This is a genomic window from Aeromonas sp. 130281, from assembly GCF_056642115.1.
The window spans coordinates 1-54,111 of record NZ_JBWVQS010000004.1 but is presented as its reverse complement, the minus strand read 5'-3'; the positions used below and the strand labels follow the sequence as shown (position 1 = coordinate 54,111).

Annotated in this window: 62 protein-coding genes, 1 other RNA gene and 1 riboswitch (1 of these 64 only partly in view); of the genes, 26 read left to right on the top strand and 37 right to left on the bottom strand. The window is 61.4% G+C overall.

Annotated elements, in window-relative coordinates; translation table 11 throughout:
• Window positions 1-53, top strand: the final stretch of a protein-coding gene (flgM, locus tag AC1IN8_RS12195) for a flagellar biosynthesis anti-sigma factor FlgM (RefSeq protein ID WP_025328492.1). Its footprint begins 220 nt before the window's first position; the window shows 53 of its 273 coding nt (coding positions 221-273); its start codon lies off the left edge, out of view; its stop codon occupies window positions 51-53.
• A complete protein-coding gene (lfgN, locus tag AC1IN8_RS12190; RefSeq protein ID WP_479758945.1) occupies window positions 50-493 on the top strand; it encodes a lateral flagellar protein LfgN in 444 nt (147 codons plus the stop codon). The genes flgM and lfgN overlap by 4 nt, the downstream gene beginning before the upstream one ends.
• Window positions 494-497: 4 nt before the next feature.
• Here lfgN and lfiJ read toward each other — a convergent pair whose 3' ends face one another.
• From lfiJ to rsmI, 16 genes are all read right to left on the bottom strand, one after another.
• Window positions 498-914 carry a lateral flagellar protein LfiJ gene (lfiJ, locus tag AC1IN8_RS12185; RefSeq protein WP_479758944.1) on the bottom strand — a complete coding sequence of 139 codons (417 nt, stop codon included), beginning with the start codon at window positions 912-914 and terminating at the stop codon, window positions 498-500.
• A 9-nt stretch (window positions 915-923) separates the two neighbouring features.
• A complete protein-coding gene (gene lfiI, locus AC1IN8_RS12180) occupies window positions 924-2,255 on the bottom strand; it encodes a flagellar protein export ATPase FliI (RefSeq protein ID WP_247625391.1) in 1,332 nt (443 codons plus the stop codon).
• A complete protein-coding gene (gene lfiH, locus AC1IN8_RS12175) occupies window positions 2,248-2,940 on the bottom strand; it encodes a lateral flagellar assembly protein FliH (RefSeq protein WP_139438859.1) in 693 nt (230 codons plus the stop codon). Before lfiH ends, lfiI begins: the two co-directional genes overlap by 8 nt.
• Window positions 2,941-2,952: 12 nt before the next feature.
• Window positions 2,953-3,981: a lateral flagellar motor switch protein FliGL gene (gene fliGL / locus AC1IN8_RS12170; RefSeq protein WP_139438861.1), complete on the bottom strand. Its 1,029-nt coding sequence runs from the start codon at window positions 3,979-3,981 to the stop codon at window positions 2,953-2,955.
• Window positions 3,968-5,707, bottom strand: coding sequence for a lateral flagellar M-ring protein FliFL (gene fliFL / locus AC1IN8_RS12165; protein ID WP_479759208.1), 1,740 nt, complete (start codon window positions 5,705-5,707; stop codon window positions 3,968-3,970). The genes fliGL and fliFL overlap by 14 nt, the downstream gene beginning before the upstream one ends.
• Before the next feature lie 18 nt (window positions 5,708-5,725).
• On the bottom strand, window positions 5,726-6,052 hold the full coding sequence (gene lfiE / locus AC1IN8_RS12160) for a lateral flagellar hook-basal body complex protein LfiE (protein ID WP_025328499.1): 327 nt from the start codon (window positions 6,050-6,052) through the stop codon (window positions 5,726-5,728).
• An 11-nt stretch (window positions 6,053-6,063) separates the two neighbouring features.
• Entirely contained in the window at window positions 6,064-7,326 is a 1,263-nt protein-coding gene (gene lafK / locus AC1IN8_RS12155; protein ID WP_282101134.1) for a lateral flagellar response regulator transcription factor LafK, read from the bottom strand.
• A 252-nt stretch (window positions 7,327-7,578) separates the two neighbouring features.
• A riboswitch (cyclic di-GMP riboswitch) is annotated at window positions 7,579-7,666 on the bottom strand.
• Window positions 7,667-7,860: 194 nt separating this feature from the next.
• Window positions 7,861-9,936 carry a lateral flagellar biosynthesis protein LfhA gene (lfhA, locus tag AC1IN8_RS12150; protein ID WP_025328501.1) on the bottom strand — a complete coding sequence of 692 codons (2,076 nt, stop codon included), beginning with the start codon at window positions 9,934-9,936 and terminating at the stop codon, window positions 7,861-7,863.
• A gap of 3 nt (window positions 9,937-9,939) precedes the next feature.
• Window positions 9,940-11,076, bottom strand: coding sequence for a flagellar biosynthesis protein FlhB (gene flhB, locus AC1IN8_RS12145; RefSeq protein ID WP_265436454.1), 1,137 nt, complete (start codon window positions 11,074-11,076; stop codon window positions 9,940-9,942).
• A complete protein-coding gene (lfiR, locus tag AC1IN8_RS12140; RefSeq protein WP_139438871.1) occupies window positions 11,073-11,855 on the bottom strand; it encodes a lateral flagellar biosynthetic protein LfiR in 783 nt (260 codons plus the stop codon). Before lfiR ends, flhB begins: the two co-directional genes overlap by 4 nt.
• A complete protein-coding gene (gene fliQ / locus AC1IN8_RS12135; RefSeq protein ID WP_025328504.1) occupies window positions 11,852-12,121 on the bottom strand; it encodes a flagellar biosynthesis protein FliQ in 270 nt (89 codons plus the stop codon). The genes lfiR and fliQ overlap by 4 nt, the downstream gene beginning before the upstream one ends.
• Before the next feature lies 1 nt (window position 12,122).
• On the bottom strand, window positions 12,123-12,857 hold the full coding sequence (gene fliP, locus AC1IN8_RS12130; protein WP_247625385.1) for a flagellar type III secretion system pore protein FliP: 735 nt from the start codon (window positions 12,855-12,857) through the stop codon (window positions 12,123-12,125).
• The gene (gene lfiN / locus AC1IN8_RS12125; RefSeq protein ID WP_025328506.1) at window positions 12,857-13,234 is read right to left on the bottom strand and encodes a lateral flagellar motor switch protein LfiN; all 378 of its coding nucleotides are present in this window, start codon (window positions 13,232-13,234) and stop codon (window positions 12,857-12,859) included. The genes fliP and lfiN overlap by 1 nt, the downstream gene beginning before the upstream one ends.
• Before the next feature lie 7 nt (window positions 13,235-13,241).
• On the bottom strand, window positions 13,242-14,099 hold the full coding sequence (gene lfiM, locus AC1IN8_RS12120) for a lateral flagellar motor switch protein LfiM (protein WP_282101133.1): 858 nt from the start codon (window positions 14,097-14,099) through the stop codon (window positions 13,242-13,244).
• 246 nt (window positions 14,100-14,345) lie between these two features.
• Window positions 14,346-14,732: RNase P RNA component class A (rnpB, locus tag AC1IN8_RS12115), an RNA gene on the bottom strand.
• A 61-nt stretch (window positions 14,733-14,793) separates the two neighbouring features.
• Complete coding sequence (gene rsmI / locus AC1IN8_RS12110; RefSeq protein WP_139438874.1) at window positions 14,794-15,627, bottom strand: 16S rRNA (cytidine(1402)-2'-O)-methyltransferase; 834 nt, start codon at window positions 15,625-15,627, stop codon at window positions 14,794-14,796.
• 199 nt (window positions 15,628-15,826) lie between these two features.
• Between rsmI and AC1IN8_RS12105 the strand changes: the two genes are divergently transcribed.
• From AC1IN8_RS12105 to dolP, 4 genes are read left to right on the top strand one after another with little or no spacing between them, the layout of a single operon-like run.
• Window positions 15,827-17,617: a penicillin-binding protein activator gene (locus AC1IN8_RS12105; protein ID WP_479758943.1), complete on the top strand. Its 1,791-nt coding sequence runs from the start codon at window positions 15,827-15,829 to the stop codon at window positions 17,615-17,617.
• Window positions 17,535-17,930 carry a YraN family protein gene (locus tag AC1IN8_RS12100; protein ID WP_139438878.1) on the top strand — a complete coding sequence of 132 codons (396 nt, stop codon included), beginning with the start codon at window positions 17,535-17,537 and terminating at the stop codon, window positions 17,928-17,930. Before AC1IN8_RS12105 ends, AC1IN8_RS12100 begins: the two co-directional genes overlap by 83 nt.
• A gap of 9 nt (window positions 17,931-17,939) precedes the next feature.
• Window positions 17,940-18,530, top strand: a complete 591-nt coding sequence (locus AC1IN8_RS12095) for a D-sedoheptulose-7-phosphate isomerase (protein ID WP_005331389.1) — start codon at window positions 17,940-17,942, stop codon at window positions 18,528-18,530.
• A 4-nt stretch (window positions 18,531-18,534) separates the two neighbouring features.
• On the top strand, window positions 18,535-19,113 hold the full coding sequence (gene dolP, locus AC1IN8_RS12090) for a division/outer membrane stress-associated lipid-binding lipoprotein (protein ID WP_106885641.1): 579 nt from the start codon (window positions 18,535-18,537) through the stop codon (window positions 19,111-19,113).
• Window positions 19,114-19,159: 46 nt separating this feature from the next.
• Here dolP and AC1IN8_RS12085 read toward each other — a convergent pair whose 3' ends face one another.
• From AC1IN8_RS12085 to zapE, 8 genes are all read right to left on the bottom strand, one after another.
• Window positions 19,160-19,567: a ClpXP protease specificity-enhancing factor gene (locus AC1IN8_RS12085; protein WP_025328512.1), complete on the bottom strand. Its 408-nt coding sequence runs from the start codon at window positions 19,565-19,567 to the stop codon at window positions 19,160-19,162.
• Between the two features lie 17 nt (window positions 19,568-19,584).
• A complete protein-coding gene (sspA, locus tag AC1IN8_RS12080; protein ID WP_025328513.1) occupies window positions 19,585-20,214 on the bottom strand; it encodes a stringent starvation protein SspA in 630 nt (209 codons plus the stop codon).
• Between the two features lie 87 nt (window positions 20,215-20,301).
• Window positions 20,302-21,036: a cytochrome c1 gene (locus tag AC1IN8_RS12075; RefSeq protein ID WP_265436450.1), complete on the bottom strand. Its 735-nt coding sequence runs from the start codon at window positions 21,034-21,036 to the stop codon at window positions 20,302-20,304.
• Window positions 21,033-22,250 (bottom strand): cytochrome b, encoded by a 1,218-nt coding sequence (locus AC1IN8_RS12070; RefSeq protein ID WP_139438882.1) that lies wholly within the window; start codon window positions 22,248-22,250, stop codon window positions 21,033-21,035. The genes AC1IN8_RS12075 and AC1IN8_RS12070 overlap by 4 nt, the downstream gene beginning before the upstream one ends.
• Before the next feature lie 2 nt (window positions 22,251-22,252).
• Window positions 22,253-22,843, bottom strand: coding sequence for a ubiquinol-cytochrome c reductase iron-sulfur subunit (gene petA / locus AC1IN8_RS12065; RefSeq protein WP_025328515.1), 591 nt, complete (start codon window positions 22,841-22,843; stop codon window positions 22,253-22,255).
• Window positions 22,844-23,143: 300 nt separating this feature from the next.
• On the bottom strand, window positions 23,144-23,536 hold the full coding sequence (rpsI, locus tag AC1IN8_RS12060) for a 30S ribosomal protein S9 (RefSeq protein ID WP_005336286.1): 393 nt from the start codon (window positions 23,534-23,536) through the stop codon (window positions 23,144-23,146).
• Between the two features lie 14 nt (window positions 23,537-23,550).
• Window positions 23,551-23,979: a 50S ribosomal protein L13 gene (gene rplM, locus AC1IN8_RS12055; protein WP_005336289.1), complete on the bottom strand. Its 429-nt coding sequence runs from the start codon at window positions 23,977-23,979 to the stop codon at window positions 23,551-23,553.
• A 266-nt stretch (window positions 23,980-24,245) separates the two neighbouring features.
• Window positions 24,246-25,340 carry a cell division protein ZapE gene (gene zapE, locus AC1IN8_RS12050; protein ID WP_479758942.1) on the bottom strand — a complete coding sequence of 365 codons (1,095 nt, stop codon included), beginning with the start codon at window positions 25,338-25,340 and terminating at the stop codon, window positions 24,246-24,248.
• A gap of 139 nt (window positions 25,341-25,479) precedes the next feature.
• Between zapE and AC1IN8_RS12045 the strand changes: the two genes are divergently transcribed.
• From AC1IN8_RS12045 to AC1IN8_RS11990, 12 genes are all read left to right on the top strand, one after another.
• On the top strand, window positions 25,480-25,860 hold the full coding sequence (locus tag AC1IN8_RS12045; protein ID WP_202047352.1) for a Z-ring associated ZapG family protein: 381 nt from the start codon (window positions 25,480-25,482) through the stop codon (window positions 25,858-25,860).
• A gap of 81 nt (window positions 25,861-25,941) precedes the next feature.
• Window positions 25,942-27,303: a Do family serine endopeptidase gene (locus tag AC1IN8_RS12040; protein ID WP_182787435.1), complete on the top strand. Its 1,362-nt coding sequence runs from the start codon at window positions 25,942-25,944 to the stop codon at window positions 27,301-27,303.
• Between the two features lie 89 nt (window positions 27,304-27,392).
• The gene (degS, locus tag AC1IN8_RS12035) at window positions 27,393-28,514 is read left to right on the top strand and encodes an outer membrane-stress sensor serine endopeptidase DegS (RefSeq protein WP_139438890.1); all 1,122 of its coding nucleotides are present in this window, start codon (window positions 27,393-27,395) and stop codon (window positions 28,512-28,514) included.
• 314 nt (window positions 28,515-28,828) lie between these two features.
• Complete coding sequence (locus AC1IN8_RS12030) at window positions 28,829-29,191, top strand: transcriptional regulator (RefSeq protein WP_202047354.1); 363 nt, start codon at window positions 28,829-28,831, stop codon at window positions 29,189-29,191.
• Window positions 29,192-29,557: an SFCGS family glycine-rich protein gene (locus tag AC1IN8_RS12025; RefSeq protein WP_139438894.1), complete on the top strand. Its 366-nt coding sequence runs from the start codon at window positions 29,192-29,194 to the stop codon at window positions 29,555-29,557.
• Complete coding sequence (locus tag AC1IN8_RS12020; RefSeq protein ID WP_139438896.1) at window positions 29,557-29,853, top strand: DUF4312 family protein; 297 nt, start codon at window positions 29,557-29,559, stop codon at window positions 29,851-29,853. Before AC1IN8_RS12025 ends, AC1IN8_RS12020 begins: the two co-directional genes overlap by 1 nt.
• Window positions 29,854-29,878: 25 nt before the next feature.
• Window positions 29,879-30,655, top strand: a complete 777-nt coding sequence (locus tag AC1IN8_RS12015; RefSeq protein ID WP_139438898.1) for a DUF4311 domain-containing protein — start codon at window positions 29,879-29,881, stop codon at window positions 30,653-30,655.
• 11 nt (window positions 30,656-30,666) lie between these two features.
• Window positions 30,667-31,317, top strand: coding sequence for a DUF4310 family protein (locus tag AC1IN8_RS12010; RefSeq protein ID WP_025328524.1), 651 nt, complete (start codon window positions 30,667-30,669; stop codon window positions 31,315-31,317).
• Window positions 31,318-31,359: 42 nt separating this feature from the next.
• A complete protein-coding gene (locus AC1IN8_RS12005; protein ID WP_479758941.1) occupies window positions 31,360-32,499 on the top strand; it encodes an amidohydrolase/deacetylase family metallohydrolase in 1,140 nt (379 codons plus the stop codon).
• Window positions 32,483-33,598, top strand: a complete 1,116-nt coding sequence (locus AC1IN8_RS12000) for a DgaE family pyridoxal phosphate-dependent ammonia lyase (RefSeq protein WP_479758940.1) — start codon at window positions 32,483-32,485, stop codon at window positions 33,596-33,598. Before AC1IN8_RS12005 ends, AC1IN8_RS12000 begins: the two co-directional genes overlap by 17 nt.
• Complete coding sequence (gene dagF, locus AC1IN8_RS11995; protein WP_479758939.1) at window positions 33,598-34,338, top strand: 2-dehydro-3-deoxy-phosphogluconate aldolase; 741 nt, start codon at window positions 33,598-33,600, stop codon at window positions 34,336-34,338. Before AC1IN8_RS12000 ends, dagF begins: the two co-directional genes overlap by 1 nt.
• A gap of 106 nt (window positions 34,339-34,444) precedes the next feature.
• Window positions 34,445-36,349, top strand: coding sequence for a BglG family transcription antiterminator (locus tag AC1IN8_RS11990; RefSeq protein ID WP_247625375.1), 1,905 nt, complete (start codon window positions 34,445-34,447; stop codon window positions 36,347-36,349).
• A gap of 18 nt (window positions 36,350-36,367) precedes the next feature.
• Here AC1IN8_RS11990 and npr read toward each other — a convergent pair whose 3' ends face one another.
• From npr to AC1IN8_RS11940, 10 genes are all read right to left on the bottom strand, one after another.
• Window positions 36,368-36,640, bottom strand: a complete 273-nt coding sequence (gene npr / locus AC1IN8_RS11985) for a PTS phosphocarrier protein NPr (RefSeq protein ID WP_005331359.1) — start codon at window positions 36,638-36,640, stop codon at window positions 36,368-36,370.
• Window positions 36,641-36,660: 20 nt separating this feature from the next.
• Window positions 36,661-37,527 carry an RNase adapter RapZ gene (gene rapZ / locus AC1IN8_RS11980; protein ID WP_139438909.1) on the bottom strand — a complete coding sequence of 289 codons (867 nt, stop codon included), beginning with the start codon at window positions 37,525-37,527 and terminating at the stop codon, window positions 36,661-36,663.
• Window positions 37,528-37,567: 40 nt separating this feature from the next.
• Window positions 37,568-38,014, bottom strand: coding sequence for a PTS IIA-like nitrogen regulatory protein PtsN (ptsN, locus tag AC1IN8_RS11975; RefSeq protein WP_010675870.1), 447 nt, complete (start codon window positions 38,012-38,014; stop codon window positions 37,568-37,570).
• A gap of 2 nt (window positions 38,015-38,016) precedes the next feature.
• Window positions 38,017-38,304, bottom strand: a complete 288-nt coding sequence (hpf, locus tag AC1IN8_RS11970) for a ribosome hibernation promoting factor (protein ID WP_005305957.1) — start codon at window positions 38,302-38,304, stop codon at window positions 38,017-38,019.
• A gap of 20 nt (window positions 38,305-38,324) precedes the next feature.
• Complete coding sequence (locus AC1IN8_RS11965) at window positions 38,325-39,764, bottom strand: RNA polymerase factor sigma-54 (RefSeq protein ID WP_139438911.1); 1,440 nt, start codon at window positions 39,762-39,764, stop codon at window positions 38,325-38,327.
• Window positions 39,765-39,829: 65 nt separating this feature from the next.
• Entirely contained in the window at window positions 39,830-40,555 is a 726-nt protein-coding gene (gene lptB / locus AC1IN8_RS11960; RefSeq protein ID WP_010675872.1) for an LPS export ABC transporter ATP-binding protein, read from the bottom strand.
• 12 nt (window positions 40,556-40,567) lie between these two features.
• On the bottom strand, window positions 40,568-41,086 hold the full coding sequence (gene lptA, locus AC1IN8_RS11955; protein WP_479758938.1) for a lipopolysaccharide transport periplasmic protein LptA: 519 nt from the start codon (window positions 41,084-41,086) through the stop codon (window positions 40,568-40,570).
• Window positions 41,073-41,633 (bottom strand): LPS export ABC transporter periplasmic protein LptC, encoded by a 561-nt coding sequence (lptC, locus tag AC1IN8_RS11950; RefSeq protein ID WP_139438913.1) that lies wholly within the window; start codon window positions 41,631-41,633, stop codon window positions 41,073-41,075. Before lptC ends, lptA begins: the two co-directional genes overlap by 14 nt.
• The gene (kdsC, locus tag AC1IN8_RS11945; protein ID WP_479758937.1) at window positions 41,630-42,184 is read right to left on the bottom strand and encodes a 3-deoxy-manno-octulosonate-8-phosphatase KdsC; all 555 of its coding nucleotides are present in this window, start codon (window positions 42,182-42,184) and stop codon (window positions 41,630-41,632) included. The genes lptC and kdsC overlap by 4 nt, the downstream gene beginning before the upstream one ends.
• The gene (locus AC1IN8_RS11940; protein WP_479758936.1) at window positions 42,184-43,179 is read right to left on the bottom strand and encodes a KpsF/GutQ family sugar-phosphate isomerase; all 996 of its coding nucleotides are present in this window, start codon (window positions 43,177-43,179) and stop codon (window positions 42,184-42,186) included. The genes kdsC and AC1IN8_RS11940 overlap by 1 nt, the downstream gene beginning before the upstream one ends.
• Window positions 43,180-43,385: 206 nt before the next feature.
• Here AC1IN8_RS11940 and mlaF point away from each other — a divergent pair, with 206 nt between their 5' ends.
• From mlaF to murA, 7 genes are read left to right on the top strand one after another with little or no spacing between them, the layout of a single operon-like run.
• Complete coding sequence (gene mlaF, locus AC1IN8_RS11935) at window positions 43,386-44,186, top strand: phospholipid ABC transporter ATP-binding protein MlaF (protein ID WP_025328535.1); 801 nt, start codon at window positions 43,386-43,388, stop codon at window positions 44,184-44,186.
• Window positions 44,186-44,965, top strand: a complete 780-nt coding sequence (gene mlaE, locus AC1IN8_RS11930) for a lipid asymmetry maintenance ABC transporter permease subunit MlaE (RefSeq protein ID WP_202047363.1) — start codon at window positions 44,186-44,188, stop codon at window positions 44,963-44,965. Before mlaF ends, mlaE begins: the two co-directional genes overlap by 1 nt.
• 7 nt (window positions 44,966-44,972) lie before the next feature.
• Window positions 44,973-45,473: an outer membrane lipid asymmetry maintenance protein MlaD gene (gene mlaD / locus AC1IN8_RS11925; RefSeq protein ID WP_265436435.1), complete on the top strand. Its 501-nt coding sequence runs from the start codon at window positions 44,973-44,975 to the stop codon at window positions 45,471-45,473.
• A gap of 2 nt (window positions 45,474-45,475) precedes the next feature.
• The gene (mlaC, locus tag AC1IN8_RS11920) at window positions 45,476-46,111 is read left to right on the top strand and encodes a phospholipid-binding protein MlaC (protein ID WP_139438925.1); all 636 of its coding nucleotides are present in this window, start codon (window positions 45,476-45,478) and stop codon (window positions 46,109-46,111) included.
• The gene (locus AC1IN8_RS11915; protein WP_139438927.1) at window positions 46,108-46,380 is read left to right on the top strand and encodes an STAS domain-containing protein; all 273 of its coding nucleotides are present in this window, start codon (window positions 46,108-46,110) and stop codon (window positions 46,378-46,380) included. The genes mlaC and AC1IN8_RS11915 overlap by 4 nt, the downstream gene beginning before the upstream one ends.
• Entirely contained in the window at window positions 46,380-46,637 is a 258-nt protein-coding gene (ibaG, locus tag AC1IN8_RS11910; RefSeq protein WP_005306001.1) for a BolA family iron metabolism protein IbaG, read from the top strand. The genes AC1IN8_RS11915 and ibaG overlap by 1 nt, the downstream gene beginning before the upstream one ends.
• Window positions 46,638-46,653: 16 nt before the next feature.
• Window positions 46,654-47,910, top strand: coding sequence for a UDP-N-acetylglucosamine 1-carboxyvinyltransferase (gene murA, locus AC1IN8_RS11905; protein ID WP_319917335.1), 1,257 nt, complete (start codon window positions 46,654-46,656; stop codon window positions 47,908-47,910).
• Between the two features lie 80 nt (window positions 47,911-47,990).
• Here murA and pmbA read toward each other — a convergent pair whose 3' ends face one another.
• A complete protein-coding gene (gene pmbA, locus AC1IN8_RS11900) occupies window positions 47,991-49,334 on the bottom strand; it encodes a metalloprotease PmbA (RefSeq protein WP_479758935.1) in 1,344 nt (447 codons plus the stop codon).
• Between the two features lie 111 nt (window positions 49,335-49,445).
• Here pmbA and yjgA point away from each other — a divergent pair, with 111 nt between their 5' ends.
• Entirely contained in the window at window positions 49,446-49,970 is a 525-nt protein-coding gene (yjgA, locus tag AC1IN8_RS11895; RefSeq protein ID WP_025328542.1) for a ribosome biogenesis factor YjgA, read from the top strand.
• 79 nt (window positions 49,971-50,049) lie between these two features.
• Here the strand turns inward: yjgA and AC1IN8_RS11890 are convergent, their stop codons facing one another.
• Entirely contained in the window at window positions 50,050-53,133 is a 3,084-nt protein-coding gene (locus AC1IN8_RS11890) for a transglycosylase domain-containing protein (RefSeq protein WP_479758934.1), read from the bottom strand.
• 214 nt (window positions 53,134-53,347) lie between these two features.
• Window positions 53,348-53,665, bottom strand: coding sequence for a PTS system regulator TmaR (tmaR, locus tag AC1IN8_RS11885; RefSeq protein WP_025328544.1), 318 nt, complete (start codon window positions 53,663-53,665; stop codon window positions 53,348-53,350).
• Window positions 53,666-54,111 lie beyond the last annotated feature (446 nt).

The window sequence follows — 54,111 nt, the reverse complement described above, 5'->3', positions numbered from 1 at the left end:
AGCTCGACATGGATGCCCTGAGCCAGGCCATCCTGGACATGCACCGCCGATGAGCATGGCCCCCAAGCTGAGGGTCAAGGAGCTGATCATCGGCATCCAGCAGGACTGCGGCCGCTACGCCGATCTGCAGCAGTTGCTGCTCAACCAGCACTCTCTGCTGGCCAGCCACGATGTCGACGGGTTGACCGGGCACAACCGGCAGCAGACCCGGCTGATGGCCGACATCCAGCAACAGGCCCAGCAACGCTGTCAGCACCTGCTGGCGCTCGGGCTCAAACCCGACGAGCAGGGCATGGCGACGCTCATCACCAGGCTGCCCTCCCCGCTGCAACAGCGCGTCGGCGAGCAATGGCAGCGCCTCGAGTGGCTGTTGCAGCAGTGCCGGCGACAGAACGAACTCAACGGACGCCTGCTGGCCGGCCAGATCGAAACGATCAACACCCTGCTGGGCCAGGAGTCATCCTATGGCAGGCAGGAACGCTTCCCCGACTGAATCGTCAGCCCCCCTGCAGGGTGCGATGACGCAGGCTGGCGAGCTCGTCCAGTTGCCGCTGCTCCCCTGACTCCTGCCGCTGGCGCGCCGCCAGATCCCGCTTGTCCAGCAACAGCTCCAGCCCCTTGACCCGGCCAAACTGCTTGAGCAGTTGTCCCTCGTGGCGCGCCAGATCCAGGCTGGCCAAGGCGGACTGCTGCACCTGGTGATCCAGCAGGTGGCGCAGTTGCCCCTGCATCTGCTGCTTGTTCTGCCACAGCAGGGGGTGGAAGCTGGCCGAGCCCGGTTGCAGGGTATCGATCACCTCTTTCAATTTCACGGCACGCAACTCTTCACGCATGGCCAAATCGCGCAGCCGCTGCCGCTCCTTGCCCATGGTATCCAAGGCATCCTGTTGCAACCCGAGGTAGGATTTCAGCATGGGGCGTCCTTAGGCTCTGCCAAGCACTTGCTTGAGGCCGCTCACCACCTGGGTGATGGGGGTCTCTTCATGGATGCCCTGCTGCAGGAAGCTGGCGATGGCGGGATAGCGCTGCACGGCTTCGTCCATCTGGGGATCGGCGCCGGGCTGGTAGCCGCCAAGGGGCAACAGCTCGCGCACCTGCTGATAGCGACCCCACAGCTGGCGCAGGTTCACCGCCAGCCCCTGCCACTCCTGGGGCACCACCTGCGGCATGACCCGGCTCACCGAGGCGCCGATGTCGATGGCGGGGTAGTGCCCCTCCTCCGCCAGCCGCCGCGTCAGCACTATGTGTCCATCGAGAATGGCCCTGGCGGCATCCACCACGGGATCCTGCTGATCATCCCCCTCCGCCAGCACTGTGTAGAAGGCGCTCAGGCTGCCGTCGGTACGGGTGCCGTTGCCCGCCCGCTCCACCAGCTGGGTCAGCATGCTGAACACCGAGGGCGGATAGCCACGGGTGGCGGGCGGCTCTCCGATCGCCAGGGCTATCTCCCGCTGGGCCTGGGCATAGCGGGTCAGGGAGTCCATCAGCAGCAGCACGTCCTGACCCTGCTCACGGAAATACTCGGCGATGCGGTGGCACAGCTGGGCGGCCCGCAGGCGCATCAGGGGGGATTGATCCGCGGGAGCCGCGATCACCACGGCGCGGGCCAGCCCCTCTGTTCCCAGGCTGTGTTCGATGAACTCCCGCACCTCACGGCCCCGCTCGCCGATGAGCCCCACCACCACTATCTGGGCGCTGGTATTGCGGGTCATCATGCCGAGCAGCATGCTCTTGCCCACCCCCGAGCCGGCAAACAGCCCCAGTCGCTGGCCCTTGCCGACCGTCAGCAGGCCGTTGATGGCGCGGATGCCCACATCCAGGGGTTCGCGCACCGGGGTGCGCAGCAGGGGGTTGGGGGGGGAAGAGAACAGGGGAACCCGCTCTCCTTCCTCTGACAGCGGACGACCGTCCAGGGGATGCAGCAGACCGTCCAGCACCCGGCCGAGCAAGTGCTCGCCGACCACTATGGTCTCCTCCCCGTCGATGGGCAGCACCCGGGCACCGGCATAGAGGCCGCTCATGGGTTGCAGGGGCATCAGATAGGATATGTCGCGGTTGAAGCCGACCACCTCGGCCAGCAGGGCGTCACCCGTTGCCGTTTCCACCCGGCAGCGCTGTCCCATCACCAGCTGGCAGCCCACCACTTCCAGGGTCAGCCCGGTGACGCGCACCAGGCGGCCATAACGACGAAAGCCCGGGATCTCGTCCAGGCTGTCCAGCGCCGAGGTCAGCGCCTGCTGCAATGCCTCATGCATCCCGAGGCAGTTCCAGGGTCTGGTTGAGCTGCTCGATGCAACGACCGAGCCGCTCCCCCGTGTTGATCTCTATCACCGCGGCCCGGGTCTCGATCCGGGCGTCACCGACCCCCAGGGCCCCATCCACCTGCAGCGGCCACTTCTCGCAGCGGGTCACCCCCTGCTCGGCCAGCCGCTGTCTGTCCCCCTCATTGAGGTAGATCACCAGATCTTCCGACTCGCTCGGCAGGGTCGCCATGGCCTGTTCGACCTGCTGGAGAACCTGTTGCGGGTTGAGGGTGAACTCGGCCTGGATCACCCGCTTGGCCACCTGGGCGACCAGCTGGGCGATCAACGCCTTCTGCTCCAGCATCCGGGCCCGGGTCAGGGACTCCCACTGCAGCTGCAGCTTGGCAAAGGGGACCATGGCCTGATCGAAGGAGGCACGTCCCTCGGCCAGCCCCTGGGCCAGGCCACGCACCTGTCCCTGTTGCAGGCCCTTGGCCTCCCCCTCAATCAGGCCGCTGGTCAGCCCCTGCTGGTAGCCGGCCTGATACCCTTCGGCCTGCCCCTGCTCCAGCCCCTGCTGATAGCCGTATTCGAACTCTTCCTGCTGGCTCCTGGCCTCTTCCCCGCTCTGTCCCAGTGCCGGGAAACGGTAGAGACGGGTGGCACCGGCCGCCAGTTTGCGAACATGCTGACTCATGCCTGTCTCCTGTTAGCTGACGGTGGCTTCTTCGAACAGCTGGAACTCGATCTCGCCCTGCTCCACCAGTTCCCGCACCAGTTGCATCACCTCTTCCCTGGCCTGCTCCACCTTGCGCAGGGAGACGCTGCCCTGATCCTGGATCTGGGCTTCCAGTGCCTGTGCCATCCGCTTCGGCATGGCCCCCAGCACCACCTTGCGAAAACCGGCGTCGGTATTCTTCAGGGCCAGCGCCAGCAGCTCCGCCGGCAGCTCCTGCACCAGACGCTGCAGGGTGTCGTCGCTCTGGCGACGCAGAGCCATGAAGTCGAACATGTTCTTCTCGATCTCGAGGGCCATGTCGCCGTCGTGTTCCCGCAACAGGGAGAGCATCTGCTCCTTGTCGCCCTGATAGCGGTTGAGGATGTCGGCCACCTGGCGCACCCCGTTCACCTTGGCGCCGGACTGGTCGGCCACATAGGCGAGACAGCGATCCAGGGTCAGCCTCAACTCGGCCAGCACATGCTCGCTGACCGAGCTGAGGCTGGCGACCCGCACCAGCAGATCGTCATGGACCGACCCCGGCAGGGCATCGAGCACGGCCGAGGCGGTCTGGGGCGGCAGGAAGGCGAGCAGCACCGCCTGCATCTGGGGGTGTTCGTTGCGAAAGAAGCGGGCCAAGACATCCGCGGGCACCCATTGCAGGCGCTGGATGTCCTGGCTCATCGCATCCCCGTAGAGGCTGTCGAGCAGGCTGCGGGAGAGGCGCTGACCCAGCGCCAGATCCAGGGTCTGCTCCAGGTACTCACGAGACGCGCTGCCGATGCCGCTCTGCTCGCGATACTGGTTGAAGAACTGCTGCAGGGTCCACTTTGCCTCTATCGAGCTCACGCCGGAGAGGCCCGCCATCTTGGAGATGAGGCGCTGCACCTCGTCCCGCGACAGCTTCTGCATGACCTTGGCGGCCGCCTCTGTGCCCATGCTCAGCAGCAGGATGGCGGCCTTCTCGAGGTTGTCGATGTCGATGTCGACCGCGCTCTGGTTCAGATTACCGTTGTTCATTGCCACTCACCCATTGTCTGACCACTTCCGCCACCCGGGCAGTGTCTTTATCCACCAGCAGTTGCAGGTGCTTGAGCTGTACCTCCAGCTCGGAGCCAGGCTCCGGCAGCGCCTCCAGATCCAGCGAGGAGAACTGGGGCTCCAGCTTGTATTCCCCCTGCTGCAGGTTCTTGCCAACCGCGGTGCCGTCAGCCTCGTCATCCCCGTCACGGCGCATGGAGAGACCTATGGTCGGTTCCTGCTCTTCATCCTGCTCCTGTTCCGGCTCGGCATCAGGATATTGCTGGGTGCGCACCAGGTGCTTCACCAGGGGGCGAATGCCGAAGAACACCAGGGTCAGCCCCAGCAGACCACCCACCAGGTAGCGCAGGGAGTCTTGCCAGTAAGGGGTCTCCAGCCAGCTCGATTCCGGTGGCGTCACCGGCACGGCGCCGGTGAAGTCGAACACCTGCAGGCTGATCTGATCGCCGCGCACGCCGTCAAAGCCGACGGAGCGCTCCACCATCTGGCGGATTTGCTCCAGCTGCTCGGCGCTCCAGCCCCCCTTGGGGCCGCTCTGCTGATTGAGCAAGATGGATACGTTCATCCGCTCCAGCCGTCCCTGCTGATAGCGGGTATGCACTATGGTGCGGCTGTTCTCGTACTGCTTGCTGACCTCCTGCCGTTCGGTGCGGGTGTCGTTCTTGGCAGGCTCCGGCGTCGCCGCATTCCCCTCGGCAGCCGCTTCTGTCTGGGGCGCCGTCTCGGGAGGACGGTTGGACAGGGCCCCCGGGATGCCGAGCGCCAGGGCATCTATGGTCTTGTCGGACTTGTTGGATTCCTTGGTCACCACACCGTTGGGATCCAGCTGCTGCTGGGTCTCTTCCACCGCGTTGAAGTTGACGTCAGCGGCGATCTGGACCCGGAAGTTGCCGGTGCCCAGCATGGGATGGAGCATGTCGCTGGCACGCTGGCGGATGTACTGCTCCAGCTTGCGCACGTATTCCATCTGCTGGACGCTCTGCTTGCCGAATCCCGCCTTGTCGCCAAACTCGGCACTCAGCAATTGGCCCGCCTGATCCACTATGGTCACGGCACCGGGCTTCATGCCCGAGATGCTGCCCGCCACCAGGTTGGCGATGGCCTCGACCTGACCCGGCTCCATGGACTGACCGGGTTGCAGATCCAGCATCACAGAGGCGCTGGGTTTCTCTTCGTCACGGCCGACAAACAGGGTCCGCTTGGGGATGGCCAGATGCACCCGGGCGCTGCGCACCGCATCCAGCGAGATGATGGTTCTGGCCAGCTCCCCTTCCAGGGCATGGCGGTAGCGCGCCCCTTCCATGAACTCGCTGGTGCCAAGACCGGTCACTGTGTCCAGCCCCTCGAGGCCGGCCGGCATGGCCGCCCTGACCCCGCGCGCCGCCAGCGCCATGCGCACGTGGGCGAGCTGGCTCTCAGGCACCAGGATCTGGCCCGAGCTTTTCTCCAGCCGGAAGGGCACCTGCTCCTTCTCCAGCATCTCCATGATGTTGGCGGTGTCGTAGAGCTCCTGCTTGCCGTAGAGGGGCACATAGTTCTTGCTGGAGGTCCAGAGGATCACCACTATGGTGCCCGCCACTATGGCGGCAAGCAGCGCTATGGTCAGGATGGATTTGTTGTCCCGGGACAGGGTGCGCCAGTTGCGCATCCCTTCCTGTACCCGGGCGATCAGGGAGCCCGACGCCCCCGGCGAGGATGATACCAATTCAGTCATGACCTACCCTCAGAGCGGCATGCGCATGATGTCATCGAAGCCTGTCATCAGTTTGTTGCGCACCTGCATCAGGGCGGAAAAACTGAGACCTGCCTTCTGGCTGGCCACCATGGCCCCCACCAGATCGTCGCTCTGACCCGCGTCGACGGCGGTCATCAGTCTGGACGCGACATTCTGCTGTTCGTTGACCCGGCCGACGACGTCACGCATGGCGTCGCTGAACGAGACAGCCGAGGCGTCGTTAGGCTCGATGGAAGGGGTGTGACTGGCGACGCGCTGCATTTCCTGCATCTGCTGCAGGAGCGTCACCTGTGATGACATGATCTCAATCTTCACTCGGTTATCCCTTAGTTTTGAATCTGCTGCTCGACATCGATGCCCTGCTCGCGCATGGCAGCCAGCTTGTATCTAAGTGCCCGGGTCGTCATCCCAAGGGCTTCGGCCGTACGAGTCCGGTGACCACGAAAACGGCGCAACGTCTCCAGGACGAATTGAAATTCGGCATGCCGTTTGGTCTCGCTGAGCCCCTCCGGGGCCGCAAGCGTCTGCGGTAACAGGTTGTCGGCTTCGACGGCATAATGGGGCAGCATCAAATCGACCGCCTGAATATGCAATCCGCGAGCCATAATTAGTGCCCGCTGGATCACGTTGTCCAGTTCGCGCACATTGCCCGGCCAGTCATAGGAGAGCAGCTGCTTGCAGGCGCTCTCGCTGAGGCGATACCCCTGCTGGGCGGCGTAGCGCTCGATGAAGTACTCCGCCAGCGGCAGTATGTCGTCCGGCCGCTCCCGCAGGGCAGGCCAGCTCATGGGCAGCACATCGAGCCGGTAGAAGAGGTCCTCGCGAAACTCCCCCTGCAACACCAGCTCCCTCAGGTCTCTGTTGCTGGCGGCGATGATCCGCACATCCAGCGCAATCACCTGATGGCTGCCCAGCCGCTCGACCTCTTTCTCCTGCAGCACCCGCAGCAACTTGGCCTGCAATGCGAGCGGCAGTTCGGAGATCTCGTCGAGCAGCAGGGTGCCCCCCTGGGCCAGCTCGAACTTGCCCTGCTGGCTGGCGGTCGCGCCGGTAAAGGCCCCCTTGCTGTGTCCGAACAGGATGGATTCGAGCATGGCTTCGGGGATGGCAGCACAGTTGATGGCCACGAAGGGCTTGCCCGCCCGGCTGGACATCTCGTGGATGTAGCGGGCCAGCCGCTCCTTGCCCGTCCCCGACTCGCCGCCGATGAGGATGGTGGCCGAGGTTTTGGCAGCCCGCCTGGCAAGCTGCAAGACCTGCAGGCTCAGGGGCGAGGTGGCGATCAGGTTGGGAATGGCCTGACGCAGGCGCAGGGCTCCCCTCACCACATCGAGGATCTGGCGCTGGCTGAAAGGCTTGATGATGTAGTCGATGGCGCCGGCCCGCATGGCCTCCGCCGCCAGATAGGCCTGGTGCTCATTGACCAGGATGACGCAGTCGGTACCCGCCAGCTCCTGCACCATTGAGGGACCGGCCTCGGTCATGACCGCCATGTCGAGCAGCACGAGATCCGCTGAATGGTGAGAGAGAAATTGCTTGGCCAGCGGGACAGAATTCAGGCAAGAAACGCGATAGCCTGCCTTCAACAATATTCCCTCAACATCGTCTCCATTTGATAACGAAGAGGAAACTAATAATAAATGAGCATGAGATTCAATACCGACGGGTATTGAATTTTCCTTGATAGATAAATCAGAAAACATATTAACCCGAACCTGTGATTGCACATGAATCAATCAACAGAACTGACGCTCAAAAAATAAAAACGCACCAGGACGGGGCAGCACTTCTTATTGAGCACTTACCCTATATCGGTATGAAAACAAGGCTGGAATCATGGCCTTGGTAACCCCGCTATCATTAGCATCAATGCTGTTAGACCGGAGGCTTTGCGTCCTGACTTTTCAGTTCAGTTTGCCTTTATCATGCGACGACCCGTATTAGGATGGCATGGCTTGGTTGTCCTTAAGCCATGTGACACATCTGACTGTTTCTATTTTATTTTTTCACTGTCAGTCTGTGTCGCGTCAAAAGCCGTCACATCATAACGGCTTTATATGACAATTCAAGCAGATGTGCGGAATAGTCTCTTCCTGCCGGCATATGGGCGTGGCAATTCCACTTCAGCCCAGGGTGCCAATTACCTCGACCCGCAAATCTTCCGGGATCTCGTTATAAGAGAGCACTTTGAGACCCTTTGAAAAGGATCGGGCATAACGGGCGATCAACGGCCTGAGCTGGGGCATGACCACCAGCACAGGCGCATACCCCTGCTGCTGCAACTGCTCCTTCACCAGCGGCATGTTCTGCTGCAACTGTGCCAGCAATTGCGGGTCGACCGGGAAGCTGTCCAGCTGGATTTTTCCCTGCTGCTGGGACTGATTCATTGCCGTCAGCAGAGTCTGCTCCAGCCGATCATCCAGGGTGAAGGCCGCCAGTATGTCGCGGGATCCGATCGCCTGCCTGACGATCTGACGCTTGAGGGCGCAGCGCACGTCCGAGGCCAGCAGCACAGGATCCTTGGTCAGCTCGCTCGCATCCAGCAAGGTGGTGGCTATGGTGCGGATATCGGTGAGGCTGATCTGCTCCTTGAGCAACTGACGGAAGACCCGCAGTTGCTGCATCTGGGTCAGGGCCAGATTGAGCTCTTCCGCCAGGCGGGGCGACTGGGTGGCCAGATACTGGCCCAGCTTGCCCACCTCGTCATGACCGAAGAGCCCATCGAGCTGCTCCCTGAGCAGCTTGCTGGCATGGGTAGCGATGACGGTGGCGGAGTCCACCACGGAGTAACCCAGGTTGAGCGCCTTGGCCTTGTTGTCCGGCGAGATCCAGACCGCGTTCATGCCATAGGCCGGATCCTGGGTCAGCTCGCCGTCCAGGGCCCCATAGGTCTCCCCGCTGCTGATGGCCATCAGCCGCTGGCAATCCACATTCCCCGTGGCCAGGGCGATGCCCGACAGCTTGATGCGATACTGGTCCGGTTGCAGTTGCAGGTTGTCCCGTACCCGGATCTCGGGCAGCAGGAAACCATACTGCTCGGAGAGCGTCTTGCGAATGCCGCGCACCCGGGCGAGCAGCTCGGCCCCCTTGTTTGCCTCGGCCAGCGGCACCAGCCGATAGCCCAGTTCGATGGCGACTGCATCCACCGGCGGCAGATCCTGCCAGTCCAGCCCCTGCGGCTCCGGCTGCACCATCTGCCTCGTCAACTCTTCGGCCGCATCCAGGGCAGGGTCCTTTGCCCGGCGCTGGCTGACGCTCCAGCCGGTCCAGGCCAGCACGGCGGCAAAGCTGAGGAAGGCCAGCATGGGCATGCCGGGCACCAGGCCCAGGATCAGCATGATGGTCGCCGCCGTATAGATGACCCGGGGAGAAGCCAGGATCTGCTGGCCGACCTGATCCGACATCTCTCCCTCGTCACTCACGCGAGTGACTATGATGGCCGCCGCGGTGGACATCAGCAGGGAGGGGATCTGGGCGACCAGACCATCACCTATGGTAAGCAGGGCATAGATGCGGAAGGCATCGGAAACCGGCAGCGAGTGCTGGAAGATACCTATGGCGAGACCACCCACCAGGTTGATGATCAGCACCAGCAGGCCGGCGATGGCATCGCCACGGACAAACTTGGAGGCCCCATCCATGGCGCCGTAGAAGTCCGCTTCCCTGGCGATCTCTTCCCGCCTGGCACGGGCCTGGTGCTGATCCAGGGTCCCGGCGTTGAGATCGGCATCTATGGCCATCTGCTTGCCCGGCATGGCATCCAGGGTGAAGCGGGCGGAGACTTCGGAGATCCGCTCCCCCCCCTTGGTGATCACCACGAAGTTGATGATCATCAGGATCACGAACACCACCAGACCCACCACGTAGTTGCCACCGATCACCACTTCCCCGAAGGCCTGGATGACCTTGCCGGCGGCCTCGTTGCCCTCATGACCATGGAGCAGCACCACCCGGGTGGAGGCGACGTTGAGGGACAACCGCATCAGGGTGGCCACCAGCAGCACGGTCGGGAACACGGAGAAATCGAGGGGGCGACGGGCCGAGACAGAGACCAGCAGCACCAGCACCGCCAGCACTATGTTGAAGGTGAACAGGGCGTCCAGCAGCCAACCGGGCAGAGGCAGTATCATCATCGCCAGGATGGCCAGCAGCATCATGGGGATAGCTGTATAGGATTGGGTCAATACACGCCAGTTCACAACTTACCTCTCAGGTTGACGTAACTCGGGCGGCACATGCAGAGGGGCAAGGGGATTGGGTTTTCTGCCCTTGCCTGCCTCATAGGCCCGTAACTGCAATACGTGGTTCAATACATAGGCGACCGCTGTGTAGAGGCCTGCCGGCACTTCCTGATCCACCCGGGTGGAGTAGTAGATGGCCCGGGTCAGCTCGGGCAGGCTCATCACCATCTTGTCGTGCTGCCTGGCGACCTCGCGGATCCGCTCCGCCATGCCGTCTATGCCCTTGGCAATCACATAGGGGGCGTTGGCCCGCGCGGGATCATACTTGATGGCGACCGCGTAATGGGTCGGGTTCACTATGATCACGTCTGCCTGGGGCACCCGCTGTTCGATGCGCGCCCTGGCCAGCATGCCCTGCACCTGGCGGATCCTGGCCTTGATCTCGGGGCGCCCCTCGCTGTTCTTGTGCTCGTCCTTGACCTCCTGCTTGGTCATCTTCAACTGCTTGTTCAAAGACCAGCGCTGATAGGGGACATCCAGCACGGCGATCAGCATCTGCACGCTGCCTAGCAAGATAAATGCCTGAGAGAGGATGCGCAGCGCCTGTTCCATGGCTGCCTGGGGCGGCATGCGGTTCATCATCATCAGCAGGGGCCACTGATGCTGGAGCATCAGGGCCAGGGTGCCGCCGATCAGCACCACCTTGAGCAGGGATTTCAGCAGCTCCATCAGGCTGTGGGTCGAGAACATCCGCTTGAGCCCCTTGAGCGGATTGAGCTTCTCCCCGCTTGGCATCAGCTTCTTCCAGACCAGCACCATGCCACCCGGCACTATGCTGAGCAGGACCAGCAACAGGGCGAGCAGGCCGAACAGCGGCAGCAGGACCCACAACATGCCGATCAGCGCATCTGCGGTCCACTGGATCATCATCTGCGGATCCCGCGCCCCCTGCCAGTTGAAGCGCTGGGGCTGCTTCATCAGCTCGGCAAAGAAAAGACCGAAGCTAGGCACCATCCACTGCATGGCCAGCCCGCCTATCAGCAGCAGGCCGGCGGAGCTCAGCTCCTTGGAGCGCGCTATCTGCCCCTCTTCCCGCGCCTTGCGCCGTTTCTGGGTGGAGGCCTCTTCGGTCTTGTCCTGGGCGCTGCTCTGACTCATGTCGGCGTCAACGCCCTGAGCTGGGCCAGCACATGGGCGACCAGATCCAGATACCGGGCCGGGACGCCGCTGATGGAGATGGCCATGGTGAGCAACCCCAGCAGCAACGTCATGGGGAAGCCCAGGGAGAAAATGTTCAGGGAGGGGGCGGTACGGTTCAGCACCCCGAAGGTGAGGTTGACCATCAGCATGGCCACTACGGCAGGCAGGGTCAGGATCAGGGCCGCCCCTATGCTCCAGCCGAACAGGCCTATGACCCCCTTCAGGTCCAGCGCGTAGAGGGAGGCGCCCGGTGGCCAGCTGCGCAGGCTCTGCACCAGCACCTCCAGGGTCACCAGATGACCGTTCAGGCCGAGGAACAGCAGCGAGCAGAAGATCAGCATGATCTGGCTGACGATGGGCGCCGTGTCCCCGTTGGAGGGATCATTCATCACCGCCATCGCCAGACCCATCTGCATGGAGAGGATCTGGCCCGCCATGGTCATCACCATGAACAGCATCTGGATGCAGAGCCCGAACAGCAGGCCGAACAGCAGCTGCTCCAGGGTCAGCACCATCATGCCGACGCTGAAGGGATCCAGTGCCGGCATGCCTTTGAGCATGGGGGCGATCAGCAGGCTGATGACGAAGGCCAGAAAGATGCGAACCTGGGCCGGGATGCGACCATCACCAAACACCGGCATCACCCAGAAGGCTGCCGCGATACGAATGAAGGGCCACCACCACTGTCCCAGCCAGGCGGTCAGCTCGGCCGCACTGAGCGACAGCAGGGAGTTCATCCGATGAGCCCGGGGATCTTCTGGAACAGGTCGGAAAACAGGGTGGTGATCTGCGACAGCAGCCAGTTGCCCGTGAAGATCAGCGTCAACAGGGTCACGATGAAACGGGGCAGGAAGCTGAGGGTCTGCTCCTGGATCTGGGTCGCGGCCTGGAAGATGCTGACCACCAGACCGACGATGAGCCCCGGCACGATCAGCACCGAGACCATGATGACCACCAGATTCACGGCCCCACCCACCAGGGCCACACTCTGCTCGGGGGTCACGTCAGCCTCCCCCGCCGAAGCTGGCGGCCAGGGTACCGACCGTCATGGACCAGCCATCCACCAGCACGAACACCATCAGCTTGAATGGCAGCGAGATGATGAGGGGCGAAAGCATCATCATCCCCATCGCCATCAGTACGCTGGCGACCACCAGATCGATGACCAGGAAGGGAATGAACAGCATGAAGCCTATCTGGAAGGCGGTGTTCAGCTCGCTCAATACAAAGGCGGGCAGCAGCACGCCGAAGGGCACCTCGCTCTTGGCGAGGGTGGTGGGCTCACCTGAGATGCGCAACATCTGCTCCAGATCCGGCTCCCGGGTCTGGGCCAGCATGAACTGCCGCAAGGGTTTCTCCGCCCGGGCCAGCCCCTCGGACAGGGTAATCTCGTTCTGGTCATAGGGCACGAAGGCGTGCTGGTACATCTCGGTCCAGACAGGTCTCATGATCACCAGGGTCAGGATCAGGCTGATGCCGATCAGCACCCGGTTGGGGGGGCTCTGCTGCAACCCCATGGCCTGACGCAGAATGGCCAGCACTATGATGATCCGGGTGAAGCTGGTCATCATCAGCAGCAGGGTCGGCAACAGACCCAGAAGGGTCATGAAGAAGAGGATCTGCAGCTTGATGCTGTAATCCTCGCCCCCGGTATCGCTGGGGGAGACAGAGAACAGCGTCATGTCCGCGCCCCAGCTCGGCAACGCGAACAGCAGCAGGGCAACCAGCAGGTAACGCATCAGTCGTTCATGCCACCCAGCAGCTTGGTGTCGACCACGTCGACCAGGCGCAGGCCGTACTTGCCATTCACCACCACCACCTCGCCCCTGGCCAGCAGGCGGCCGTTGACCCGCACATCCAGCGGTTCGCCCGCCAGCTTGTCCAGCTCGATGACGGCCCCCTCTTCCACCTTCATCAGTTCCCCCAGCGCGACTTCGGTGCTGGCCACTTCCAGCGTCACCTTGACCGGGATCTGATGGAAAAAGGAGAGATCCCGCTGCTTGCTGCTACTGGTGGGCGCCATGTAGTCGGCCGCACTCGGCATGCTGATATCATCACCAAACAGCTGATCCAGGCCATCCAGATCCAGCGGGTCATTCATGTTGTGCTCGTTCACGATTCGACTACTCCTCTACCACAGTCGCAACCTGATACACCAGGCTGCCTTTATGTTCAGCAATGCGTCCATTAAAACAGGGGCGGTTGCCGATCAGGGCCGGCACCACCTCGGGCAAATCCAGGGAGAGCACATCCCCCACCTTGAGGCATTCCAGATCCGCCAGTGTCATGGACATCTGTCCCATGACCACCCGCAGTTGCACCGGCACCTGGATCAGGGCCTGCTCCAGTTGCGCCTTCTGCACGGGATGACCGGCGCCTATGCTGAGGGCCTCCTCGGGAGGCGCCAGCCAGAACTGCCAGTCATGGGTGCTGCCACCGGCCAGCATGCGGGCCTCTGTCACCCAGAGCCGGGTTGCCGGCACCGCATCCCGGGTGATCAGGGTCAGCTGCCAGGCGAGGTCTCCCTGACCGAGGCAGGCAGACCAGATGTCGATCTGGTACTGGCATAGCCGCAGCAGCAATCGCTGCTCGGTATCGGTCAATCCCCTGCCATGGGCGGTCGCGGCCCCCTTGTGTTGCAGGGAGCCACCAAAGAACAACACGGCAAGCCGATAGATGACGGTGGGAGAGATGGAGAAATAGGCGACACGCTGGGCATCCAGCGGGGTACGCGCCTCGACCCAGATCAGGGTATCGTCGCGATCCTGGGGCAGAGCGGAGGAAAAATCCTGATAAGCCAGCTCGCAATCCGCCGCATTGAACAACTGGGCCATGCAACCCGATGCCTGCTGCGAAAAAGAGCCTAGCTGGGCATTGAGCTGCTTGAGCCGCGCCTGATTGGCTCGCTCGACGCCCAGCAGATCATAATGGGGAAGGGTTTTGCCCCGCTGCGCACAGAGCAACCGGGAAGGTGTGAGCATTACGCCGCTTGATGACATTACAAATCCACCTTTGCCATTTTCATCTCGCCCTACTGCCATTTAGAGACACTCATCAGGCCAGCCGCGTGATCGATACCAATAGTCCAGCCGACATAGAGCGACCGAAACGGGCGAGAACTTTATTACAAAACCCCAAAAGGCGCCACGCGGCCGCATGACCAGCCGAAAATAAAAATCCCGGCACCAGAGGTGCCGGGATTTTAAGGTAATTACTTACCAGAAATAGGTCGGAGTCGGCCTGTAAGCCGGGTTCTGTACCGGGTTGCCCCGGGTAGCAATCATTCCTCTAGGCCAGCAATCGCTCACTGGCTCAAGCAACCTACCCGCCCCCAACGCGGGCCGCGCCAATAGGGGCCTATTTGGTCTTGCTTCGGGTGGAGTTTACCGTGCCACGAACTGTTGCCAGTCGCGCGGTGCGCTCTTACCGCACCCTTTCACCCTTACCTGATCCCTTGCGGGCCATCGGCGGTTTGCTCTCTGTTGCACTGGTCGTAGGCTCGCGCCTCCCAGGCGTTACCTGGCACCCTGCCCTATGAAGCCCGGACTTTCCTCCCCTCCGCCCGTCTGTCCCGAGGGACACAACGACGAAGCAGCGATTGCCCAGCCGACTCCGAGGCGCGGATTATAGCCTCGTGACACAGTGGGGTAAACCGGCAATTCCCCTTTACGGCAATTAATAGTGCTCGAGGCCGTACTTGTAGAGGGCATTCTTCTTCACGCCGTGGATCTCGGCGGTGAGGGCGGCCGCTTTTTTCAGCGGCAGCTCCGCCACCAGCAGCCCCAAAGTGCGGATAGCCTCGGCAGGCAGCTCTTCATCCACCTTGCTGGCACCGGCGACCACCAGCACGATCTCGCCACGGCAGCGATTATCGTCTTCCCCAAGCCAGGTCAGCATCTCGGAGGCAGGCAGACCGTGGATGGATTCGAAGGTCTTGGTCAGCTCGCGGCACACCACCACCTGGCGTTCACCGAGAATGCGAGCGATGGCCTCCACCGTATCCTGCACCCGCCGCGGCGACTCGTAGAACACCAGGGAGCGGGTGTCTTCGATGACGGCCTGCAGCCGATCGTCGCGGCCCTTGGCTTTCGCCGGCAGAAATCCTTCGAAGGAAAAACGATCTGTGGGCAGACCGGCGGCAGAGAGTGCCGTGATGGCGGCACAAGGGCCCGGCAGCGGCACCACCTTGACCCCGGCCTCGCGACAGCGGGTGACCAGGTGATAGCCGGGGTCGCTGATGAGCGGGGTGCCCGCATCCGAGACCAGGGCGACGCTCTTGCCCTCCTTGATCCGGCCTATCAGCACATCCGCCTTCTGCTGTTCGTTGTGATCGTGCAGGGCGAAGGTCGGCACCGAGATCTGGTAGTGGCTGAGCAGGATGCCGGAGTGCCGGGTATCTTCGGCGGCCACCAGATCGACGCTGCGTAAAATGTCCAATGCACGCTGGGTGATATCCGCCAGATTACCGATGGGAGTGGGGACTATATACAGGGTTGGGGTGTCACTCATGGGATCTCCGAGTGTCCCGACAATTGTGTCGCCATATTGGCCCGTTTACACTATGGAGAACTTCAACACTGGTCGGGGAATGAACTTGAACCGGGTTACAAAGCAGCTAAGTGTATCACGACTCTTCGGCATCATACTCGCGGCAGTACTGCTCGCCGCCTGTGCGTCGGAGCCCAACCCATCTTCCGCGGAGCCCGGCATGCCGTCGGCGTTCTCGGATCTGACCAAGAATGCCCAGTGGTATCTGGAGCAGGTGGATCCCGCCAAACCGACTGAGGCCTTCACCTGGCAGGTGATGGCGGCGCGCAGCTATCTGGCGCTCGGCCAGGCCAAACCGGCCGCCGCCCTGTATCAACAGTTGCAGAAGCAGGCCGGCAACCCGGTACAGCAGGCACAACTGCAACTGCTGCAGGCGCACCTCCTGCTGGCCCAGGGCAATGCCAATCAGGCCCTGATCCTGCTGGAAGGCAAGCCGGAAGTGGCCCTCGATGCCGATACCCAGAAGGATTGGTATCGCCAGCGGGTGGTGCTGCAACTGGACATCAACAACAAGTTTGGTGCTGCCAAGTCGCTGATCCTGCTGGAGCCCTACCTGGCCAAGAATGAGCTGGCCACCAACCACCAGCAGATCTGGTCCCTGCTCAAAAGCATGACCCCCTCCACCCTGCAGGCGCTGGAAGAGGCACCGGCTCCCGACGTGACCACAGGCTGGCTGCGACTGGCGGCACTGGTGAACGAGTTCGGCGCCCAGCCGAGTCAGCTCGCCCGCCAGCTCGCAGGCTGGAAGCAGAGCTTCCCGAACCATCCGGCCCAGACTGACATGCCGGCCGGACTCGGGGATCTCGCCACCACGGACACAGGTTCACTGCAGCAGGTCGCCGTCTTCCTGCCCCTCTCGGGCAACCTGGAGGCGCAAGGCGCCGCCATCCGCAACGGCATGTTGATGTCCTACAAGGAGAATCAGGGGCAATTCACCCTGAACTTCTATGACACTCAGGGCAAGGCGATGGGGGATCTCTACAAGCAGGCGATCCAGGAGGGGGCCAACATGATCATTGGCCCGCTGCTCAAAGATCAGGTCGAGGAGCTGCTCAAGGCCAGCCCGACAGTGCCTGTGCTGGCGCTCAACGAGCTGGACAAGCCGATCATCAACGACAACACCTTCTACTTCTCCCTCTCCGCCGCCGCCGATGCGAGCCAGGCCGCCCAGTACCTCTATGGTCAGGGTTACCGCAAGCCGCTGCTGATCGCGGCACAAGGCCGGATTGGCTACAGCAGCATCAAGGCGTTCGAGCAGGCTTGGGCCGGCGTCAGCCAGGAGAAGCCCGTGGTCGCCACCTTCGGGGCGCGCAACGAGGTGCAGGGCATGGTCAAGAATGCCTTGAGCGGTCGTTCCACCGCCCGGGCCGGGGAGATAGTGCAGCTCTCTGATGCGGCGCCGCGCAGCATAGATGCCGTCTATGTGGTGGCCAACAGCCTGGAGACCAGGATGATCAAGCCCTATGTGGACATCTCGGTCAATCCCATGGGCAGCCTGCCCATCTACAGCAGCTCGCGAGGCTATGACAGCGGGGCGACCGAGGTGGCTTCCGAACTCAACGGCATGCACATCTCCGACATGCCGCTGCTGCTGGGAGGCTATGAGCAGCAACGGGAGCAGATAGCCCTGCTCTGGCCACAGACCCAGGGTGACCTGCTGCGCCTGTTTGCCCTCGGCTACGACGCGGTCAGCCTGGCCGGCAACCTGCCGCAGATGCGCAAGCTCAATGCCATGCAGCAACCGGGCATGAGCGGCCAGCTGAGCGTGGATCCCCAGGGCAACATAGTGCGCATGCTGGACTGGGCCACCTACCAGAATGGCAAGCTGGTCAGCGACAGCGCCGTGCCCCAGCTGGAGGAGACCACCCATGAAGAGGCTACTGGCACAACTGCACCAGCAGTGGTTGAACCTGTTGCCGTCGGCAGCGACGAGCAAGGGACAGCACTTTGAGCAAGTAGCGGAACGCTGGTTGCAGGCCCGCGGCCTGCAACCCGTGACCCGCAACTACCGCTGCCGTGGCGGTGAAATAGATCTGATCATGCGCCAGGGGGATACCCTGGTGTTTGTCGAGGTCAGATATCGCGCTCGGGCCAGCCATGGCGGAGCCGCCAGCTCGGTCACCCAACGCAAGCAGCACAAGATCGTGCTGGCCGCGCGCCACTATTTCAAGCAACATGCCATCAACGAGGCCAGCCAGGCCTGCCGATTCGATGTGATCGCGTTCGAGGGCGACCAGCCAGACTGGATCCAGAACGCTTTTTAAGAGGACCCCATGACTGATCCCATCAAAGAGAATTACACCGAAAGCATCCAGACCAAGATAGCCGCCGCCGAGGCGCTGCCGGACGCCATCCACACCGCGGCCCAGATGCTGACCATCTGCCTGCTCAATGGCCACAAGGTCATGGCATGCGGCAATGGCCCCTCCTCGGCCCTGGCACAGCTGTTCATCTCCGAACTGGTCAACTGCTACGAGACGCCACGCCCCTCCCTGCCCGGCCTGGCTCTGACCCCCGACATGGCAACCATCAGCGCCATCGCCACCGATCACGGCTTCGAAGAGGTCTATGCCAAGCAGATCAGGGCTCTGGGCCAGCCCGGCGACATCCTGGTGGTGCTCACCACCACGGGCAACAGCCGCAGCCTGATCAAGGCCGCCGAGGCGGCGCTCTCCCGCGACATGACCATCATAGTGCTCGGTGGGGGCGACGGTGGCGAGATAGCCGGTCTGCTAGGGCCCAACGATGTGGAGATCCGCGTGCCATCCGCCCGCCGCCCTCGCATTCTGGAAGTGAATCTGTTGACCCTGCACTGCCTCTGTGATCTCATCGACCAGACACTTTTCCCGCAACAGGAAGATTGAAACCATGAAGAAGCCTATTCTCGCACTCGCCCTGCTGACCGGCGCCCTGCTGCTGCAAGGTTGTGCCGCCGTGGTAGTCGGTGGCGCAGCCGGTACCGCCAAGGCGACCGGGGATCGTCGCACCCTGGGTGCCCAGTGGGACGATCAGACCATAGAGCTGAAAGCGGCCAATCTGCTGGCCGACAACAAGTCGCTGAGCGCCTCCAGCAAGATCAGCGTCTACAGCAACAACGGCCGCGTCTTGCTGGTCGGTCAGACACCGTCTGACGCCTACAAGCAGGAAGCGGGCAAGATTGTGGGCCGGATCGAAGGGGTTCGTCATGTCTACAATGAGCTGCGTCTCGGCAAGCCGGTGAGCATTGGGGTACGCAGCAACGATACCTGGATCACCTCCAAGGTACGGGCCGACATGCTGGGCACCAAGAACTTCGACAGCACCAAGGTCAAGGTGGTCACCGAGAACAGCGAGGTGTTTCTCATCGGCCTGGTGACCCGCCAGGAAGGGGATCAGGCAGTGGAGATCGCCCGCCACGTCAGCGGGGTCAAGCAGGTGATCAAGGCCTTCGAATTTGCCCAGAACTAAGCGGGCAATGATGAGATAAAAAAACGCAGCCAGTCGGCTGCGTTTTTTATTTGATGACTTTCAGGGTCGGACGACCCGTCGGGCGCGGTGGCTCCGGCTCGGGTTCTACCGGCGCCTCGGCCTGCTCCAGCCAGAGATCGTAGCCCGGCTCAGGCGGGAACAGGGTCCCCACACCGTTTTCCCTGGCATGAATGGCCAATATGGCCGCCATGGGAATGTAGACCTGCTGTGACACGCCACCGAAGCGGGCGCTGAAGCTGACAGCATCATTATCCATGTGGAACTGGCCCACGGCCCGAGGCGCTATGTTCAGGACAATCTGCCCATCCTGCACAAACTGCATCGGCACCATCACATGGGGGATATTGGCATTGACCACCAGATGCGGGGTCAAGTCGTTATCCAGCAACCAGTCAAAAAACGCCCGCAACAGATAGGGGCGACTGGGTGTCATGGTCGGTTCCATACTACTCATACGCTGGCACGGATCTCGCGTTCAGCCTCGGTCAGGGAGGCCTGGAAGGATTCACGTTCGAACAGGCGGACCATGTAAGCCTTCAACTCTTTGGCACCACGACCGGTGAAGTCGATGCCCAGGCTCGGCAGGCGCCACAGCAGCGGAGCCATGTAGCAGTCAACCAGACCGAACTCTTCGCTCATGAAGTAAGGCATCTCGCCAAAGATAGGGGCGATGGCCAGCAGGTTGTCACGCAGCTCGGCACGGGCGGCTTCGGTATCGGTGCCCGCCATGATCTTGTCGGCCAGGGAGTACCAGTCCAGCTCGATGCGATGCATCATCAGACGGCTGTTGCCGCGAGCCACCGGATAGACAGGCATCAGGGGCGGGTGCGGGAAGCGCTCGTCCAGATACTCCATGATGATGCGCGAGGTGTACAACGCCAGCTCACGATCCACCAGAGTCGGCACAGTGTTGTACGGGTTCAGCTCGGCCAGCTCGTCCGGCAGGTTGCTCGGGTCAACCTGGCAGATATCCACGCTAACACCCTTCTCCGCCAGGACAATGCGCACCTGATGGCTGAACATATCGTTGGCACCGGAAAACAGCGTCATTACCGAACGCTTATTGGCAGCTACAGCCATTGAACCCTCCCGTCATTAAAAAGCAGAAACGGCAATGAAGCATCTTGATCTTCATTGCCGTGCGTCATATTACTCCGATCTGGTCGCTTAGTGAACGTCGCGCCAGAATTCCTTCTTCAACAGCACAGTGAAGATGAAGAAGATTGCGATGAAACCGAGCACCCAGAAGCCCATGCGTTCGCGCTCCTGCTGCACCGGCTCAGCCGAGTAGACCAAGAAGTTTACCAGATCCAGTACCGTCTGATCATATTCTTCGTTGTTCATTTCACCATTGCCGTCGGATTTGATGCTGACGACTTGCTGCACCGGCTGTCCATCGACCTCGTGAGTTCCGAATTCGGCACGGGGTGTCCCCTGCAGCGGTTCCAGCACATGGGGCATGCCCACGGACGGGAAGACCGCATTGTTCACCCCGAACGGACGGGTTTCGTCCACATAGAAGGCACGCAGATAGGTGTAAATCCAGTCGGCGCCCCGCACCCTGGCCACCAGGGTCAGGTCCGGTGGCGGCGCCCCGAACCAGCGCGCCGCATCCTTCTCGGACATGGCGCTCTTCATCAGATCGCCAATCTTGGCACCGGTGAAGACCAGGTTCTCCCTCATCAGCTCTTCCGGGATGCCGATGTCGGCGGCCACCCGGTTATAGCGCTGGTATTGGGTGGAGTGGCAGCCGGCACAGTAGTTCATGAAGGTCGCAGCCCCCCGTTGCAGGGATGCCTTGTCACTCAGGTCGTACTCTGCCTTGTCGAGGGGGAAACCACTGCCAGCCGCCAGTACAAGGCTGGGCAGCAGGGTCAGCACTGCAAAAATTATTCTTTTCATTTGAATGTCACCCTCTCCGGCAGCGGCTTGGTGCTCTCATTCTTGCTGTAGAAGAACAACAGGACGAAGAATCCGAAATACCCCAGTGAACAGATCTGTGCGAGCAGGGTCAGCGTCGGCGTCGATGGCAGGACGCCCAGCACACCCAGGATGACAAAGCAGACCACAAACTGGGCGATATTCAGCTTGTGCAGGGTGCTGCGGTAGCGCACCGAACGCACCTTGCAACGATCCAGCCAGGGAAGCAGGAAGAGCACGACTATGGAGAGCCCCATCATGATGACCCCCAGCAGCTTGTCCGGCACAGCGCGCAAGATGGCGTAGAAGGGAGTGAAGTACCAGACCGGGGCAATGTGCTCCGGGGTCTTCAGACCGTTCGCCACTTCGAAGTTCGGCTTCTCGAGGAAGTAACCCCACATGTCGGGTTTGAAGAAGATGATGGCGCAGAACAGGAACAGGAAGCCCGCCACACCTATCATGTCCTTGACGGTGAAGTAAGGGTGGAACGCCACCGCATCCAGCGGCCAGCCTTTCTCATCCTTGTGCTTCTTGATGTCGATCCCATCCGGGTTGTTGGAGCCGACTTCGTGCAGCGCCAGGATGTGCATGGCCACCAGCATCACCAGCACCAACGGCAGGGCGATGACGTGCAGCGCGAAGAAGCGGTTCAGGGTAGCCCCAGAGATGACGTAGTCCCCCCGGATCCACAGGGTCAGATCGTCGCCTATGACCGGAATGGCGCCAAACAGCGAGATGATGACCTGGGCCCCCCAGAACGACATCTGTCCCCAGGGCAGCAGGTAACCCATGAAGGCTTCAGCCATCAGCACCAGGAAGATCAGCATGCCGAAGATCCACAGCAGCTCGCGCGGCTTCTGATAGGAGCCGTAGATCATGCCGCGAAACATATGCAGATAGACCACAACGAAGAAGGCGGAGGCGCCGGTGGAGTGCATGTAGCGCAGCAGCCAGCCGTAGTCCACGTCCCGCATTATGTATTCCACGGAGGCAAAGGCTCCCTCCGCCGACGGGTTGTAGTTCATGGTGAGCCAGATGCCGGTGATGATCTGGTTGACCAGCACCAACATGGCAAGGGAACCGAAGAAGTACCAGAAGTTCAGGTTCTTGGGAGCCGGATACTTGGCCATGTGGTCGTTGTACATGGCCGTGAGCGGGAAACGATCGTCAATCCAGCCCATGAGTTTGGCAAACATGGTCAGGCCTCCTTGCCATCGGCACCGACCAGAATGGTGGTGTCGCTAAGAAATTGGTATGGCGGAATGACCAGGTTCAGCGGTGCGGGCACGCCCTGGAACACTCGACCGGCCATGTCGAACTTGGAACCATGGCATGGGCAGAAGAAGCCGGAGGTCACCCCTTGCACCTGCTCGCCGAAGCTGTCCGGCAGGTAGGAGGGGGAGCAGCCCAGATGGGTACAGATACCGACCGCCACGAAGATCTCCGGCTTGATGGATCTGTAGCCGTTGTGGGCATAATCCGGCTGCTGTGGCTCATCGGAGGCGGGATCGCGCAGTTTGTCATCGTGCGTGGCCAGGGCATCCAGGGTCTGCTTGGTGCGCTTCACCACCCAGACCGGCTTGCCGCGCCACTCGACGCGGATCAGCTGACCCGGCTCCAACTTGCTGATATCCACCTCTACCGGTGCCCCGGCCGCTTTGGCTTTGGCACTCGGATTCCATGACTTTATAAACGGCACTGCGGTAAAAGCAGCTCCTACTCCGCCAACGGCAACCGTTGACCAGGTAAGAAATCTGCGGCGACCGGTATCAACTGGCGCATTGCTCATCCAAAAACTCTCCCATGTGGACTCCGCTCATTCTTATAGTGTCCCCGTTTCCTATCTCCTCTCCCTCTGACAACTGCGGCGGAAGCGGAGTGGCAATTGACACAGAAAGACCATGGAAATTTTAAAGAAAAGATAACAATTTGACAAGAAAGAGAAGCGATGGGCAAAAACAATAAATACACAAATTTTTGTCTTTTGTGACGTATGGTTAGCATTGGCGCAGGTAATATTACCAATAAAAAAAGCCTGGCACATGGCCAGGCTTTTTTGACACTCGTGAGAGTGCGTACCAAAAGCGAATTAACGCTTGGAGTACTGCGGACGCTTACGCGCTTTGTGCAGACCGACTTTCTTACGCTCAACCTTACGGGCATCGCGAGTAACAAAGCCTGCTTTACGCAGTTCGGAACGCAGGGTCTCGTCGTACTGCATCAGAGCACGAGTGATACCGTGGCGGATCGCACCAGCTTGACCGGAGATGCCACCACCGTTAACGGTGATGTACAGATCCAGTTTCTCGGTCATCTCAACCAGTTCCAGCGGCTGACGAACTACCATGCGGGCAGTCGGACGGCCGAAGTATTGCTCCAGGGAGCGCTGGTTGATTACGATTTTACCGCTACCCGCTTTGATAAAGACGCGAGCAGTGGAGCTTTTGCGACGGCCGGTACCGTAGTATTGATTTTCTGCCATGTTGCCAGTTCCCGTTAGATATCCAGTACTTGAGGTTGCTGAGCAGCATGAGCGTGCTCTGCGCCTGCGTAAACTTTCAGCTTACGGAACATGGCACGGCCCAGCGGACCCTTCGGCAGCATGCCCTTGACGGCAGCTTCGATTACCATTTCCGGCTTGCGCTGAATCAGCTTGTCAAAGCTGATGGACTTGATACCACCCGGGAAACCGGAGTGAGCGTGGTACATTTTGTCGGTAAATTTCTTACCGGTTACGTGTACCTTCTCAGCGTTTACAACGATGATGTAATCACCGGTGTCAACGTGCGGAGTGTATTCAGCTTTGTGCTTACCACGCAGACGAGCAGCGATCTCGGTTGCGATACGACCCAGAGTTTTACCTTCTGCGTCCACAATGTACCAGTCACGTTTTACGGTTTCTGGCTTGGCAACGAAAGTTTTCATTAAGTTAAACCCAATTACCTGTTACAGACCCAATTGCTTATGGGGGCTCTCCCACAAACAACAAACGATGGCCTACCTGTACCCCTTCGAATACAAGTAAAGCTTAAAGTGTTGCTGTCTTATCGACAGCTGTAACGTGGGCCGGGCGATTATAAGTGAAGTTGCCTTAAATATCACCTGCTAATTTCACTGCCATGAAGCTAGCAAATGTCGCCCGGCCCTACCTGCCGCAGATGCCCATCCGACTGGCAGGCGCGGTATTGTGACTAAGGAAGGTGCACTCTGGCAAGGTATTCGTGCGATTGCATTTCCTGGAGCCGTGAAAGACAGCGCTTGAATTCGAAATTCAGCAGACCATCGCCGTAGAGCGCGGTCATGGGCACCGCCGCCGACAGAATGAGTTTGACGTGCCGCTCATAGAACTCGTCCACCATGGCGATGAAACGGCGGGCCGCATCGTCCGTGCCTGTGCCCATGGGCTGCACATTGGCCAGCAGCACGGTGTGAAACTCCCGGGCCAGCTCTATGTAGTCCCCCTGGGATCGCGGGGTGCAGCAGAGCTGCTCAAACTCCATATAAAGTACCCCTTCCCCCACGCCCAGCGCGCTCAGCTGGCGATGGTTGATCTCCAGGGTCGTGGCCGTGATCTGCTCCAGCCCGGTCAGTTGCCCGAAATAGCGGTCTAGGTTGGATTTTGCCTGCTGATCCAGCGGGAAGTGATAGATTTCCGCCTGCTCCAGGGTACGCAGCCGGTAATCGACGCCACCATCCACATTGAGCACCTCGCAGTGGCGCTCGATCAATTCGATGGCCGGCAGGAAGCGGGCTCGCTGCAGCCCATTGCGATAGAGATCCCTGGGTGGGATGTTGGAAGTGGTCACCAGCACCACCCCATGACCGAACAGCTCCTGGAACAATGTACCCAGCAGCATGGCATCCGTGATGTCGGAGACGAAAAACTCGTCAAAGCAGATGATGTCTGTCTCGCTGGCGAGCTTGCTGGCGATCAGCTTGAGCGGATCGGCCTGACCGGTCAGCCCCTTGAGTTCATCGTGCACCCGATGCATGAAGCGGTGGAAGTGGACGCGCAGTTTGCGCTCCCCCGGCAGGCTGTCGAAAAAAGTATCCATCAGCCAGGTCTTGCCTCTGCCCACTCCGCCCCACATATAGAGACCCAGGATGGGCTCGCGGGTTTTCGGCTTTTGTAGCCAACCCAGCAGGCCACGGGATCTGGTCGGAGTCGGGCTGGCGCACAAATCCTGATAGAGTCGCTCCAGGCGGGTCACGGCCATCGCCTGGGCCGGGTCGGCCAAAAAGCCGGGACGCTGCAAATCCTGCTGGTATTTTTGCTGCGGGGTCATCCTGTAAACCGCCTCCAAGTCCCTGAATGAGGGACAAAATGGTATCACGCTCTCGGGGTGCACGGTATAGTGCCAACGAGGCATCGCGGTCAATCCGGCCGCCTCAAACTCATCGATTTAGCTGTAACAAGGAGCTTCTATGACTCTGTTAAACGGGATCCTGCTGGCGGTAGCCGCCCTGATCATCGGCGTGTTGATCGGCCGTTTCACTGTCCGCAGCCGGGATGCCGGGCGCCTGGAACAGGAGCTGAAAAAGGCTCACAAGGAGCTGGAAAGCTACCAGGGCCAGATCACCACCCACTTCGCCGACAGCGCCGCCCTGATGGAGCAGTTGGCCGATCAATACCAGACCCTCTATCGCCACATGGCCGAGCAGAGCAAGTTCCTCGCCAAGGTGCAGGAGCCCTTGTTCCGCGAACCTCAGGTGGAAGAAGCAAACGCTGACTCCGCCAACGAGGAGCCGGGTCAGCCGCCCCGCGACTACGCCGGTGCGTCCGGCCTGCTCAAGCAGCCCGGTTAGCCTCTGGTGGAACTAATTACGCCTTATCGTGGTCAGACCTTGACGATTGCACTGCAACTTTTTCTGGGAGCTGTTTCTCATATGCGTAAATCTCTTTCTGTATTCAGTGTGTTAGCCCTCAGTGTCGGTATCGCCCTGTCAGCCGCGCCGGCACAAGCCGCCCTGCCCCTGATGGGCAACAACAGCCAGGAGATGCCGAGCCTGGCCCCCGTGCTCGAGCAGGTGACCCCTGCCGTGGTCAATATCTCCGTCTCTGGCAAGAAGATCACCCGCCAGCGCCTGCCGGAACAATTCCGCTTCTTCTTCGGCCCCAACATGCCCGATGAGCAGGTGAGCGAGCAGCCCTTCCAGGCGCTCGGTTCCGGCGTCATCATAGATGCCAAGAAGGGCTACGTGATCACCAACGCCCACGTGGTCCACGAGGCGGACGAGATCAAGGTCAACCTGAAAGACGGTCGCGAATACGCGGCCAAGAAGATAGGTGAAGACAAGCAGTCCGACATCGCCCTGCTGCAAATCAAGGCGGAGGACCTGGTGCAGATCAAGTTCGCCGACTCTGACGAGCTGCGGGTCGGTGACTATGCCCTGGCTATCGGCAACCCCTTCGGCCTGGGTCAGACCGTCACCTCGGGTATCGTCAGCGCCCTGGGTCGCAGCGGCCTCAACATCGAGAACCTGGAGAACTTCATCCAGACCGATGCGGCCATCAACTCGGGCAACTCGGGTGGTGCCCTGCTCAACCTGCGTGGGGAGCTGATCGGCATCAACACCGCCATCCTGGGGCCGAACGGCGGCAACATCGGCATCGGTTTCGCCATTCCCTCCAACATGGTGCGCGACCTGTCCGAGCAGATCGTGAAATACGGTGAAGTGCGCCGTGGCCAGTTGGGGATCACCGGCACAGAGCTGACCACGGATATCGCCAAGTCCTTCGGCTACAACAAGAAGGATGGTGCCTTCGTCAACCAGGTCATGCCTGACTCCGCCGCCGCCAAGGCGGGCATCAAGGCCGGCGATATCATCATCAGCATAGATGGCAAGCCCATCCGCTCGTTCGGTGAACTGCGCGCCAAGATCGCCACCATGGGCGCCGACAAGCAGGTTGCACTCGGCCTCATCCGTGATGGCAAGGAGCAGACCGTCAAGGTCACCCTGAAGAAGGCCGATGACAGCGAGATCCTCGCCAGCGCCCTGCACCCGGCACTGGAAGGGGCCAAGCTCAGCACCACCACGGATCCGGTGACCGGCGTGGCTGTGGCCGACATAGATCCGCGCTCCCCTGCCGCCGCCGCCGGCCTGCAGAAGGGTGACATCATCATCGGGGTCAACCGTCTGCGCATCAACTCCATGGATGAGCTGACCAAGGCCTTGAAGAACAAGCCGGAAGTCCTGGCGCTGAACATACAGCGCGGCGACTCCTCGCTCTATTTGGTGATCCGTTAAGTCCCTCACACCCGCGGCAACCGCCGCGGGTGATTTTTATCCACCGATAATGTTATTCTCTGCGCGCAGCATGTACGGACGAGAATGACATGAAAATCCCACCTTTGATCAGTTACTTGGGCAAGTCTGTCGGCTTTGGCCTCACCGTGGCTGCGCTCCTGTTGCTGCTATTTCCCAGTTTTCGGGGCGGCGCCCCCCTGCCGGGTCTCATCACCAATGCCCGCGAACTGAGTTTCTCCTATGCCGCCCACCGCGCCGGCCCTGCCGTCGTCAACATCTACACCCGCAGTTTCGCCGGCAATCGCGGCGAGAAGGTGGAGCTGAGGCCACAGGGGCTGGGCTCAGGTGTCATCATGAACCAGCGCGGCCATGTGCTGACCAACTACCACGTCATCGCCGATGCGGACCAGATCATAGTCGCGCTGCAGGATGGCCGGGTATTCAGCGCCGAGCTGGTCGGCACCGACAAGCTGACCGATCTCGCCGTGCTCTACATAGAGTCGGACAACCTGCCGGTGATCCCGCAGGATCCCGAGCGCCTGCCCGACGTAGGCGACGTGGTGCTCGCCATCGGCAACCCCTACAACGTCGGCCAGACCATCACCCAGGGCATCATCAGTGCCACCGGCCGCATCGGTCTCTCCAGCATGGGGCCGGACAGCAACGGCCGGCAGGATCTGCTGCAGACAGATGCCGCCATCAACGAGGGCAACTCGGGGGGCGCCCTGGTCAATGGCCGTGGCGACCTGGTGGGCATCAATACCGCCGCCTATCACCTCAACGGCAATCAGGAGAGCTACGGCATCAGCTTCGCCATCCCCTACAAGCTGGCCAAGCGGATCATGGACGAGCTGATCGCCAATGGCCGGGTCATTCGCGGCTACCTCGGCATCTCCAGCGTCGAGATCAACCCCATAGTGGCGCGCATGATGAATCTCGGGGATCTGCAGGGTCTGGTGGTGGAGAGCCTGGATCCCGATGGGCCCGCCACCAAGGCCGGCCTCAGGCGCGGGGATGTGCTGCTCAAGATCAACGGCGAGGCCATCAGCGGCGTGCGCCCCGTGATGGACAAGATCGTCGAGAGCCGCCCCGGCACCAAGCTGCGCATCTCGGTGATCCGCAATGGCAAGCCCCTGGATGTCGACGTCATCATAGAGGAAGACGTGCGCTACCAGAATCTGCCCACCAGCAGCGCATCACCCGCCAGCTGACGGCAAGGATGCCAATAGAGGTGCCATCAGGGTCCCTTTTTTCGTGCCTCCCCCTCAGGTCCCCCTCCCCTGACGTGAGATGACTCACAGTTTCCACCAGCGCCCGACCGGGCGGCTGTGGGGTGAAACTGTGGTCCCGCTCACACAGCGCCGGGGCTAATCCCTCCTTTTCCGTCTGGCTGCCACAAATTCGGCCTCTTTCGGGGCTTCTTGCCCGGGATTTCCATTTCGAATCGGAAAAACAGTGCCTCCTCCCGCTCTCTTCCCCGCCTTAAGGTAATCCCATCCTTTCTGCCAGCCTTGGAGAGCAGACCTTGACTACCGACACTCATGACACCGCCCTGACCCCGAACAGCCCGGCGTTGCTGCGCAAGACAGATCTCACTCTGGCGCGCATCCACAGCCTGCTAGCGGATCAGGGCATCATCCCCAACGAGGTGCAGAAGCAAATGCTCGCCTCCCACGTCAAGGCCATGGTGTGGCGCTCCCACAGCGGTGAAGCCCTGCCCGAGGTCGACCTCGGCCTGTTCGAGGAGATCTCCCCCCTCTCCCTGCGCCTCGCCGAACAGGTGGTCGGCTGGCTGGACAGGCTGGCCTATGAAGAGGCCCACCTCTTGTCCGTCCATTTCGAAGTTGCCAAAGAAAATGAACTCAGCTCAGTCAAAGGAGAAATCTAAATGTCAGCCATCAAACTCGTGATTGGAGATCGTCTCGGCAAGGGTCAGAAAGTGGGAGCTGGGGCCGAAGCCGCCGGCGCCAGCGTGACCGTCATCCCCGGCATGGCCGCCGACATGAAGCTCGGTGATGTGATGAACAAGGAGCAGGCGGATCTCGGCATCTCCTTCTGCGGCAGCGGCGGCGCAGGCGCCATCACGGCCCAGACCAAGTACGGCTACAAGTGCCGCTACGGCATGCGCTCCGTCGAGGAGGGGGTGACCGCCATCAACGAAGGCTGCGTGGTACTGGGCTTCGGCTTCATGGACAAGGAAGAGCTGGGCCAGAAGCTGGTCGAGGCCTTCGCCAAGAAACACGGACGCGCCTGATGAAAGAGGACTTCACCACCCAGGTCATGGTCAACGGCAAGGGGGCGACCCGCCAGCAGGCGTTTGCCGCCGCCCTCGGTCAGGTGCAATCCAGCCTGCTCAAGGACAACCCCAGGGTGATGCTGCGCATCGAGCCACTCGAGGTCAGGGTCATCAAGGCCGAGGAGTCGGTGCGGGTGGAGAAGTTCCTGTTCTTCTTCCTGCCGCGCCAGCGCCGCGAGTTCAGGGTCCAGCTGGAGATCAGGGTCAAGGTCAGCAGCCTGGATGTCGACAAGGTGGATTTCACCAGGGCGTAACCCCACAACCAAAAGGACATGTTGGATGTTTCTAATCATTTTGATGAAGTCACTCATCATCGGCGGCCTGGTGGGCGTCGGCGTGGGAGCCGGTGCGGCGCGGATGTTCCACGCCCCGACCGTACAGGGTATGGGTGCCTTCCGCACCCTGGGTGAGCTCAACTCCTGCGAAGGGGATCCCGCCTCCCACTTCTCGTTCGGTCTTGGCTTCTTCTTCAACGCCTGGGCCTCCACGGTCGCGGCGGGCGCCTTCACCCAGGACGTGGATCACCGCATCATCCCGCACTGGGCCACGGCGGCACTGCTGTTCAAGAACCGGGATCTCGCCACTACCTTGCACGATCCGAAGAAGATGGCCATCGCCGGCGGCATCATAGGTGCCATCGTGGTCGCCTTCCTCAACAGCACGGCGGCGGCCGTGCCCGAGGCCCTGCAGGTCACTGCGGTCAAGGTGCTGGTGCCGGCGGCAAACCTGCTGGTCAACACCGTCATGCCGGTGATCTTCTGGCTGGCCGCCATAGAGGCGGGCAAGAAGTCCGGCTTCTGGGCCACCATCTTCGGCGGTCTGGCCCAGCTCATCATGGGCAACGCCGTCCCCGGCCTGGTGCTTGGCATCCTGATCGGCAAGGGAGTGGAAGAGAGCGGCTGGAACCACGTCACTCGCGTGATGATGAGCGCCATAGTGCTGCTGTTCGTGCTGAGCGGCTTCTTCCGCGGCTTCGACATGAAACTGATTGAGTCCTTCCACCTGGGCATTCCCCTGTGGCTGGAAAACGTCCATCACCTGCTTGGCAGTAAATAAGGGACCACCACATGGATGAGAAACTGAGAAACAACTTCTGGTACGCCGACTGGTCCTTCCCCATCTTCGTCGGCCTGCTGTCGGCCGGGGTTTTTGCCGGGACCCACATGTTCTACCTGTACGGGGTCGGCGCCTTCAACGAGGTGGCCTTCGTCGCCATGCTCAAAGCCGGGATGGACACAGGTGCCTACGGCGCGGTCGCGGCCTTCGGTGCCAGCTTCCTGTTTGCCCGCATCATAGAGGGCTCCCTGGTGGGGATCCTGGATATCGGCGGCGCCATCCAGACCGGCGTCGGCCTGGGGGTGCCCGCCCTGCTGCTGGGTGCCGGCATCGTCTACCCGGTGGAGAACTTCGGCGCCTCCCTGGTCACCGGCATGGCCATAGGGCTGGCCATCGGCTACGTGATCATCCTGGCGCGCAAGTTCACCATCAACCAGAGCAACTCCACCTATGGGGCGGACGTGATGATGGGGGCTGGCAACAGCTCGGGCCGCTTCCTCGGCCCCCTGATCATCCTCTCCGCCATGGGGGCCTCCATCCCCATAGGGCTGGGTTCCCTGGCGGGGGCGCTGCTGTTCTACATCTGGGAGAAGCCCATCACAGGCGGCGCTATCCTGGGTGCCATGCTGCTCGGTACCTTCTTCCCGGTTGCACTTGCATAACCATCCGCCGCCCTGCGGGGCGGCGCTCCAGAGGCCATCAGCATGTACGACATCATCATCAGAGCGGGACGCCAGGGAGATGGCCAGCTCATCGACATCGCCATCCAGGACGGCAAGATAGCGGCGCTGGGCGCGCTGCCAGAGACCGCCGAGGCGAAGCAAACCCTCACGCTGGCCGGGCAGGTTCATGTGAGCGCCGGCTGGATTGACGGCCACACCCACTGCTACCCCGCCTCCCCCATCTATCAGGATGAGCCGGACAAGGTGGGCGTCGAGTCCGGTGTCACCACCGTCATCGATGCGGGCAGCACGGGGGCCGACGACGTGGACGACTTCCAGCGCCTCGCCGCTGGCTGCAAAACCCGGGTCCACGCCCTGCTCAACATCTCCCGCATCGGCCTGCTGCGCCAGAACGAGCTGGCTGACCCCGCCGACATAGATCCCGCTCTCGCCTCGGCGGCCATTCGCCGCCACCCCTCCTTCATCGTCGGCATCAAGGCCCGGATGAGCGGCAGCGTGGTGGGCGAGAACGGCCTGCAGCCCCTGCGCATGGCCAAGCAGATCCAGCGGGACAACGGCCAGCTGCCGCTCATGGTGCACGTGGGCAACACGCCGCCGGATCTCGACGAGATAGTCGCCCTGCTGGGAGATGGCGATCTGCTGACCCACTGCTTCAACGGCAAGCCCAACCGCATCCTGACCCCGGCAGGCGAATTGCGCCTGGCGGTACGCGAGGCGATGAAGCGGGGGCTCTTGCTCGACATAGGCCACGGCGGCGCCAGCTTCAGCTTCGAGGTGGCGGAGGCCGCCATCCGGCAAGGGATACTGCCTCACACCATCAGCTCGGATATCTACTGCAAGAACCGCATCAAGGGCCCCGTCTACAGCCTGGCCCACGTGATGTCGAAGTTTCTCGCCATCGGCATGACCCTGGAGCAGGTGCTTGCCTGCGTCACCCACCAGGCCGCCGATGCCCTGCGCCTGCCCGGCAAGGGCCGGCTCGAGGTGGGCGCCGATGCCGATCTGACCCTGTTCGAGGTGAGCAGCGGCCCCACTCTCTTTACCGATACCGAAGCCGGTGCCCGCAGCGGCGACCGGCAACTGCACCCCCTCGCCGCCCTGGTCGGCGGTGACCTGGTTCTCACTCAATATGGACAATCCCACCATGCCTTCCGTGTATGAGAAATATCGGCTCAAACCCGTGATCAACGCCTCCGGGCGCATGACCATCCTCGGTGTCTCCACCCCTGAGCAGGAGGTGGTCGACGCGGTCAACTTCGGCCTGGGCCACTACTTCGAGGTCAAGGATCTGGTCAACAAGACAGGTGCCTACCTGGCCAATCTGCTCGGCGTGGAAGACGCCGTCGTGGTCTCCTGCGCCAGTGCCGGCATCGCCCAGTCGGTGGCCGCCGTCATCGTGCGCGGCGATCCCTACCGGCTGGAGCAGTTGCATGCCCATGCCCATGCCGTGCCAAGCGAGATAGTGCTGCCCAAGGGTCACAACGTGAACTTCGGCGCGCCGGTCGGCACCATGGTCAATCTGGGGGGCGGCAAGGTGGTGGAAGCAGGCTATGCCAACGAGTGTTCCCCCGCCCAGCTGGCCGCCGTCATCAATGCCAATACCGCCGCCATCCTCTACATCAAGTCCCACCACTGCGTACAGAAGAGCATTCTGTCAGTGGCCGAGGCGGCCGAGGTGGCCAGAGCCCACGGGCTCCCGCTCATCGTCGATGCGGCGGCGGAAGAGGATCTGCGCCTCTATTACAGCCAGGGTGCGGATCTGGTCATCTACAGCGGCGCCAAGGCCATCGAAGGGCCCACCAGCGGCCTGGTGCTCGGCAAGCGTCAGTATGTGGAGTGGGTCAAGCAGCAGGCCAACGGCATAGGCCGCGCCATGAAGGTGGGCAAGGAGGGGATCCTCGGCCTGACCCACGCCATAGAGCGCTACCTGGAGAAAGAGCAGGAGAGCGGCGCCGCCATGGCCGCCAAGATGGCGTCCTTCATCGAGCGCCTCAACCTGCTGCCCGGCGTCACCGCCCGGGTGGTGTGGGACAGCGCCGGGCGAGACATAGCCCGCACCGACATCGCCTTCGACCACGCTCAGATCGGCATGACCACGGTGCAACTGGTGGCCCGCCTGCGGCAGGGCAATCCGGCCATCTACTGCCGCGGCTACAAGGCCAACGAGGGGCACATCGAGATAGACGTGCGCAGCGTCACCCTGCCCCAGCTCGACCAGATCCATGCCGCCATTGCCCACCTCGTTCAGGAGAATAACTGATGTCTCTTACCCCTAATTACTACCGTGATCGCGTCTGTCTCAACGTGCTGGCCGGCTCCCGACAGAATGCCGTCGACATTTATGAAGCCGCCGAGGGCCACGTGCTGGTCGGCGTGCTCTCGAAAAACTATCCGGATGTGCCCTCCGCCGTCGCCGACATGGGGGAGTACGCCAGGCTTATCGACAACGCCCTCTCCATCGGGCTTGGCGCTGGCGATCCCCGCCAGTCCGCCATGGTGGCCGAGCTGGCTCGCCAGCTGCAGCCCCAGCACGTCAACCAGGTGTTTACCGGAGTGGGCCCCAGCCGGGCGCTGCTCGGTCAGCCTCACACCCTGGTCAACGGCCTTGTCTCTCCCACCGGCACGCCGGGGATGGTGAAGATCTCCACCGGCCCCCTGAGTAGCCAGCAGCCGGACGGGATTGTGCCCATCGACACCGCCATCGCTCTGCTCAAGGACATGGGCGGCAGCTCGGTCAAGTTCTTCCCCATGGGAGGCCTGGCCTGCCGCGACGAGTATCGGGCGGTGGCCGAGGCCTGTGCCCGTCACGGCTTCTGGCTGGAGCCCACCGGCGGCATCGATCTCGACAACTTCGAGGAGATAGTGCGCATCGCGCTGGAGGCCGGGGTCGAGAAGGTGATCCCCCACATCTACAGCTCCATCATCGACAGCGAGAGCGGCCAGACCCGCCCCGAGGACGTGCGCACCCTGCTCGCCACGGTGAAGACGCTGCTGACATAACGACACCCGCAGGCACCGGTCCGATCACTGGCCGGTGTCTGGCTTGTTGATGACCCCCTTGTTAACATCGACCCTTTATTTCGCAACAGGAGTCTTGCCTCACCCCATGATCAAGCTGCCCCACCCCAGGCTCCATCAACTGCTGACCCAGCTCCATGCCGAGCCGCTGCCCCAGGAGGAGCTGGCCCGTCGCCTCAATGTCTCCACCCGCACAGTGCGCACCGACGTGGCGACCCTCAACGAACTGATCGCCACCCAGGGCGCCCACCTGATCCACCAGCGCGGCACCGGCTATCAGCTCAAGATTTACAATCAGGGGCTGTTTGATGCGCTGCTGGCAGCACAGGAGCAGGAGAGCAGCCTGCCGCGCACCAGTCGCGAGCGGGTGCTGCATCTGCAGATCCTGCTGCTGACGGCGGAGCAAGGGATCAAGCTCGATGAGCTGGCGGATACCTGGTATCTGAGCCGGGCGGCCCTGCAGGGAGACATGGCACAGGTGAGGGAGCGGCTCGCCCACTTCGGGCTCACCATAGAGAGCAAGCCACGGCTGGGCATGCGCATCCAGGGGAGCGAGACGGCGATCCGTGCCTGCCTGACCCAGCTGCTGTGTCAGGAGCTGCTGAACAACCAGCCGCTGCAGAGCCTGCTGCCCACCCTCTGCCCCAGCAAGACCCTGGAAGTGGTGGGCAACCATATTCACGATCAGCTCGGCCGCCATCAACTGCGCCTCGCCGACGAGAGCCTGCAACAGCTCGCCATCTATTGCGCCGTCGCCCTGCTGCGTCAGGCGGCGGGCCACGAGCTGCGCGAGTTTGCCAGCGACGACATCACCCAGACCCTGGCCGCGGTGGCCCGCGACATCTATGGCGAGCTGCCGACCCTGACCCCGCCTGGGGAGGAGGAGATCGCCTGCCTCGCCATCCAGATCCAGGCCCGCCTCACTGCCGATACTCCCCAGCTCAGCCCGGCCATGGCTGCCGAGAGCGAGCAGCTGGTGGAGCACTTGCTGACCTACATCCACCAGCACTACCCCTATGATCTGCGCGCCGACCCGCAGTTGCGGGCCGATCTGCAGACCCACATCAGCGCCATGCTGCTGCGGGTCAAATACCAGATAGGCAGCCACAACCCGCTGGCGGACCACATCAAGCAGTACTATCCCCTCGCCTACGACATCACCCTGGCCGCCATCTCGGAGTGGATAAGGCAGACCCCCTACCGGCTGACCCATCACGAGATAGGCTATCTGGTGATCCATATCGGGGTCGGCCTGGAGCGCCACCATGACATCGGCTACACCCGTCGTCCCCAGGCCATGCTCCTGTGCGATGCGGGCAACGCCACCTTCCGGGTACTGGAAGCGCGCATCCGGCGGGAGTACCCCCAGCTGCAGCTGACCAGTCTGGAGTCGGTACGGGATTACGAGGGACTGGCGCACATCGAGCAGGACTTTGTCATCAGCACCGTCAAGGTGAGCGAGAAGAACGCCCCCGTGGTGCAGGTCGCCCCCTTCCCGACCCAATACCAGCTGGAGCAGCTCGGCAAGCTGGTGCTGATCGACCGCACCCGCCCCTACCTGCTGGACAAGTACTTCGATGCCGACCACTTCATGGTGGTCACAGAGCCGCTCAGCCAGGCGCAGCTGTTTGGCCGCATCTGTGACCAGCTTGAGTCCGAGCAGCTGGTAGAGCCGGGCTTCAGGGGGTCGTTGCACGAGCGGGAGCGCATCGTCTCCACCATGCTGGGAGAGGGCATAGCCCTGCCCCACTCCCTCGGCCTGCTGGCCCGCCGCACCCTGGTCTATACCGTGCTGGCCCCTCAGGGTATCGACTGGGGCAATGGCGAGACCGCCACCCTCGTCTTCGTGCTCGCCATCAGCAAGGCGGACTACGAGGAGGCGATGGGGCTCTACGATCTGTTTCTGGCGCTGATGAACGAAAAAGCCAGCAGGAATCTGCTGGCTTGTCGGGACTTTTACGACTTCAAGGCGCTGGCGCGCGCCGGCTCATGACGGCAGAGGAGGCGTCGCTCACTCCTCGTTGAAGCCCGAGGTGAACAGCGCCACCACAGCGGCCAGGGCCTCCACCTCTTCCGGGCCCTCCACCTGCACCTCAACCTGCTTGCCCTGGGCGGAGTCCAGCATCAGCAGGCCGATCACGCTGTCCGCATCGGCCTCGATGCCGTCCTCGTTGCGCAGCAGCACATGGGCATCGAACCCCTGCACCAGCTCGAACAGCATCATGGCCGGTCTGGCATGGATTCCCAGCTTGTTTTTGACTTCTACCGAGGCGGAAACTGTCATCTGAACATCCTGTGGGTCTGTCAGGCTTGGGTGGAGCGCTTGTCCAGCGTGCGGTGACGGATCTGCACGTTCTTGCCAAGCAGTCGGAAGGTGCTGGCCAGCCGCTCGGCGATGAACACCGAACGGTGCTGTCCGCCGGTACAACCTATGCCGACGGTCACATAGCTGCGATTGTTGCGCTCCAGATGGGGCAACCAGGTCACCAGCATGTTCTCTATCTGCTGGATGAACAGCATCACGTCCGCCTGGGCCGAGAGGTAGTTGGCCACGGGCTCATCCTGACCGGTAAACGGCTTGAGCTCCGGGATCCAGTGGGGGTTGGGCAGGAAACGGGCATCGAACACGAAGTCCGCATCCTTGGGGATGCCGTATTTGAAGCCAAACGACTCGAACACCAGCACCAGCTCGTTCTCTTTCTTGCCGAGCACCCGGGTCTTGATGAGCTCGCTGAGGTCATGAATGCTGAGGTTGGTGGTATCGATGCGCAGATCGGCGGTCGAGGAGAGGGGCGCCAGCAGGTGGGTCTCTTCCCGGATCGCCTCATCCAGCGACAGCTGTTTGCGGGACAGGGGGTGCAGCCGGCGGCTCTCGCCATAGCGCTTGAGCAGGGTCCCGTTGTCTGCATCGAAGAAGAAGCTGGAGAACTCCACCCGCCCCTCGTTGCGCACCTGGGTCAGCAGGTTGTCCAGCTTGTCTGGCTGGGTCGGCAGGTTGCGCACGTCTATGCTGACCGCCAGCTTGTCATACTGGCTCTCCACCGAGACGATCAGCTGGGGCAGCAGGTTGACCGGCAGGTTATCCACGCAGTAGTAACCCAGATCCTCCAGCACCCTCAGGGCCACCGTCTTGCCGGAGCCCGAACGACCGCTTACCACTATTAACTGCATCTTGTCCCCTCACGCCAACGTGGCGGTGTCAGACCCGGCATCAGGCCGAGGTCATGATCTGATAGAGTTCTTCGTCGCTGGTCGCCTGGCGCAACTGGCGGCAGACGGCCTTGTCACCCAGCTTGGATGCCATCAGGGAAAGGGTCTTGAGATGCTGCTTGCACTCGCTTTCCGGCACCAGCAATGCAAAGAGCAGGTCAACCGGTTGATTGTCGATAGAATCGAAAGGGATGGGTTCGGAGAAGGTCATCAGCACGGCGGTCGGCGCAAAGGCGTCGTCGATCCGGCCATGGGGAATGGCGATACCGGCACCGATCCCGGTACTGCCCATCTTTTCCCGCGCCAGCAGGCTTTCAAACAGCACCTGGCGGGAGGCGCCGAGGCGCTCTGCGGCCAGCTCACTGATGATCTCGAGGGCGCGTTTCTTGCTGGTACAAGGGACCGCACTCTTGGTGCAGTCCCGACTCAGTATGTGTTCAAGTTGCATAGTTATTTTTGATTTAACTTATCTTTGTGCTTGATGATCTGCCGATCCAGTTTATCCAGCAGGGTATCAATCGCCGCATACATGTCGGCATGCTGCGAATTGGCGAACACCTCTCCCCCGCTGACGTGCAGCTTGGCTTCGGCGATCTGGTTCAGTTTTTCGACGCTCAACACCACATGTACGTTGTTGATATGGTCAAAGTGACGCTCGAGTTTGGCAAATTTGTTATTCACATAATCACGCAGAGCTTCGGTAATCTCGACATGGTGTCCGGTCAGGTTAATTTGCATAACGTCTTCCTTTTGTTTGCCTAAACCAGGCGTTTGCGCTGATTGGATGGCGGGATCAACAAGGATTCACGGTACTTTGCGATCGTGCGTCTCGCCACCATAATACCCTGTTCGGCCAGCAAATCCGCGATCTTGCTATCACTAAGCGGTTTGGCCGGGTTTTCGGCCGTCACCAGCTTCTTGATCAGGGCGCGAATTGCGGTCGATGAGCACTCTCCTCCTCCCTCCGTGTTGACATGACTGGAGAAAAAAAACTTCAGTTCAAAGATGCCACGGGGCGTATGCATGTACTTCTGGGTCGTCACCCGTGAAATCGTCGACTCGTGCATCTCCACCGCCTCGGCGATGTCGTTGAGTACCATGGGCTTCATGGCCTCTTCACCGTATTCGAAGAAGCCCTGCTGCTGCTCGACGATGCAGCTGGCCACCTTGAGCAGGGTGTCGTTGCGACTCTCCAGACTCTTGATGAACCACTTGGCCTCCTGCAAATGGGAGCGGATGAACTGGGTATCCGTGCTGCTGCGGGCATTGCGTGCCATGGCCGCATAGGCCTCGTTGACACGGATGCGCGGCGCCGAATCCGGGTTGAGCTCAACCACCCACTTCGTCCCCTTCTTGACCACGGAGACGTCCGGGATCACGTATTGCGACTCGCTCTGGATGATGCCATTGCCGGGTCTGGGCTCCAGTTGCTGGATGAGATCCAGCACCTCCTTGAGATCGCTCTCCTTGAGCCTGGTCTTGCGCGCCAGAGTGCGGTAGTCGCGGTTGCCGAGCAGGTCCATGTGCTCGCGGATCACCTCCCTTGCCTCATTGAGCCAGGGCAGATCCGGCGAGTACTGACCAAGCTGGATCAGCAGACACTCCTGCACCGAGCGCGCGGCTATGCCAACCGGATCGAAATGCTGCACCCGCTTGAGCACGGCTTCCACTTCATCCAGTTCCACTTCTACCTCTTCACTGCTGACTGCAGCCTGAATATCTTCGAGAGAGGCGGTCAGGTAGCCGGACTCGTCGATGGCGTCGATGATGGCGAGGGCAATGGCAGCATCCAGATCACTGAACGGCGTCAGTCGCATCTGCCACAGCAAATAGTCCTGCAGGTTCTCGGTGGTTTCCCCCTGATAGACGCTGTCTTCCCCGTCATGGATGGGGCCGGCGCTCTGGGCAGTCCCGGCGGAGTAGACCTCATCCCAGGTGGTGTCCACCGGCAGTTCATCCGGCATGCTGTCCTGCGCCATGGCGTCGCTGGAGTCGAGTTGACTGGCGTCCTGGGGCTCTATCGGGCTGGTTTCCTGCGCCTCATTCTCCTCCTGCTCCAGCAAGGGGTTATTATCGAGCGCTTGCTGAATTTCCTGCTGGAGTTCCAGAGTGGAGAGCTGGAGCAGACGAATCGCTTGTTGTAATTGTGGCGTCATGGTCAGGGACTGACCGAGACGCAACTGTAATGTCGGCTTCATCTACGTCGGGATATCCTTATGTTCAGCGAGGCAGTCACCTAACAAAAATGAGGGGTGCCCCCTTACTATAGACTGAATTGATCGCCCAAATAGACGCGCTTGACCTGCTCATCGGCGAGGATGTCGGCCGGAGCGCCCTCGGCAATCATCTTGCCGTGGCTGACGATGTAGGCCTTCTCGCACACATCCAGCGTCTCTCTGACGTTGTGGTCTGTGATCAGCACGCCCAGCCCTCTTTCCTTCAGATGCTGGATGATCTTCTTGATGTCTATGACCGAAATAGGATCAACACCTGCAAAGGGCTCATCCAACAGGATGAATCGCGGCTCTGCCGCCAGCGCCCGGGCAATCTCGACCCGGCGTCGCTCCCCGCCAGACAGGCTCTGACCCAGGCTGTCGCGAATATGGGTGATGTTGAACTCTTCCAGCAACTGCTCGACCTTATCCTCACGCTCCTCGCGGCTCAACCCCTTGCGGGTCTGCATGACCCCCATCAGGTTGTCGAACACAGACAGGCGCCGGAAGATGGAGGCCTCCTGGGGCAGGTAGCCGATGCCATTGCGGGCACGGATATGCATGGGCTGCAGGCTGATGTCCTGCTCGTCGATGGTGATGAGACCCGCATCCCGCTGCACCAGGCCCACGATCATGTAGAAGGAGGTGGTCTTGCCGGCACCATTCGGGCCGAGCAGCCCCACTATCTGGCCGGTGCCCACTTCCAGGCTCACGTCGCTGACCACCATGCGGCGCTTGTAGCTCTTCTGCAAACCCGTTGCTTTTAACACTGCCATGGCTTCTGTTTCCTACTTCTTCTGATCGGCGGGTTTGTCGAAGTTTTCTACCTGATCCGGCAGGAACACCGTCTTGACGCGCTGGGTGGGCCCCTTGCTCTCGGCGATCATCTTCTGTTTGACGATGTCGTAGCGGATGAGGTCGCCGGTAACCTGGCTGTCTTCCTGCTTGAGCTGACCGTTGCCCGTGATGGTGACCAGACGGTTCTTCAGCTCGTAGCGAATGCTGTTGCCGTGGGCATTGACCGGCTTGCCATTGTCCAGGATCTGGAAGAAGGTGGCGGGATTGCCATAGGCGGTCATCACCTCTGCGCCCTTGTCGCCGGAGCGGATCACCACCACCTTGTCGGCCTTAATCTTGATGGTGCCCTGGGTGATGATCACGTCTTCGCTGAAGGTGATGCGGTTGTCCTGCATCTCGGCCACTTGCTTGACCGCATCCACATAGACCTTCTCGGCAAAGTCGGACTCTTTGGCGCTCACTGTACTGCACAGCAGCAGGGCCACGAGGGCCAGATTAACGTTTTTCATTGAAATAAGTGGCATGGCCTTTATCCAGTAATTCGAAATATTTACGATCCAGATGGCCCTTCAGGCCAACGCCCTCGGTCTGGAATTCCTGACCCACTATGCTGATGTGCTGGTTGCTTCTCACGTCCTGGGTCACCAGATCCAGCTCCAGATAGGGGGTATCCAGCGTGGAGATGAAAGACGCCGGCAGCAGGCCGTCCAGATGGACCTTGTCACGCAGGATCACGTTGTCATCTGTGTTGAGCACCCCGGTTTCGGCCGTGACCTTCCACTCGGCCTCCCCCTGCTCATCGAACATGTAGACCACCGGCTTGTCGAAGGTGGCCTGCTCGAGGATCTGGTAATACTCCGCATATTCGGACTCCAACCGCTCGGTCCGCTTGCCCTGCTCGTTGAAGCGGGTCGTGACCAGGTTCTTGGCGGTGAAGTCCGGTTGATAGTTCTCTACCTTGGCAGCCGGTTCGGGCGCCAGCTCGATCTCGCCGAGCTGCCAGGCGGCCAGCGCCGCCAGAAACAGCAGGCCGAACAGAAACGTCTGCTTGTTCATACCGAAGCCTCGGGTTGGTAGTCGCCGAGGCCCTGCGCCTGCAGGATGAGATCGCACACCTCGCGCACCGCGCCCACTCCGCCCCCGAGGCGGGTCACCAGATCGGCACGAGCCAGCACCAGCGGGTGGGCATCCGCCACCGCTATGCCGAGGCCGCAGGCCTGCATCACCGGCAGATCTATGGCGTCGTCCCCCATGTAGGCCGCTTGCGACGCTTCCAGACCGAGCTTGGTCAGCAGCGCCTCGAAGTGGGGCAGCTTCTGATCCGCCCCCTGCACCAGGTGCTGCACCCCCAGACCCCTCATCCGATCGCTGACGATACGGGAGTTGCGTCCTGTGATGATGGCAATCTCGATGCCGGCGTTGAGCAGGGCACGCATGCCAGCACCGTCGCGGGTGCAGAAGGTTTTCAGCTCTTCACCCTGGTTGCCCATATAGATGAAGCCATTGGAGAGCACCCCATCCACGTCACACACCAGCAGGCGGATCTGCGCCGCCTTCTCGTACTGGCTGCGCGTCACCGGACCATAGAGGGTCGGTACGTCTTGCATCAAATCACCCCGGCTCTCAGCAGGTCGTGCATGTTGAAGGCGCCAAGTGGTCGCCGTTCTTCATCCACCACCAGCAATCCGTTAATCTTTCTGGTTTCCATCAGTTTGACGGCCTCGGCCGCCATCATCTCAGGCCCTACGGTAACACAGTTGGCCGTCATTACGCGGCTGATCGGGGTGTGGTGAATGTCCACCTGCAGATCCAGGATCCGGCGCAGGTCACCGTCGGTGAACAGACCGGCCAGCAGCCCCTCTCCATCCACCACAGCCGTCATGCCGAGACCCTTGCGGCTCACTTCCAGCAGCGCCTGGCTGATGGTGGCATCTATCCCCACCCGGGGCAACAGCTCGCCGCTGTGCATCAGATCGCCGACTCGCAGCAGCAGCCGCTTGCCCAGCGATCCGCCCGGGTGCGAGAGCGCGAAGTCATCGGCGGTGAAACCGCGGGCTTCCAGCAGGGCCACGGCCAGGGCGTCCCCCATCACCAGGGTCGCCGTGGTGCTTGAGGTCGGGGCCAGACCCAGCGGGCAGGCCTCTTTCTCCACCTTGATGCACAGGTGCACGTTGGCCTCTTTCGCCATGGTGGAGGCCGGGTTGCCTGTCATGCAGATGAGCGGAATGCCGCGGCGCTTGAGCACCGGCAGCAGGGCCAGGATCTCGTCACTCTCGCCTGAGTTGGAGATGGCGATGATGAGGTCCCCGGCGGAGATCATCCCCAGATCCCCGTGGCTGGCTTCGCCAGGGTGGAGGAAGAAGGCGGGCGTCCCGGTGCTGGCCAGGGTCGCGGCAATCTTGTTGCCGACATGGCCCGACTTGCCCATGCCGGTGACCACTATCTTGCCGGCGCAGCGCAGCACCATCTCGCAGGCGCGCTCGAAGGTCTCGTCGAGGTACTGGTAGAGTCCATCGATGGCTTGTTTTTCTATGTCCAGCACCGCACGGGCACTGCGACGGAAATCGAACAATTCAGACACTTTTTCAGGCTTTACAGACATAAAGGCACAGCTCCGGGCCGAAATTTGCTGCGGGATTATAAAAAAGTCTGCCGAGATAAGCGAATCGGATGCGGGACGCTCTGCCGCTGATGCAAGTTGTTACATAAAACTGTCGCGTATTTGGGGGGCAAAGCCGCTCAATAGTTGTTCCTTGCTGTTGCTTAGACCTAGACTAGCCCATAAAATTCGCTCTTCATTTATACCGGATGGACAATTGTTTGAACGATGACCTGATCACCATCTCCGACCTGACCTTCAGTCACGGAGATAGGTTGCTGTACGACAGGATCAACCTGACCATTCCCCGTGGCAAGGTCACCGCCGTCATGGGCCCCAGCGGCATCGGCAAGACCACCTTGCTGCGCCTGATCGGTGGCCAGCTCAAGCCTGAGTCCGGTCATATTCTGTTTGACGGGGAAGACATCCCCACCCTATCCCGCAGCCGTCTGTATGAGGTGCGCAAGCGGATGAGCATGCTGTTTCAGAGCGGCGCCCTGTTCACCGGCATGACGGTGTTCGACAACGTGGCCTTCCCGCTGCGGGAGCACTCGGGTCTGCCGGAAGAGCTGATCCACACCATCGTCATGATGAAGCTGCAGGCGGTGGGTCTGCGTGGTGCCGCCCGCCTGATGCCCTCCGAGCTCTCCGGCGGCATGGCCCGTCGTGCTGCCCTGGCCAGATCCATCGCGCTGGATCCGGATCTCATCATGTATGACGAGCCCTTCGTCGGCCAGGATCCCATCACCATGGCGGTGCTGGTCAAGCTCATCAAGGAACTCAACGATGCCCTCGGCATCACCTCCGTCATCGTCACCCACGATGTGAAGGAGGTGCTGAGCATCGCCGACTACGCCTACATCATCGCCAACCGCAGGGTGGTGGCGCAGGGCACGCCGGAGCAACTGCGCGAGGAGCACAATCCCGAGGTCGAACAGTTCCTCAAGGGATTGCCCGATGGTCCTGTTCCGTTTCATTTTCCGGCAGGCGACCTGCTACAGGATCTGTGATGTTCATAAGTCAGATAAGCAAGCTGGGGCGGAGCGGGGTGCGGTTCATCAGCGCCGTCGGCCGCGCCACCATCATGCTGTTTCACGCGCTGGCGGGCAAACCCGAGCCCCGCAAGCACTTCCCCCTGCTGGTACAGCAGCTCTATGTAGTGGGAGTACAATCGGTCGCCATCATTCTGGTATCCGGCCTCTTCATCGGCATGGTGCTCTCCTTGCAGGGTTACAACGTACTGAAGGACTTCGGCGCCGAGCAGAGTCTGGGGCCCCTGGTCTCCCTCTCCCTGCTGCGGGAGCTGGGCCCCGTGGTCACCGCCCTGCTGTTTGCCGGTCGTGCGGGTTCGGCCCTCACCGCCGAAATCGGCCTAATGAAAGCCACCGAGCAGCTCTCCAGCCTGGAGATGATGGCGGTGGATCCCCTGCGCCGGGTAGTAGCGCCCCGCTTCTGGGCAGGGGCCATCAGCATGCCGCTGCTGGCCTTCATGTTCAGCCTGATCGGCATCTTCGGCGGCAAACTGGTCGGGGTCGACTGGCTGGGGGTGGATGAGGGCAGCTTCTGGTCTGCCATGCAGGCCTCCGTCGACTGGCAGGACGACATCATGCAAGGGGCCATCAAGAGTGTGATATTCGCCCTGGTGGTGACCTGGATCGCGCTCTTCAATGGCTATGATGCCAAGCCGACCTCGGCCGGGATCAGTCAGGCGACGACCCGTACCGTGGTCCACTCATCCCTGGCCGTGCTCGGTCTGGATTTTATACTCACCGCAGTCATGTTTGGATAAGGGAAAGATGAAGTTCAGCAAAGTAGAATTCCTGGTCGGTGCCTTCATGCTGGCTGGCATCGCAGCCATTCTGGCGTTGGCACTGCAAGTGGCGGGATTGAGTTTCAAACCGGAAGGAGAAACCTATACCCTGCGCGCCCATTTCGATAATATCGGCGGCCTGAAAGTACGCTCGCCGGTCAAGGTCGGCGGCGTCGTCGTCGGTCGAGTCAGCGACATCACGCTGGATGCCAAGAGCCAGGTGCCCATCGTCTCCCTGCAGATGCAAAAGAGTGCCGGCGAGTTCTCCGAAACCAGCACCCTCTCCATCCTGACCTCGGGTCTGCTGGGCGAGCAGTATATCGGCCTGGCTCCGGGTTTCACCGATGAAGAGATGGGCACCAGCATGCTCAAGGATGGCGACATGATAGAAGACACCAAGTCCGCCATCGTGCTGGAAGACCTGATTGGCAAGTTCCTGTACAGCCAGTCTTCCCCGGCCACCGATACGCCAGCAACCAAGGAGTAACCATGTTCAAGAAGATCGCCCTGCTGCTGGGTCTGATGACCAGCATGCTGTTTTCCGTTTCCGCCCTGGCGGCGGTCAATGCCTCCGATCCCTATGCCCTGGTGGATCAGGCTGCCCAGCAGACCTTCGCCCGCCTGAAGGCGGACAAGTCCCAGGTCAAGAGCAACCCGGATCACCTGAGGGTGATCATCCGCGAAGAGCTGCTGCCCTATGTGGACAACCGCTTCGCCGCCTACAAGGTGCTCGGCAACCAGATCAAGGAGACCACCCCGGCCCAGCGCGATGCCTTCGTCCAGGTGTTCACCGAGTACATGGTGAGCTCCTACGCCGATGCCCTGGCCCATTTCGACAAGCAGACCGTCAAGGTCCAGCCGGGCAAGGCGCCCGGTGACAGCAACATCACCGCCGTCAACGTCAGCGTGAAAGAGGCCGGCAAGCCGGACATCTTCCTCGAGTTCAAGCTGCGCAAGAACAACAAGACCGGTGAATGGAAGGCCTTCGACATGGTTGCCGAAGGGATCAGCCTGCTCTCTGCCAAGCAGAGCGAACTCGGTGGCCTCATTCGCCAGAACGGCATAGATGCGGTGATCGCCCAGTTGCGCGAGCACAATGCCAAGCCGCTGGTGCTCAAGTCATGACACTCCAGGGGGAGCTGCAGGCGCCGCAGGTCAACGCCCTGTGGCAACGGCGATCCGAGTGGTGGCAAGATGACGCGCTCGATATGAGCGGGGTCACCACCCTGGATTCCGCCGGCCTGGCCCTGCTGGTCAAGTGGGCCAAAGCCACCCTGACACGGGGAGGCACGCCGCAACTGGTGGGCGCCTCCACTGATTTCTATACCCTGGCCAACCTTTACGGGGTGGCCAGTCTGTTTCAACCCACCCCGCCCAACACCGAGGACGCATAATGCAAGTCTCTGAAATTGAAGCGATACTCCTTGAGGCTTTGCCATTGTCCGAAGTCCATGTCAAAGGCGACGGCAGTCACTATCAGGTGATTGCGGTCGGCGACATGTTTGACGGCATGAGCCGGGTCAAGAAGCAGCAGGCCATCTATGCCCCGCTGATGGACAAGATCGCCAGCAACGCCATCCACGCCCTCTCCATCAAGGCCTTTACCGATGCCGAATGGAAGCGCGAACGTAAATTTCTACTGCCCTCCTGATTTGGTATCTAAGTAAATGGACAAATTCAAGATCACCGGCCCCTGCACCCTCTCCGGTGAAGTGACCATCTCCGGCGCCAAAAACGCCGCCCTGCCGATCCTGTTCGCCACCCTGCTGTGCGACGAGGAGATCCAGCTCTCGAACGTGCCGCGTCTCAAAGACGTGGGTACCACCCTCAAGCTGCTGGAGATGCTGGGTGCCAGCACCAAGGTCAACGGCAACGTGACCGTGCTGACCGGCGCCGTGAACAACCACGTCGCCCCCTACGAGCTGGTGAAGACCATGCGCGCCTCCATACTGGCACTGGGCCCGCTGGCCGCCCGTTTTGGCGCGGCTGACGTCTCCCTGCCCGGCGGCTGCGCCATCGGTGCCCGCCCGGTCAACCTGCACGTGCACGGCCTCGAGCTGATGGGTGCCAAGATCGCCATCGAGGATGGCTACATCAAGGCCCGTGTCGACGGTCGCCTCAAGGGTGCCCACATCCTGATGGACATGATCTCCGTCACCGGCACCGAGAACCTGATGATGGCCGCTACCCTGGCCGACGGTCGCACCGTGATCGAGAACGCCGCCCGCGAGCCGGAAGTGGTCGATCTCGCCAACTTCCTCAACGCCCTGGGCGCCAGGATCCAGGGTGCGGGTACCGACACCCTTACCATCGACGGGGTCGAGCGTCTGCACGGCGGCAGCTACAGCGTCCAGCCGGATCGCATCGAGACCGGCACCTTCCTGGTTGGCGCCGCCGTCACCGGCGGCAAGATCACCTGCCGCAAGACGGACCCTTCCCTGCTGGAAGCCGTACTGGTCAAGCTGGAAGAGGCCGGTGCGCTCATCGAGAAGGGGGAAGACTGGATCTCCCTCGACATGACGGGCCGTACCCTCAAGCCGGTCACCATCAAGACGGCCCCCTACCCGGCCTTCCCGACCGACATGCAGGCACAGTTCACCGTGCTGAATGCAGTCGCCAAAGGCACCGGCATGGTCACCGAGACCATCTTCGAGAACCGCTTCATGCACGTGCCCGAGCTGGTACGTATGGGCGCGGACATCGAACTGCAAGGCAATGTGGCCATCTGCCGTGACACCGAGCAACTCAAGGGTGCCCAGGTGATGGCAACCGATCTGCGCGCCTCCGCCAGCCTGGTCCTCGCCGGCTTCGTGGCCGAAGGCACCACCATGGTCGAGCGCATCTATCACATCGACCGTGGCTATGAAGACATCGAGCACAAGCTGCAAGGCCTGGGCGGCTGCATAGAGCGCATCAAGGAGTGATCGTCACTCCCTGCCGATGAGCAATAAAAAGGCCCCCTCGCCAAGCGAGGGGGCCTTTTCCATTTCCGTGGTCTGGCGATTCAGTGCCCCGCCAGCTTCATCTGCTCGACCAGCACAGAGCCCGTCTTGAGGCTGGATCGCTCGTCCTCGTCGCTCCCCACCGCCACCAGGGTACTGAACATGTCGGCCAGGTTGCCGGCTATGGTGATCTCCTCAACCGGATAGAGGATCTCGCCATTCTCCACCCAGAAACCGGCGGCGCCGCGGGAGTAGTCACCATTGACGATGTTGACCCCCTGCCCCATCAGCTCGGTCACCAACAGGCCTGTGCCCATCTCCTTGAGCATGCCCTGGAAGTCCTGGCCGGTATTGGAGACCTGCCAGTTATGGATGCCACCAGCGTGGCCCGTGGTGGTCAGCCCCAGCTTGCGGGCCGAGTAGGAGGTGAGCAGCCAGCTCATCAGCTCGCCATTGCGCACTATGTCCATGTCGCGGGTACGCACCCCTTCGCCGTCGAAGGGGGTACTGGCGAGCCCCCCCAGCAGGTGGGGAAACTCCTGGATGCTGAGCCACTCGGGCAGGATCTGCTTGCCCAGCTTGTCCAGCAGGAAGCTCGACTTGCGATAGAGGTTGCCGCCGCTGATGGCCATCACCAGATGACCCCACAGGCCCGCAGCGGTGTCGGGATGAAACAGCACGGGGGCGTGGCGAGTGCTGATCTTGCGGGCCCCCAGACGGGAGACGGTGCGCTCCACCGCCTCGTCGGCGATGCGCTGCGGGCTCCAGAGGCCGGAGAGGGCGCGGCTGGAGGAGTAGCCATAGTCCCGCTGCATGTCGCCATCCTGCTCGCCGATCAGCACGCAGCTCAGGGAGTTGCGCGACGCCGCGTAGCCTTTGACGAAGCCATGGCTGTTGCCATAGACCTTGACCCCCAGATGGCTTGAAAAGCTGGCGCCATCGGAGTGCTTGATGCGGGCATCGCGCCCCAGGGCCAGCCGCTCGCACTCGATGGCCAGCTCGATGCCACGCTGGGGATCCAGTTCGATGGAGTGACAGAGTTGCAGATCCGGGGCATCCCAGGCCAGCAGTTCGGCATCCGCCAGGCCGGCATACTCATCGGGGGAGGTGTGGCGGGCAATCTCCATGGCCGCTTCGACGGCGGCGCGAATGGCAGGCTTGCCGAGATCCGTGGTCGAGGAGGATCCCTTGCAGCCATTGCGATAGACGGCGATGCCGAGCGCTCCATCCTTGTTGAACTCGATGCTTTCCAGCTCACAGCCCCGGGTATTCACCGACAGCCCTGTCTGCTTGCTGATGGAAACTTCCGCAAGCCCGGCGCCCAGCCCTCTGGCTATCTCCAGGGCCTCGGCGACCACCGCCTCGAGATGGGCTTGATCCTGGCGAATTTGATCTTGCTGGTCCATAACTCACATCTGTATGAAGGAAGGAAAGGGGCTAAGCATATCAGACCCCTGCGCCCAGCGGGAGAAGCTGGTAACATATCCCCCAACGCGAATGACAGGAATCAGAGACCGATGAGTCAGTATCAAGACGACAACGAATTGGACGATTGGGGTCCCAGCAAGAGCCAGCTCAAGCGCGACGCCGAGGCACTGCAAAAACTGGGGGCCGAGATAGTCTCCCTGAGCCACAGCGAGCTGGAACGGATCCCGCTGGACGAAGAGCTGGCCGAAGCCGTCGAGCTGGGTCGCAAGCTCAAACCCAAGAAGGACGAGTCCTTCCGCCGCCACCTGCAGTTCATCGGCCGCCTGATGCGCAGCCGGGATATAGAGCAGATCGAGGAAGCCCTCTCCATCATCAAGATGCGTCACTCCACCGTGAATGCCCGCCTGCACCGGCTGGAGCAGTGGCGTGAGCGCCTGATCACCGAGGGTGACAGCGCCCTCAACGAGCTGATGTCCCAGTTCCACGAACTGGATCGCCAGAAGCTGCGCCAGTTGATCCGCACCGCCAACAAGGAGCGGGAGCTGAACAAGCCGCCGGTGGCCTATCGCGAGATGTACCAGTACCTGCGCGGCGAGATAGAAGATCTGCTGTGAGTCACAATGTCGGCGCGGGACACCTGCCGCCGACAGAAACAAAAACGGGGCCAAACTGGCCCCGTTTTTTTATGCACCGTCAGCTGCCTGGCAAGCACTGGGTGTGCGTGCCCGGTTGCAGATAGGGTACCAGCAAGGGCGCCATCCCCTTGAGGACCTGCACCGGCAGTGCCGAGGTGAAGCGGAACTTGTCGGACTGGCTGCCAGGCACATAGGCCGTCAGGGTACCGAAGTGATCATCCCCTATGTAGAAGACAAAGGTCGCGGTCCGGTTGCGCGCCAGCGAGCTGGTGACATTGCCGTAGCGGCCGACCGTCTCGATCCTATTGTCCCCCGTCCCCGTCTTGCCCCCCAACGACAGCACAGTGCCATCCTGCAAGGCAAAGGCACCGGCGATGCGCCGCGCCGTTCCCCCCTCAACCACCTTGGACAAGGCGTTGCGCAGGGCGTTGGCCACCTCGACCGGCATCACCCGAACACCCTGAGTGTTGGCCGGCTCGAACGCGGTGGCGAAGGGCGTGTCCTTGGCGAAGGAGAGATGCTCGATCCGCAGGGTCGGTGCCCGCATGCCGCCATTCTGGATGATCCCCATCAACTCGGCCAAAGCGGCGGGCCTGTCTCCCGAGCTGCCGAGAGCGGTCGCCAGGGAGGGAACCAGGTGATCAAACGGATAGCCCAGGCGTGCCCAGCGCTGATGGATGTCGAGGAAGGCCTCGACCTCCAGCATGGTGCGGATCCGGCTATCCCGGGCGCTGCGATGGCGGGTCTTGAACAGCCAGCTGTAGACCTCCTGACGCTCATCCCGGCTGGCCGCGACCGCATCGGCGAAGGTAGCCTTGTCAAACTCCCTGAGATAGGAGAGCAGCCACAGCTCCAGCGGGTGGACGCGGGCGATATAGCCTTGGTCCGGCAGTGAATACTTGCCAGGACCATAGCTGGTGTAGAGCTGCTCGACTCGCTTGTCGCTCAGCTTGTCCCGCGGCAGGCGCTTCGCCAGGAAGGCGGCAAAGTCGGCCTGTGACGCTTCCGGCATCAGGTAGCGATGCACGGCCGCGAGGCGCACTGCGCTGGGCTTGAGGCCGTCGAGGAAGGTATCAAGCTGCTCATCCGTGGTCTTGCCGCGATATTTGCGCCAGAAGCGCAGCAGATAGGTCTGGCCCTCCTTGTCGGCAAACTTGGCCAGATACTCGGTACGACGGGGATCCTTGTCATCCTTGAGCAACTGGGCGCGGTTGCCTTCCTTGTAGAGGCTGTAGCGCACTATGTCCCGCATCAGCCGCACGAAGGGCAGGTTGATGGATTCGCGCAAGGCGTCGCGGATAGGCGGAATGCGGCCATTGTCTTCCTTGCGGAAGTTGTTGAAGGTGTGCATGCCGCCGCCGGTGAAGAAGCCCTCGTAGGGGCTGGCGGAGTATTTGCGATCCAGCGCCGCCTCCAGCATCACGGGCAGGCTCTTGTCCTTGGCACTCATCAGGTAGGCGATGGCCCAACGACTGATGTTGTCCTGATCGGAGACCTCTATCTTGCGCAGGCTCTCGGCCGGCATGTTCCCGTAGCTGTCATGCAGCTCGGTCACTATCTCCAGATAGGTGGTCAACACCCGCAGCTTGGCGGTCGAGCCCAGCTCCAGCTTGCTGCCCTCGTTGATGTCGAACGGCTGATCCGTGTTGTCGGTCTGCACCCGCACCTTGACCCCTTCCGGCGTCTTCTCGAACAGGGTGAAGCTGTATTTCACGTCCCCCGTCTTCTCCGGCGAGAGCAGGCGCTCACCAAACAGCCCGACCTGGGCGGCGAATGTGGGGTCCGCCAACTGCTGCAGATAACGGGAGACGTCATTTTGCAGCGGCATGTTGAGGGTCGTATCCGCCGTCAGATCCATGCGGTCCAGATCATAGAGCTGAACCCCGAGCTGGCGACTGAGGCGGGTGCGCGCGACCTGCAACCCCTTGTTGTTATTGACCCGGGTGATCGCCGGCGCCTGCAGGAAGTCGCGGAACGCAAGCTTGGCCTTGAGTGCCGACTCCATCAAGGGCGGCGTGATCATGCCCTCCTGCACGAACAGACGCAGGTAGCTGTCCGTCAGGGTCGACAGCGCCTCCCGCCCCTGGGCCAGATAGTAGGAGGGGCGACGGTGGGCAATCATCAGGGAGACCACCTGGCGCAGCGCCAGCCCCTGCTCGGCCAGGGTGGCGTCCTGATTGCGCGCGGGATCCAGCAGGCGATTCACCTCGTCAACATCGGCTCCGAACCAGACCCAGAGACCATCCCCCAGGCCGTGCACCTCGCCATAACCAGGAGCCGCCGAGAGCGGCACCGAGTTGAGATAGGCCCAGGCCACCAGTTTGCGGGCTTCCAGGGTCTCTGGCCCCAATCGATAGGCCCGCACGCTGGCCGAGGCCATCTGGCGGATCTTCTCGGTGGGGGACAGGGTCAGACCATCAGGGGAGTGACGATACTTCTCCACCTGGGTCGCCAGCGTACTTCCCCCGGCGGATTGATCCTGCATGTCCAGCGCCTTACCCACCTGGGACAGCGCCGCCTTGGCGAAACGGGGCCAGTCTACCGCCGGGTTGGCCAGCGGCTGCTCGTTGCTCAGCAGCTCCCGGTTCTCGATAAACAGCAGCGACTGTATGACCAGAGGGGGAATGGAGCTGAAATCAGGGTAGTAATGGGTCGGGTACTTGTATTGATAGAAAGGCTCGGCACGGCAGTCGTGCAGCGTCAGCCCCGCCTGCACCTTCTCGGTATAGGGGACGAAGAAACCATGGCTGGCGTAGTTGTAAAGCGCATCGGAAAAACGCACCTGCTCGCTCACCTGATAGCCGCGCTGGATGAGGCGCTCCTGGATCATCGGCATCAGCACATAACCGAGCCGCTTGTCGAAGGGGCCATCTTCCGGGAAGGTGATCTGCTTGCTGGGACCGGGTTCCAGCTCATACGTCAGCTTGGCGGCATAACGGGAGATCTCCTGCGACTGCAATCGGGAGGTCTTCATTTCATAACCGACCAGGGCGATCACGGCAGCCAGGCAGAGCAAAAAGATGAAACAGAACAACCAGCGCCACCAGGGGCGACGCTTGCGCTGATATTGCCCGTCCGCATGCGGTACGGATGAATCCTGAGATGCCACTTTGTTCGAATCCGTCTGTTTTGATGCGCCCATATAAGCCCCACCATGGTTGCGCAATTTATTGTCTTTCAATCAAGCTTAGTCGTTTCAAGTCAAGGGCTTGAAAACTATTGACCGCTTTGCAGCGATGTTAACAGGGCGATTGTAAAAATGGGAGCCGATTGTTGCAGTGCGGCAAGAGATCCGAGCTGCCGAATGGAAATGAAACACCGGCTGGAAGCCGGTGTTCTGGAATGGCGGTGTGAGCTTACTTGCTGGTACTCATGCCCTTGAGCTTAGTGCTCAGCTCCTTGCGCTCCTTGGAAAGCTCGGCATTCTTGATGATGTGATCATCGACACGCTCTTCGTAATCGGTGCGCATGTTGGCGATGATGGCCTGCACCTCATCGATGCTCATGCCGGGCTTGATATAGTCGCTCAGGTTGTCGAGCAGCAGCACCCGCTTCTGGTTGTCACGGATCTTCTTCTCGTTGTCCGCGATTTCACGCTTGAGCTTGTTCTGACGACGGGACATACGCACATATTCCAACACATCGCTGAAAGTAGACTTGTTTACTTGTTCCATATCGGTACCACTGACTGAAGGTGAATGAAAACGGGTGGGGTGCTCTCATACCAGATGGAGAAGCAAAGGCATGGTATGGGCAAACCCGGAATGCCCTTTACTCTACCGAGTTATGATGCAGATACAACCCCAATTGCAGACCCGATGCCGGGTTTCAGCAGGATAGCGCCGCGTGAGGAATCAAATGGAAAACTGGTGAGAGTGGAGAGCCAGGCGCGGCGGCAGACGAAGCCTTCGGTGCCGGAGCTCATGAGCACCAACAGGTGACGAAACTGGTGAACGCAAGGAATAAGCAGACGCGAATTCGGCAGGCCGTGGCTGGTTTTGGGGAAACGTCAGGCAATAAAAAACCCCGCTCATCGAGCGGGGTTTCTTGTATTGGGTGCCTGGCAGTGTCCTACTCTCGCATGGCGAATGCCACACTACCATCGGCGCTACCGCGTTTC

Excerpts from the sequence above, each read along its gene's own strand:
- AC1IN8_RS12020 (WP_139438896.1), top strand. The coding sequence starts at position 29,557 with ATGAAAGAGGACTTCACCACCCAGGTCATGGTCAACGGCAAGGGGGCG.
- AC1IN8_RS12095 (WP_005331389.1), top strand. The coding sequence starts at position 17,940 with ATGACTGATCCCATCAAAGAGAATTACACCGAAAGCATCCAGACCAAG.
- AC1IN8_RS12105 (WP_479758943.1), top strand. The coding sequence starts at position 15,827 with ATGCCGTCGGCGTTCTCGGATCTGACCAAGAATGCCCAGTGGTATCTG.
- hpf (WP_005305957.1), bottom strand. The coding sequence starts at position 38,304 with ATGCAAATTAACCTGACCGGACACCATGTCGAGATTACCGAAGCTCTG.
- pmbA (WP_479758935.1), bottom strand. The coding sequence starts at position 49,334 with ATGGACCAGCAAGATCAAATTCGCCAGGATCAAGCCCATCTCGAGGCG.
- AC1IN8_RS12045 (WP_202047352.1), top strand. The coding sequence starts at position 25,480 with ATGACTCTGTTAAACGGGATCCTGCTGGCGGTAGCCGCCCTGATCATC.
- fliP (WP_247625385.1), bottom strand. The coding sequence starts at position 12,857 with ATGCGTTACCTGCTGGTTGCCCTGCTGCTGTTCGCGTTGCCGAGCTGG.
- AC1IN8_RS12040 (WP_182787435.1), top strand. The coding sequence starts at position 25,942 with ATGCGTAAATCTCTTTCTGTATTCAGTGTGTTAGCCCTCAGTGTCGGT.
- lfiI (WP_247625391.1), bottom strand. The coding sequence starts at position 2,255 with ATGCATGAGGCATTGCAGCAGGCGCTGACCTCGGCGCTGGACAGCCTG.
- rplM (WP_005336289.1), bottom strand. The coding sequence starts at position 23,979 with ATGAAAACTTTCGTTGCCAAGCCAGAAACCGTAAAACGTGACTGGTAC.
- AC1IN8_RS12075 (WP_265436450.1), bottom strand. The coding sequence starts at position 21,036 with ATGAAAAGAATAATTTTTGCAGTGCTGACCCTGCTGCCCAGCCTTGTA.
- lfgN (WP_479758945.1), top strand. The coding sequence starts at position 50 with ATGAGCATGGCCCCCAAGCTGAGGGTCAAGGAGCTGATCATCGGCATC.
- AC1IN8_RS12005 (WP_479758941.1), top strand. The coding sequence starts at position 31,360 with ATGTACGACATCATCATCAGAGCGGGACGCCAGGGAGATGGCCAGCTC.
- lptB (WP_010675872.1), bottom strand. The coding sequence starts at position 40,555 with ATGGCAGTGTTAAAAGCAACGGGTTTGCAGAAGAGCTACAAGCGCCGC.
- rapZ (WP_139438909.1), bottom strand. The coding sequence starts at position 37,527 with ATGCAGTTAATAGTGGTAAGCGGTCGTTCGGGCTCCGGCAAGACGGTG.
- rsmI (WP_139438874.1), bottom strand. The coding sequence starts at position 15,627 with ATGAGTGACACCCCAACCCTGTATATAGTCCCCACTCCCATCGGTAAT.
- mlaE (WP_202047363.1), top strand. The coding sequence starts at position 44,186 with ATGTTCATAAGTCAGATAAGCAAGCTGGGGCGGAGCGGGGTGCGGTTC.
- flhB (WP_265436454.1), bottom strand. The coding sequence starts at position 11,076 with ATGAGTCAGAGCAGCGCCCAGGACAAGACCGAAGAGGCCTCCACCCAG.
- tmaR (WP_025328544.1), bottom strand. The coding sequence starts at position 53,665 with ATGGAACAAGTAAACAAGTCTACTTTCAGCGATGTGTTGGAATATGTG.
- rpsI (WP_005336286.1), bottom strand. The coding sequence starts at position 23,536 with ATGGCAGAAAATCAATACTACGGTACCGGCCGTCGCAAAAGCTCCACT.
- zapE (WP_479758942.1), bottom strand. The coding sequence starts at position 25,340 with ATGACCCCGCAGCAAAAATACCAGCAGGATTTGCAGCGTCCCGGCTTT.
- sspA (WP_025328513.1), bottom strand. The coding sequence starts at position 20,214 with ATGGCTGTAGCTGCCAATAAGCGTTCGGTAATGACGCTGTTTTCCGGT.
- yjgA (WP_025328542.1), top strand. The coding sequence starts at position 49,446 with ATGAGTCAGTATCAAGACGACAACGAATTGGACGATTGGGGTCCCAGC.
- AC1IN8_RS12000 (WP_479758940.1), top strand. The coding sequence starts at position 32,483 with ATGCCTTCCGTGTATGAGAAATATCGGCTCAAACCCGTGATCAACGCC.
- lptA (WP_479758938.1), bottom strand. The coding sequence starts at position 41,086 with ATGAAAAACGTTAATCTGGCCCTCGTGGCCCTGCTGCTGTGCAGTACA.
- AC1IN8_RS11965 (WP_139438911.1), bottom strand. The coding sequence starts at position 39,764 with ATGAAGCCGACATTACAGTTGCGTCTCGGTCAGTCCCTGACCATGACG.
- AC1IN8_RS12015 (WP_139438898.1), top strand. The coding sequence starts at position 29,879 with ATGTTTCTAATCATTTTGATGAAGTCACTCATCATCGGCGGCCTGGTG.
- kdsC (WP_479758937.1), bottom strand. The coding sequence starts at position 42,184 with ATGCAAGACGTACCGACCCTCTATGGTCCGGTGACGCGCAGCCAGTAC.
- dolP (WP_106885641.1), top strand. The coding sequence starts at position 18,535 with ATGAAGAAGCCTATTCTCGCACTCGCCCTGCTGACCGGCGCCCTGCTG.
- AC1IN8_RS11890 (WP_479758934.1), bottom strand. The coding sequence starts at position 53,133 with ATGGGCGCATCAAAACAGACGGATTCGAACAAAGTGGCATCTCAGGAT.
- mlaC (WP_139438925.1), top strand. The coding sequence starts at position 45,476 with ATGTTCAAGAAGATCGCCCTGCTGCTGGGTCTGATGACCAGCATGCTG.
- lfiM (WP_282101133.1), bottom strand. The coding sequence starts at position 14,099 with ATGCTCACACCTTCCCGGTTGCTCTGTGCGCAGCGGGGCAAAACCCTT.
- AC1IN8_RS11990 (WP_247625375.1), top strand. The coding sequence starts at position 34,445 with ATGATCAAGCTGCCCCACCCCAGGCTCCATCAACTGCTGACCCAGCTC.
- AC1IN8_RS12100 (WP_139438878.1), top strand. The coding sequence starts at position 17,535 with ATGAAGAGGCTACTGGCACAACTGCACCAGCAGTGGTTGAACCTGTTG.
- AC1IN8_RS11915 (WP_139438927.1), top strand. The coding sequence starts at position 46,108 with ATGACACTCCAGGGGGAGCTGCAGGCGCCGCAGGTCAACGCCCTGTGG.
- AC1IN8_RS12070 (WP_139438882.1), bottom strand. The coding sequence starts at position 22,250 with ATGTTTGCCAAACTCATGGGCTGGATTGACGATCGTTTCCCGCTCACG.
- petA (WP_025328515.1), bottom strand. The coding sequence starts at position 22,843 with ATGAGCAATGCGCCAGTTGATACCGGTCGCCGCAGATTTCTTACCTGG.
- lfiH (WP_139438859.1), bottom strand. The coding sequence starts at position 2,940 with ATGAGTCAGCATGTTCGCAAACTGGCGGCCGGTGCCACCCGTCTCTAC.
- degS (WP_139438890.1), top strand. The coding sequence starts at position 27,393 with ATGAAAATCCCACCTTTGATCAGTTACTTGGGCAAGTCTGTCGGCTTT.
- lfiJ (WP_479758944.1), bottom strand. The coding sequence starts at position 914 with ATGCTGAAATCCTACCTCGGGTTGCAACAGGATGCCTTGGATACCATG.
- ptsN (WP_010675870.1), bottom strand. The coding sequence starts at position 38,014 with ATGCAACTTGAACACATACTGAGTCGGGACTGCACCAAGAGTGCGGTC.
- ibaG (WP_005306001.1), top strand. The coding sequence starts at position 46,380 with ATGCAAGTCTCTGAAATTGAAGCGATACTCCTTGAGGCTTTGCCATTG.
- AC1IN8_RS12085 (WP_025328512.1), bottom strand. The coding sequence starts at position 19,567 with ATGACACCCAGTCGCCCCTATCTGTTGCGGGCGTTTTTTGACTGGTTG.
- lptC (WP_139438913.1), bottom strand. The coding sequence starts at position 41,633 with ATGAACAAGCAGACGTTTCTGTTCGGCCTGCTGTTTCTGGCGGCGCTG.
- AC1IN8_RS12025 (WP_139438894.1), top strand. The coding sequence starts at position 29,192 with ATGTCAGCCATCAAACTCGTGATTGGAGATCGTCTCGGCAAGGGTCAG.
- lfiR (WP_139438871.1), bottom strand. The coding sequence starts at position 11,855 with ATGAACTCCCTGCTGTCGCTCAGTGCGGCCGAGCTGACCGCCTGGCTG.
- mlaF (WP_025328535.1), top strand. The coding sequence starts at position 43,386 with ATGGACAATTGTTTGAACGATGACCTGATCACCATCTCCGACCTGACC.
- npr (WP_005331359.1), bottom strand. The coding sequence starts at position 36,640 with ATGACAGTTTCCGCCTCGGTAGAAGTCAAAAACAAGCTGGGAATCCAT.
- dagF (WP_479758939.1), top strand. The coding sequence starts at position 33,598 with ATGTCTCTTACCCCTAATTACTACCGTGATCGCGTCTGTCTCAACGTG.
- mlaD (WP_265436435.1), top strand. The coding sequence starts at position 44,973 with ATGAAGTTCAGCAAAGTAGAATTCCTGGTCGGTGCCTTCATGCTGGCT.
- fliGL (WP_139438861.1), bottom strand. The coding sequence starts at position 3,981 with ATGAACAACGGTAATCTGAACCAGAGCGCGGTCGACATCGACATCGAC.
- murA (WP_319917335.1), top strand. The coding sequence starts at position 46,654 with ATGGACAAATTCAAGATCACCGGCCCCTGCACCCTCTCCGGTGAAGTG.
- AC1IN8_RS12010 (WP_025328524.1), top strand. The coding sequence starts at position 30,667 with ATGGATGAGAAACTGAGAAACAACTTCTGGTACGCCGACTGGTCCTTC.
- AC1IN8_RS11940 (WP_479758936.1), bottom strand. The coding sequence starts at position 43,179 with ATGTCTGTAAAGCCTGAAAAAGTGTCTGAATTGTTCGATTTCCGTCGC.